Source organism: Arthrobacter sp. 001422645, from assembly GCF_059816125.1.
In genome coordinates, this window is the sequence record NZ_JCBANT010000008.1 from 113,279 (window position 1) to 167,997 (window position 54,719).

The window sequence follows — 54,719 nt, forward strand, 5'->3', positions numbered from 1 at the left end:
GTTACGGAAATGCCGTAACCGCTTAGCCCAAAGGAGGTGGGTTCACATATGCGTCCTTACGAATTGATGGTAATCATCGACCCCGAGGTCGAAGAGCGTACCGTTGAGCCAACGCTTCAGAAGTTCCTGAACGTCATCACGACCGATGGTGGAACCATCGAAAAGGTTGACATCTGGGGCCGTCGTCGCCTGGCTTACGAAATCCAGAAGAAGTCTGAAGGTATCTACGCCGTGGTGAACTTCACCGCTGAGCCGGCTACCGCCAAGGAACTTGACCGCCAGCTGAGCCTCAATGAGACCATCATGCGCACCAAGATCACCCGCCCCGAAGAGCAGAAGGTTGTTGCTGAGTAATCAGCCGCACCTCATTCTTTAACCCCGCAGGAACGAACAAGGAGGCAGTAGATGGCAGGCGAAACCACTATTACGGTCATCGGTAATCTCACCAATGACCCCGAACTGAGGTTCACACCGTCAGGTTCGGCAGTAGCGAATTTCACCATCGCGTCTACTCCCCGCACCTTCGACCGCCAGTCCAATGAGTGGAAGGACGGGGAAACCCTGTTCCTCCGCGCGTCGGTATGGCGTGAAGCCGCCGAGAACGTCGCCGAATCCCTGACCAAGGGCATGCGCGTGATCGTTTCGGGCCGGCTGAAGAGCCGTTCCTACGAAACCAAAGAAGGCGAGAAGCGCACCGTTATCGAGCTTGAGGTCGATGAAATTGGCCCCAGCCTGCGCTACGCCAACGCCAAGGTCAACCGCACCCAGCGCTCCGGCGGTGGGGGTGCCGGCAACGGCGCCCAGGGTGGCTTCGGCGGCGGCAACAGCGGCGGCGGCTTCGGCGGCGGCTCTGGTGGAAACCAGGGCGGCGGCAACTCGGGCGGAACCTGGGGCGGCAACCAGCCCGCACAGCAGCAGGATGACCCCTGGGCCACGCCCGGTGTCAGCAATGCAGGCGGCGGCTGGGGCAACGGCCCGGATTCCGAACCTCCCTTCTAAACAACATCTAAGGTTCGACGTCGGAACCCGCCGGAACGCCACAAGGCGGACGGGCGCTGACCGGCGTCGGATCACCACCATCCCGTGGATCAATATCCACGGGCTCCATCGAATAGGAGCTCCACGATGGCTAAGGCTGAACTCCGTAAGCCCAAACCAAAGTCCAACCCCTTGAAGGCCGCTGACATCACTGTCATCGACTACAAGGACGTAGCATTGCTGCGCAAGTTCATCTCCGACCGCGGAAAGATCCGCGCCCGTCGCGTCACTGGCGTCACGGTGCAGGAACAGCGCAAGATCGCCCAGGCAATCAAGAACGCCCGCGAAGTTGCTCTGCTGCCTTACTCCGGCGCTGGCCGCGGCTAAGGAAGGGATTAACTAACATGGCAAAGCTCATTCTGACCCACGAAGTAACCGGTCTCGGTGCTGCAGGCGATGTTGTCGAGGTCAAGGACGGTTACGCACGTAACTACCTGCTGCCCCGCAACTTCGCTCTGACCTGGTCCAAGGGTGGCGAGAAGCAGGTTGAGTCCATCAAGGCTGCCCGCGCCGCCCGCGAGCACGCTTCCCTGGAAGACGCTCAGAAGCAGGCCGCTGCACTCTCCGCAAAGCCGGTCAAGCTCGTTGTCAAGGCTGGCGAGACCGGACGCCTGTTCGGCACCGTCAAGCAGGGCGACGTGGCCGACGCTGTTGAGGCCGCTGGCCTTGGCCGCATCGACAAGCGCAAGGTGGAACTGCCGGCGCACATCAAGTCGGTTGGTTCCTACCAGGCCAACGTCCGCCTCCACGCTGACGTTGCCGCTGTGATCGATCTCGACGTAGTCGCAGGCAAGTAGCCCTCACCGGCTCTGCAGTCCTGAACTGCTGGAAGGCCCCCGCCTTCGGATTCCCCTGAGGAACCGGACGCGGGGGCCTTCTGCGTTATCCCAGACGGGACGCTCAGCCGTGGTGCAGAACCGTCCTGACATGCCGGTACCCCTCCCGGATCAGCTCGGCGAGGACCGCCTCGTCGATGTCATCGAGCTTGGTGACATAGAGGCAGCCCGCGCCGGTCTTGTGCTTCCCCAGCCGGCCAAGGAGTTCCGCCGCCTCGGGACCATAGGTCAGTCCGTACAGCGACAGGCTGGCCTTCCGCGGTGAGAACCCGACGGCGGGAGCATCGCCTTCGCGCCCGGTCCCGTACTTGTAGTGGTACTCGCCGAAGCCCACTATCGTCGGGCCCCACATCGCGGCCTGCTGCCCCGTGATCCCGGACATCAGGTCCAGCAACCGGAGCCCGTCCTCCCTGCGGACGGGATGCTCGACGGCGGCGAGGAACTCCTCGACGGACGCGCCGGTTGCCACGGTCTTGTTTTGGGTCTTGTTCACGGCCATGGGGGCAGTCTCGCAGACCGCGCCACCCTTGTCAGCCGCAACGGCGTGGGTGGTAGCCTGCTGCGGTGACCCGGAACCCTGCGCCTGCGCCCCGTCTGCGTCCCTTCGGGCAGGTGGACGTTTTCTCTGCCGAGCCCTACCGCGGGAATCCGCTGGCTGTCGTCGTCGATGCCGAGGGTCTCCCGGCGGACGTCATGCAGCAGTTTGCCAACTGGACCAACCTCGCCGAGACCACTTTTTTGCTGCCGCCCACCGACCCTGCGGCCGATTACCGGGTCCGGATCTTCACCGGCAGCGAAGAGTTCCCCTTTGCCGGCCACCCCACCCTCGGCTCGGCGCACGCCTGGCTCGAGGCCGGCGGCATCCCCCGGCAGGACGGCGTGCTGGTCCAGGAGTGCGGCGCCGGGCTGGTCAGGGTCAAGCGCGACGGCGGCCGGCTTGCCTTCGCGGCGCCGCCGCTGACCCGGTCGGGACCGGTGTCCGAGGCGGAGCTGTCCCAAGTGGCCGCCGGACTGGGCATGTCGCGGGAAGCGCTCCTGGACGCGTCGTGGCTGGTCAACGGGCCGAACTGGATCGGCGTGCTGCTGGAGTCGGCGGAGGCAGTCCTGTCCATTAGACCCGACTATGCGGCGATGGCCGGACTCAAGGTCGGCGTGATCGGTCCCTACCCTGCCGGATCCGGGGTCGGCTTCGAAGTGCGCACCTTCATTCCGGGCGACGCCGCGGCGGAAGACCCCGTCACCGGCAGTTTCAACGCCGGCGCGGCCCAGTGGCTGATCCGCAGCGGCCGCGCCCCGGAATCCTACGTCGCGGCGCAGGGAACGGCGCTGGGCCGGGCGGGACGGATCCATGTCGACGCCGTGGGGGACGACATCTGGGTCGGTGGCAGCTCGGTGAGCTGCATCGAAGGCTTTGTCCTGCTCTGACCCCCAGATGCCCTATCCCTTACGGTTGCCATTCCGGCGTCAGAGGGACCAAAAGTGATAGGGCAACGGAGGCGGGAATAAACGGCGCAGTGCACTCCTTTTACAGGTACATGCAAACGCATGCATCAGGGCTCAGGCCCCCGCCTCACATCAGGAGCACTCCGTGGAAACCCGCCGTATCACCGTTCTTTCCGCCGGACTCGGCGTCCCGTCGTCGAGCCGCCTGCTGGCGGACCAGCTGGCTGCCTCTGTGGAGCGCCAGCTCGCCGCGGCCGGATACGCCGTCCACATCGAGACAGTGGAACTGCGGGACCTGGCGGTGGATATCGCGAACAACTTCGTGACGGGCTATGCGGCGCCTACGCTGGCCGGGGTGATCTCCGGAGTCGAGGCGTCGGACGGCATCATTGCCGTCAGCCCCGTTTTCAGCGCCTCCTACAGCGGACTTTTCAAATCGTTTATCGACGTCCTGGACCCCAAATCGCTGGAGGGGAAGGCAGTGCTGCTCGGCGCCACTGCCGGCACGGACCGGCACCAGATGGTCCTGGACTTCGCCATGCGCCCTCTGTTCACGTACCTCCGCACCCGCACCGCCAACACCGCAGTCTTTGCCGGTCCGCAAGACTGGGGCAGCAACGACGATGGCGGCTTAGCCCTTTCGACCCGGATCGAGCGGGCGGCGGGGGAGTTTGCCGGCCTGCTGCAGGGCGCGCAGCCGCAACGGAAGCCGGCGGCACAGGCGTCGCTGCCGTTCGAACAGTTGCTCGCCGGCATTTCCGGCCGGCCCTAGGGTTTCCGGCCGGCCCAAGTATCGCCGGCCGCCGGCGAACCATTATGCACGCCCGGTCGTTGTGCGGGACATGAAATGTCCTGTGGATTCAATTGACCTGATCATGAGCGAACGCAGTGGCGTCGAGATCGATTACTGCCCCCAGTGCCGCGGCGTCTGGCTGGACCGGGGCGAGCTGGACAAAATCCTGGACCGCGCTGCGGAGACCATGGCCCCGGTGCCCCCGGCTCCACCGGCGCCTATGCCTCCGACGACGCCCGGCCACATCCCGCCCCCGCTCTACAACCTGGACCCGCGCAGGGATGACCGGCGTCCGGATGACCGCCGCGACGATGACCGACGGTACGACGAGCGCCGGGACCGTCCGCGCTTCGACCAGCCGCGATATGACGACCGCCGCCGTCCGAAGAAGAAGGAAGGCTGGCTCGGGGAACTGTTCGACTTCTAACCCCCGCGGGGCCGGTTCTGCCGTCGGGTCAGCCTTCCGGCTCAGTCCTCGAGAAGGGCGATGAATTCCCGGGCCTGTTTGATGGAAATGTCCGAGTGGCGCGTGAGGGCCTCAGCAGCGGCTTCGGTGTCGCCGCTTCTGGCGAGGGTGCGGATCCTGCCGTAGATCTCATCGTTGAGCATGTTGCTGCTGACCTCGCGTGTCACATCGCCCTTGCTGGCGATCGCCCGGTAGCGGTACGCGAACCGCTGCGGCGCGTCGTCGTCGTCCTCTACGGGTGCCGGCTCCGCGGGCTCGGGCCGGAAGGGCTGCGGGTGGGCCGCCAGGGCCCCCACGGCGTCACGGGAGGCCCTCAGGCCGTCTCCTGTGGCCTCAAAGTACAGTTTGATGGCGGCCATGGCCTGCCCTTGGGCGATCAGCGCATAGAGGCGCCGGTGCTGCTCCTGGTTGAGCTTAGCCGCAGAGGTCCGGGCAAGCTCAACTGGATCCTTTCCTGGCTGAGGGGCGGCCTCCGGCCGGGTCCGGGAGCCGCGGTGGCCGAGGGTGCGGGCTCCCACGAGGACGCCGGCAGCGACGAGCGCCAGAATAAGGAGGGGGACAAGCAGGGATTCCATGAAACTACAGCCGATCTACAAAATTCTTGGCGGTCAAAAGATCTGAATGGGTTGCCTGCCGCAGCAGTTTGATGGCCTGGAGCTTCTTGCCGTTCCGGGCCAGCGTCTGGAGTTGCAGGGCGAACTGGGGATTGAGCTGGCCTCCCGGCAGGACGGGGCCCTGGTAGCCGGGTTGCCCGACGGCGGGTGCTGATCCGGTCTGGGCGCGCAGCGCCTGACGGGCGTGGTCCGCCTGCTGCGACTGCTGCTGTTCGTTCTGGCTGGGCCGGGTGACGGCGTCCACGCGGGCACGGGCGGCGGTGGCGGCCTGGACCTGGGCGGCGTAGTGGGCCTGCGACCGGACCGCCAGTTCTTGCTGGTAGCGTTCCGCATCGGACACGCCGAAGTCGCGCGGCTTGAGGGCCGTGGTAAATGCCCAAAGGACCGCCGCCAGGATAAGGGCAGGCAGTATGACCAGCAATACATCGCCCATGTGAAGAGCTTATGCCAGATCGCAGTTATCCACAGCACATTCTGCGATTGGCATACAGTGCGCCGCCGGGAACCGGCCTTTGCCGCCCACGACACCCCTCCGGCGGAATGTCCGTGAGGACCATCACTTAATGTGCATATTTCCGGTCATGTGTGGCCTCATATGCCGCCCGGTATCCCCAGCCACAGACCTGGGTCTGTGGATGAGCGGCAGCGAAAATTCTTTTGTGTCCACACGGTGAACACAGTGTTTCCGCAGGTCAGGGCCGAATGACGGCCGCAACATTTTTTCTATCCACAGCTGTTCACACAGGCTGTGCACAAGCAGGGGGCAGTAGTGCACAGCTTATCCACAGGGGTGGCGGCCAGTCGGGTTGGTGACTGCCGGATCGGGCGATACCGTTGCTGGATATCGAGCCTTGGATACCGAAATCCGGTGCCGGCTGCACGACGCGTTCTTTCCAACCGGCCCGTTCGGGGCCGGACCCCGGGCTGTGGAAAACCGGCAGAGCCGGAGGGCGGCAAAGTGTCGGAGCCGGCTGATACTACTTAACCGTCGGGCCCACGCCGGCGTCGACGCTGCCGGGCACCAAGGCCCGGAGGACACCCGTCGCCGGCGCACGGATTTTCGCCGCGGCACACAATGGAGGACGGCAGTTTTGTCAGTTACGCATCTGGACTCAGTCGAGGGGACCCGGGGAGCCGAGGGCAGCCGCAAGCCGCCGCAGGACATTCCCGCCGAACAGTCCGTCCTGGGCGGCATGATGCTGTCCAAGGACGCCATTGCCGACGTCGTCGAGATCCTGCGGGGCGTCGACTTCTACCGTCCTGCGCACGAGACGATCTACGAAGCCATCATCGACCTCTACGGCCGCGGTGAACCTGCCGACGCCGTGACCGTGTCGGATGAACTGACCAAGCGGGGCGAGATCAACCGGGTGGGCGGCCCCGCCTACCTTCACGAGCTCATCCAGACCGTTCCCACGGCCGCCAACGCCGGCTACTACGCCGAAATCGTGGGTGAGCGCGCGGTGTTGCGCCGCCTGGTCAATGCCGGCACCAAGATCGTCCAGCTCGGCTACGGCCAGGACGGCGAGGTTGAAGACCTGGTCAACCAGGCCCAAGCGGAGATCTATGCCGTGGCGGAGCGCCGCACCGCAGAGGACTACGTTGTCCTCAAGGACGTGATGGAGTCCACCGTGGACGAAATCGAAGCGTCCGGCCACCGCGAGGAGGGAATGACCGGCGTTCCCACCGGCTTCTACGAACTCGATGAGCTCACACATGGCCTGCACCCCGGCCAGATGATCGTCATCGCGGCCCGCCCCGCCGTCGGTAAGTCCACCTTCGCCCTGGACTTCGCCCGCTCGGCGGCCATCAAGAACAACCTCGCCACCGTGATGTTCTCACTCGAAATGGGCCGGAACGAGATCGCGATGCGCCTGCTGTCCGCCGAGGCCACGATCGGCCTCCAGGACCTGCGCAAAGGCACCATCAAGGATGAGCAGTGGTCCAAGATCGCCACCACGATGGGCCGGATGAATGAGGCCCCGCTCTTCATCGACGACAGCCCCAACATGTCCCTGATGGAAATCCGGGCCAAGTGCCGCCGGCTGAAGCAGCAGCATGATCTCAAGCTCGTCATCCTGGACTACCTCCAGCTGATGAGCTCCGGCAAGAAGGTGGAGTCCCGCCAGCAGGAAGTCTCCGAGTTCTCCCGTGCGCTGAAGCTGCTGGCCAAGGAACTGCAGGTCCCCGTCATTGCCCTGTCACAGCTGAACCGTGGCTCCGAGCAGCGCCAGGACAAGCGGCCCATGGTCTCGGACCTGCGTGAATCCGGTTCCATTGAGCAGGATGCCGACATGGTCATCCTGCTGCACCGCGAGGACGTCTACGACAAGGAATCGCCGCGTGCCGGCGAGGCGGACATCCTGATCGCCAAGCACCGTAACGGCCCCACGAAGGACATTGTGGTCGCCTTCCAGGGCCACTACTCGCGGTTCGCCAACATGGCTGCCGACGCCGGGGGCGGCGGCTTCTAGCTGCCCGGCCCAGGCGCCGCCGGCCCCAGCAGGTGGTTGGGCAGCCGGTTTCCCGGTGCCCGGCCCCGGATCTCCAGCAGTTCGCGGGCATGGGCGTGCAGCCGCTTGTCCTCCTCGGACACCGGCACCCATTGCGGGATCGGGACGGACGTGCCGTGCTCGTCGCGTGCCACCATCACGGTCAAGCAGTAGGTGGTGAGCTCCAGTTCGCGTCCCTTGGGGTCTCCCGAGCGGACATGGACAGCGATGTGCATGCCCTTCGTCCCGGTGTAGACCAGCCGCGCTTCCACTTCCACCACGTGGCCGATCAGCAGCGGCCGGTAGAAGCGCACTCCACCGGAAAAGACGGCCACCGTGTCCATCCCGCAGTACCGGGAGGCGCAGACGTAGGCTGCTTCGTCGATCCATTTCATGACGATGCCGCCGTGCACCTTGCCGCCCCAGTTCACATCGGTGGGTGCGGCCACAAAGCGCAGGACCACATTCTCGGCGGTCCCGGCGCCGGTGTATTCCTGTCCGCTCATCGCCTGGACGATGTCTTCGCGGACTTTGATCCGCGCCAGGGCATGGTCGCGCTGTTCGATTTCATCAGGCGTCACGGGCACAAACTGCGGCACGGGAATCGGCTTGCCGTCCTCGCCCACAGCCACGAAAATCACCATGCACTGGCTGCGCATCGTGGCCGCGCCGCCCTTCGGATCGCCCGAGGACACCACGGTCCGGATGTGCATGGAGGACCGGCCCGTGTAGACAATCGTCGCCTCCACTTCAACCATGTCCCCGCTGTTGACCGGATCCGCGAAGTGGATGTTCCCCACGTAGGCCGTCACGCAATAGGACTTGGCCCAGCCCACCGCGGCGGCGTAGGCAGCCTTGTCCACCCATTCGAGGACCGTGCCAGCATCAACCGAACCGCTGTGGCCGACGTCGGTGGGGGCTGCAAGGAAGCGCAGGGTCACGGAGTTGGCGGCGTTGTCACTCATGGTCAAAGTTTACTGACCGGCCGGGTTTGCGGCGCGGATGGGGACACAATCGCGCACCGGAACGCCATAAGCGGCGCGCCGTCGCGGCATACGGTACCGGGCAGGTACAACGGCGGGCGGCCACCCGGAGGTGACCGCCCGCCGCCGTGCGCCGCAAGGCGCCGGGGACTCCCTTAGGCCAGGACGCTCAGCTTGGATCCGCTGCGGCCGAAGAGGGCCCTGTCCACGGAGACCTTGCCCGCACCGACGAAGGTCAGGGCCAGGGCGGCGGCAGCCAGGATCAGCACGAGTTCGTAGCCGCCCGTTGCAGCAAAAATGCCGGCCGGGGCATGGACCAGGAACAGGGCGCCGAGCATGTTCACCGCGAGCAGGGCAGCGAACACGCGTGTGAGCACGCCGACGATCAGTGCGACGCCGCCGACGAGTTCGAGGGTGGCGATCACCGGGGCGGCGACGTTGGCGGCGGGGACGCCCATCTGGGCGAACGCGGCCTGCGTGCCGGCAATCGTGAACTCATTGAATTTCTGCCAGCCGTGCGCGGCGAAAAGGAATCCCGTGACGATACGCAGGATCGTGCGGGCCGAGGTGGTGAGTGTGGGCTGGTTCATGGGGGTGCCGTTCTGACGCAGGAAGAGTGGCAGCTGGAGACCGCCACGGATTTAGTTGAAGATTCAACTTCTAGTGTTCCGGCACTTACTTGAAAAGTCAACTAATGCGAAGCCGTACGACGCTCGCCATGCCGTTAGGGTGGTTTCGTGTCCGTTTCCGCCCCCACTCCCGCCACGCTCCCGTCTGCGGCAGGCCGCCGGCGGGAGATCCTGCGTCTGGCGGTGCCCGCTTTCGGTGCGCTAATCGCCGAACCGCTGTTCCTGCTCGCGGATGCGGCGATTGTCGGGCATCTCGGGGTCGCGCAGCTCGCGGGTGTCGGGTTGGCGTCGGCGGTACTCCACACGGTGGTGGGGCTGATGGTATTCCTCGCTTACTCCACCACTCCCGCCGTGGCGCGGGCGATCGGCAACGGCCAGCTGCCCAGGGCCCTCGCGGCCGGGCGGGACGGCGTCTGGCTGGCCCTGCTGCTCGGCGTGGTCCTGGCGACCGCCGGCTTCCTGGCTGCCGAACCACTCGTCGACCTCATGGGTGCCAGCGCCGAGGTGCGGGCCTTCGCCGTGGACTACCTGCGCTGGTCGATGCCCGGACTCGTCGCGATGCTGCTCATCTTCGCGGGCACCGGCGTGCTGCGCGGCCTGCAGGACACACGCACGCCGCTCCTTGTAGCGGCCGCCGGCTTCACCCTGAACGTCGCGCTGAACCTCTTCCTGGTCTACGGGCTGCAGTGGTCCGTCGCCGGCTCGGCGATCGGCACCAGCATCGCCCAATGGGCCATGGCGCTGGTCTACGTGGTGATGGTCGGGCGCAATGCCCGCCGCCACGGAGTGGCCCTGCTGCCGGACTGGCGCGGCGTCCGGTCCCTGAGCAAAGTGGGCTCGTGGCTGATGCTGCGGACGCTCAGCCTGCGCATTGCGATTCTCGCCACGGTGGTGGTGGTCACGACCCAAGGGCCGGTCAACCTGGCCGCCCACCAGCTCGCGATGACGGTCTTCACGTTCCTGGCGTTCGCCCTCGATGCCCTCGCGATTGCCGCCCAGGCGCTGATCGGCAAGGAACTCGGTGCCTCCCGCCCGTCCGGGGCGCGGGAGCTCACCGGAACCATGGTCCGCTGGGGCCTCGGCTTTGGTGCGATCACAGGACTCCTGCTGGCGGTCGCGGCACCGTGGGCGGGGCGGCTCTTCACGTCCGACGCCGGCGTCCAGGCTGCGCTCACGCTGGCCTTGTGGGTGCTCGCGGCCGGGCAGCCGATTGCCGGCTATGTCTTTGTCTTGGACGGCGTGCTGATTGGTGCGGGGGATGCCAAGTACCTGGCGATTGCCGGCGTCGTGAACCTCGCCGTGTATCTGCCGCTGCTGCTGGCCGTGGGACAGTCCGGTGCCGGCGGCGGTGCGGGCCTGCTCTGGTTGTGGGCGGCGTTCTCCCTGGGATATATGACGGCCCGGGCCGTCACGCTGGGCCTCCGCGCCCGGACGGACCGGTGGATGGTGCTCGGCTCGCACTGAGCACCGGCGCGCACGCGGGCGGCTTCGCACTAAACTGGACCGGTGACTCTCCACGCAGCCCCTGACGCCTCCGCCGCCCTGCCCGCCGCGGCCGATCTTTGGAAGCCGGTGCTGGTCCGGGCCGCCGTCGCGCTCGGCTTCGGCGCCGTGACAGTGTTCTGGGCGGCGCCATCCGCGGAGGGCATGGGCTGGGCCGGCGGCCTCTACCTGCTTGCCACCGGCGTGGTGCTGCTCTGGAGCGTGAACAAGACCGGCCTCCGGCCCGGGTCGCCAGCCAGCAAGATGCTTTCCGCCGCTGGCGCCGTGCTGACCGGAACCGGCGCCGCCGTCGGCCTCCTTCCGAGCAGTCTGGTCTTCGGAGTGCTGGCAGCCGTGGGCCTTGGCCTCGCCGGCGCTGCGGAGCTCTACCTCGGCATCACCCACCGCGGCCGGTCCGTGCTGGCCCGTGACTGGATGGCCTCCGGCGCCGTGGGGCTGGGCACTGCTGGCCTGCTGCCGTTCTTCATCGACCTCGGTCCGCACGCGCTGCTTGGCGTCGCGGGCGGCGGTGCCATCATCAGCGGCGTGCTCTGGACGCTGGCGGGGCTGACCTTGCGGCATGATGCGCGGGCCGATTCCGCGGAGGCCGTAAACTAGTAGAGACAGGTTCTACCTTGCGTAGAACGATTGCGGGAACACAACGGCCACGCCTGGCGGCGTCGGCTGCAGGAGGAAAGCACCTTGGCACAGCAGAAATCTGGAGAACCGCGCAACCTGCGGACCTCGGTCAAGGGCCCGCTGATGTTCTCCGCTTTCTGGGCTGTGGTGGCTTTCGTTGCCACCCTCATTTTCGCCTCCGGCGGCACGGCCAAGACACCCCGCTTTGATCTGGCCTTCATTGCCGCGGGCATCGCCTTCATCGTGATTCTGGTGGTACTCGCCATGCTGTCGATGGGCCACAAGCCCAACGCTGAACATCTCGGCAAGGGCTCCGGCGTCAACCTGAGCTCGCGGAACTCCGGCCACGGTGGCCACCCGGCCACCCGGCCGGAAGCCGGCGCCCCGGACGTCGCCCCCGACGCCCCCGGCGACCGCAGCTAGAGTCTGCCGCTCAGGACGCGGCTTTCCGGGCCCGGTACGCTGCCACGTGCGCGCGGTTGGCGCAGTTGCCCGTGTCGCAGTAGCGCTTTGAGCGGTTCCGGCTGAGGTCCAGCACGACGGCGTCGCAGTCGTCCGCGGCGCACACCAGCATGCGGTCCATCTCCTTGCTGCGGATGACGTCCACCAGGGCCATCGCGGCTTCGGTGCTCATCCGGTCCGCCAGCGGCGCTTCCGGCGTGGTGGCGTGCAGATGCCAGTCCCACTGATCATGTTTGACCAGCTGGGGGAGTGCCCGTGCCTGCCTCAGTAGCCTGTTCACTGTGTCCACCGCGGCGGATTCATCCGCGAGCCACAGGGCGGCGAGCTCGGCGCGGAGACGGTGCACGCTGGCCAGCTCGGCCGCGTCCCGGGTCCGCGAGCCGGTGAATCCCTCCGCTTCGAGGAACCGGTCCAGGTCCAGCTCCGTGGCCAGCTGTTCGTCCCCGTTGGCCGCGGAGTTGATCAGGTTGACCACGGACCGCAGCGCCACCTCTGTGTCAGGGGCAAAGGGCATCTTGACTCCTTACGTCGGCGTGGCGTACTGTCATGAGCATAACCCTACTTTACTCCTGACAGGAGGCAGCCCGTGTCTGCCGCACGCCGCACCGCCGAAGCCCCGGCCAAGATCGCTTCCGGAATGCACGCCCCCGGAAAACGTGGTCCCGGCAAGCCCGGCGCGGCATCCGGTTTCCTGGCGTCCGGCCTGGGGGTCGCCCTGTTTTCCTCGGCCGTCTTCGGACTCTCGGGGTCGTTTGCCAAGGCGCTGCTGGAGACCGGCTGGACCCCCGGGGCGGCCGTTACGGCCCGCCTCACCGGCGCCGCGCTCATCCTGGCGGTTCCCGCCGTTCCGGCACTGCGGGGGCGCTGGCACCAGCTCAGGGACAACTGGCTCACGGTCCTCCTCTTCGGCTTCATCGGCGTCGCAGCCTGCCAGCTGTTCTACTTCAACGCCGTGGCCAGGCTGTCTGTAGGGGTGGCCCTGCTCCTGGAATATCTCGCTCCGGTGCTCATCGTGCTGTGGCTCTGGGCCGCCAGCCGCCGGCGCCCGCGGCCCCTGACCATCGCCGGAACCCTGCTGTCCCTCGGCGGACTGGTCCTGGTCCTGGACCTCACGGGAGCCGTGAAGATCGACGTCATCGGTGTGCTGTGGGGGATCGCGGCCGCAGTCTGCCTGGCTATCTATTTCTTCATCACGGCCAAGGAAAACGACACCCTTCCGCCGATCGTCCTTGCCTCCGGCGGGCTGATGGTCGGCGCCGTCACCATGTGGCTCGCCGCCGCGACCGGCCTGCTGCCGATGGCCTTCAGCACCGCCGACACCCGCCTGGGTCCCTGGGTCACCCCCTGGTGGGTGGCCCTGGGCGGACTGGTGCTGCTGGCCACCGTGCTGGCCTACGTCTCGGGAATTGTGGCTGCGCGGGCCCTCGGTTCCAAGGTGGCGTCCTTTGTCTCGCTGACCGAAGTGCTGTTCGCCGTCATCTGGGCGTGGCTGCTGCTGGGTGAACTGCCCGGACCCGTCCAGCTTCTGGGCGGGCTGCTGATTGTCGGCGGCGTTGTGCTGGTCCGGCTGGACGAGCTCCGGACGCGGACCGGCGCCGGTGCGAACGCGGTGCCGTCAGCGCTCGACCATGCGAACGACGTCGAACCCGTGCCGTAAAAGGGGAGCTGACACGAACCGGCCCGGACGCTGCTGCGTCCGGGCCGGTTCGATGTCTGCGGGCTTCCTGCCTAGCGGGAAGCGCTTTCCTGCTCGGTGGCGTTGCGGCTGGCCTGCTTGCCGGCCTCCTGCAGTGCCTGGGAAACCTTCGCCAGGGCGGCAACGTGCTGGCCGTTCCACTCGCTGCGGAACTTGTCGGCGTCCGGGCCCTTCCAGTCGGTGCCCTCAAGCACCTTGGTCAGCAGCGACTTCTGCTTGTCGATCTCGGACGAACCGGCCTGCAGCTTCGTCCCAAGAGTCTTGAGCTGAGCAATGTCTGCACCCCAAATAGCCATTCGAAAAATCTCCTCAAGTGATAGCAGCGGACCCGGCACTGCCGGCGTCCCCTCGGATTCCGGCTGCTCCGGAAGATCCAGTGCCCCCAAACTATCCTGCCGGCCGAAAAACTGTCGATGGGCAGCCCTCCCCATGCCCTCGATCCCGGACGCAAGGCCCCCTAGCATGGAGATATGTGCCGAAACATCCGGACCCTCCATAATTTTGAACCGCACGCCACCACCGCAGAGGTGGAAGCGGCGGCGCTGCAATACGTGCGCAAGATCAGCGGCAGCACCAAGCCGTCCAAGGCCAACGAAGAGGCCTTCAACCGGGCTGTGCACGAGATTGCCCACGTGACGCAGCACCTGCTCGACTCCCTGGTGACGCACGCCCCGGCCAAGGACCGCGAGGAGGAAGCCGCGAAGGCGAAAGCCAGGGCAGCTGTCCGCTACGGCGCGGCCTGAGGGGCGTCCCTCCGAAGGGCGACTACTTGCCGAAGCTGCGCAGCCGGAGAGAGTTGGCCACCACCAGCACGGAGCTGGCCGCCATCGCCGCGCCCGCGATCATCGGGTTGAGCATGCCCAGGGCTGCCACCGGGATCCCCACCGCGTTGTAGAAGAAGGCCCAGAAGAGGTTCGTCTTGATGGTCGCCAGCGTCCGGCGGGACAGTTCGATCGCCTGCGCGACCTGGCCGAGATCGTTGCCCATCACCGTCAGGTCGGCCGCCTCGATGGCCACATCGGTGCCGGATCCCATCGCGATGCCGAGGTCTGCCTGCGCCAGCGCCGCGGCGTCGTTGACGCCGTCACCGGCCATGGCCACCGTGGCGCCGGCGGCCTGCAGCTTCCGCACGGCCTCGACCTTGCCGTCCGGCAGTACCCCGGCGAACACGTCCTCCGGAGCGATCCCGACGGCGGCGGCCACCTGCGCGGCCACCGCGGCGTTGTCCCCGGTCAGGAGGATCGGCCGGAGTCCGAGCCCGCGGAGCCGTGAGATCGCGGCCGCGGAGCCCGGCTTGACCGTGTCGCGCAGGCTGATGATTCCGGAGGGCTCCCCGTCCACGGCAACCCAGATCGCGGTGGCCCCGGAGTCTTCGGCGCGGCTGAACGCGGCCAGCTGCGCGGCATCCGGGGCTATGCCGTTCTCCTGCAGCCACCCCGTGCGGCCGGCTGTGATGAGCCGGCCTCCGACGGTTCCCTGGACGCCGCCGCCGGGCGCGGAGCGGAAGTTGACGACGGCGGGCAGGACCCCGGCGTCCGCGCCGGAGCGGTCGTGTCCGCCTTCTGCCAGGCGTGCGGCGGCGGCCACGGCGCGGGCGACCGGGTGTTCGGAGGCGTCCTCCACGGCTCCGGCCAGCCGCAGGACCTCCGCCGGGGTGGCGGTCCCGAACGCCGCGGTGCCGTCGACGGCGAGGTGGCCCGTGGTCACAGTGCCGGTCTTGTCCAGCAGGATGGTGTCAACAGTCCGGGTATCCTCGAGGACCTGCGGGCCCTTGATCAGGATGCCCAGCTGCGCGCCCCGGCCGGTTCCGGTGAGCAGCCCCACCGGGGTGGCCAGGCCCAGGGCGCAGGGGCAGGCGATGACCAGCACGGCGACGGCGGCCGTGAACGCGGCACGAAGGTCGGCGTCGCTGACCGCCGGTCCGGCCGCCAGCAGCCAGCCGCCGAAAGTCGCCGCGGCGATGGCCAGGACCACCGGTACAAATACGGAGCTAATGCGGTCCGCGAGGCGGGCGATCGGCGCCTTGCCGGACTGGGCCTGGGATACCAGCCGGCCCATCTGGGCCAGTGTGGTTTCGGCGCCGACACGCGTGGCCCGGACCAGCAGGCGGCCGGAGGTGTTGATGGTGGCGCCGGTGACCGGGCTGTCCGGGCCGACTTCCACGGGCACGGATTCGCCCGTGACCAGCGAGGCATCGACAGCGGAGGAGCCTTCGACGACGATGCCGTCCGTCGCGATTTTCTCGCCTGGGCGGACCACAATGAGGTCGCCCACGGCCAGCCGGTCGGCCGGCAGCTGCTGCTCCCGGCCGTCCCGAAGGATGGTGGCATCCTTGGCGCCGAGGTTCAGCAGGGCCTTGAGGGCGTCGCCGGCCTTCTTCTTGGCATTGGCCTCCAGGTATCGGCCCAGCAGCAGGAAGGTGGTGACCACCGCGGCGACCTCGAAGTACAACCCGCCGGAATCCATGCCCTCCATCCCCGCCGGGTGGTCCGTCATCCGCGGGTCCGCGAAGAGCTGCCAGGCCGAGAAGACATAGGCCGAGGTCACGCCGATGGAGACGAGCGTGTCCATGGTGGACGAGAAATGGCGGGCGTTGATGGCGGCTGCCCGGTGGAAGGGCCACGCCGCCCAGGTGACCACGGGCAGGGCCAGGATTCCGGCGGCCCAGCCCCAGTTCGGGAACTGGAACGCCGGAAACATCGAAATCAGGAACACCGGGACAGTGAGGATGGCCGCGACGATCAGGCGCGGGCGGAGCTTGGCTGCGGCGGCGGACGGCGGGTGGTCGCCTGAAGCGACGCCACCGGCGACATGCTCCGCGTGCTCGGCGGGTTCCAGTGTGACCTTGGGGACGCGAACTGTGGCCTTGTAGCCTGCTGCCTCCACCGTGGCGGTGATCTGGCTGTCCGTGATTCCTGCGGGGACTGTGACTCGGGCCGACTCCAGGGGCAGGTTGACGGAAGCGGTGACGCCGTCGAGCTTCCCGAGCTTGCGTTCGACGCGGCTGACGCACGAGGCGCAGGTCATGCCGTCGATGTCGAGCTCGATCACCCGGGTTCCGGGCTGGTCCAGAAGCTGCTCTCTACTCACCGTGTTTCCCTGTCTGTTGTGGTGTTGCGTGGACGTGCGGCGGGTGATCAGGCCTCGTTGGCCACCACCAGATAGCCTGCTTCGGCAACGGCTTCGCCGATCTCGGAGGTGGACAGGGCTCCGGCCGAGATAATGGTGACGGTGGAAATGCCGCCGGAGTTGAGGTCGACGTCGACCTTCTCGACCCCGGCGAGGGCTTCGAGCTCCTCGCTGACGGAGGACACACAGTGGCCGCAGGTCATGCCGGAAACGTTGACGGTGGTGGAAACGGTGCTCATGGCTGGCTCCTGGTGAGTGGACGGCTGGTTCATCAGCCCGATGGTGTGGTGAGTGGTGTTGCCGCTACCGCAGCAGGCGCCCGATGGCATCGGTGGCCTCCTTGACCTTGAAGTCGATGGCCTCAGCCCGAAGCGCCGCGTCCGGTTCGGCCGCGGCCCCGACAACGCAGTGGCCGATGTGCTCCTCCACCAGGCCGAGGCTGACGGCGTGCAGGGCCTTGGTGACAGCTGCGACCTGGGTGAGGATGTCGATGCAGTACTTGTCCTCATCGACCATCCGGGCGATGCCGCGCACCTGGCCCTCGATCCGTTTCAGCCGCAGGAGGTACGCCTCCTTGTTGGCGGAGTAGCCGTGCTGCTGATGCGGTGCGGCATCGGCACCGTCCATGGCGGGGACTGGGGCAACGGGTTCGTTCATAAGGACAACATATACCCCGAGGGGGTATGTAGCAAGTACCCCATGGGGGTATTGGCGTCCGGTGCGGCGGGGACGCCGGGACACAAAAAAGCTCCGGAGTGCGTTATTGGGGGATACGCACTCCGGAGCAGTCTTTGGGCAGGCGCCCCATCGTTCGCGCCTACGGATTAAAGCTTACTTGGCGGTAGGCAGGGAAAGGAAGCACCCCGAATAAGTACTTTCGCTTTATTTTCGGGCGGCCTGCGGCGCCTCCGGCCCGACGTTCCAGGACAGCTGGGTCGCATGGAAGTCGAAGTGCGCCACCGGGTACGTGTAGACGTCCGCGAGGGTCATGCTCTCCTTGAAGAACGGGTCCCAGCGGGTCGGGAAGTGCATCCGGCATGCCAGTCCGGCCTCCGTTTCCCGCCGCAGGCGCCGTTCCAGCGCCGAGGTCACCCGGCGCAACTTGGCGGCCATCCGCCGGCGGTTGAAGATTCGTGCGCCTCCCTTGGATCCCCAGTAGTTGATGATGTCGAACGGTACGGTCCCGGCATTCAGCAGCCCGGCGAAACCCCGGTTGACGGAATCAGGCAGCCGTCCGAAGATCCGCACCAGCGGAAGCAGTGCCAGCACCACGATGTAGCCGAACACCATGTGGTAGAGCAGCTCCTCGTTGGTCCATCGGGTGCCCGCGCTGCGGCGGTGGAGCTCTTCGGGCGACATGAGCGCCAGGGTGGTCTCCACGTCCATGCAGTTGCGCCGGTAGGCGTCAGCAACGGCCTCGCGGTCCAGCGGGTCGGTCACGCTGGGTCGGGCGTCATGTCAGGCGCCCGCTTGGTCCGGTGGTGGATCGCGGCCCTGATCGGAACGATGAGGATTGGATGGTCCTGATGGTGGCTGAGCCACGCGGCCACCGAACCGTTGAGGGCAGCGGAGATCCGGTGACCCAGGCCGGGTTCGGGTGTGCCCACGATGATCATCGCGGCGCCGACTTCGGCCGCCAGCCTGCCCAGCGCCCGGGCCGGATCCCCGGCCAAAGTCCGTAGGGTCCACTGGACCCCAAGGGCATCGCAGGCTAAGCCGATGCCGTTCCGCAACTCCTGTGTCACTGCCCGGATTTCGGCGCTGTCCGTCTCAGGGTGCAGTGAGAGCCGGTGGGCGGACCGCGCGGGATCCCACTCCACGAGATAACTTGCCTCATCCACGTGGGCGCAGATCAGCTGGACGGAGAGTTTCGAGGCCAACGAAGCGGCAGTCTGCAGCACTTCGGGGCTCTGTCCCGGGAGCACGCCGACCACAAGGGGCGGCGGACCACTCGGGCGTTCGGCGGACATACTCAATTGTGGATCCCGTCCTGCGCCAGGAACAGGGCCTTACTTCCCGGTCTTGCCGCGCGCCAGTGAAGCGGAATCGGCCCTGTGCGCCCCCGACGGCCGGTCGAGGGACGTCGCTCCGACGCGGGACACAGCTCCGGCGATCCCGGCGGCGGCAGGCCGCCGCGGCGTCCCGGGGGCGGCCAAGCTCAGCCCGCGGAGCGGCCGTGGGCCAGCCCGGTGGGGAACCCCATCAGCACGGGCTCGGGCGTGCCGCAGCAGCCTCCCGCCGTCTCCAAGACAGGATCGGCGGAAACAGCCGGGATGTCGCAGCTGGTGCCGGCATCGGAGGAGCAGACGCCGGTCTCCGGAAGTTCCAGCAGGACGGTGTCCGCGGCCTCGCGGTCTCCGGCCAGGGCGGCCGCGACGGAGCGTACCTGCTCGTAGCCGGTGGCCAGCAGGAAGGTGGGCGCCCGGCCGTAGGATTTCATCCCCACGATGTAGAAATCCTTGTCCGGGTGGGCCAGCAACCTGGCGCCGTGCGGCGCAACGGTGCCGCAGGAGTGGAACTCCGGGTCGATCAGCGGGCCAAGTTCACGCGGGGCCTCGACGGCCGGATCCAGTTCCAGCCGGAGTTCCCGCAGGATGTCCAGGTCCGGGCGGAAGCCGGTGCAGGGCACAACGACGTCGGCCTCGAGGGTGCTGCCGTCGGCGGAGCTGACAGTGACGCCCGCGGACGACGCTGTGAGGGCGGTGATCCCGAATCCGGTGTGCAGCTCCACGGTGCCGGCCTCGACCAGGCGGCGGAGCCGGCTGCCCAGCTGCCCGCGCGCGGGGAGGCCGTCGGCGTCGCCGCCGCCGTAGACTTTCTCGGGGGAGGCGCCCCGCACGGCCCAGAGGATTTTCGTGTCCGCCTCCTGCGTCGCCAGGTCTGCAAGGTTGATCAGCGTGTTGGCCGCGGAGTGTCCCGCGCCGACCACCAGGACCCGTTGTCCGGCGAACCGGGCACGCTCGCGGCCCAGGACATCCGGGAGCGCGCCGGAAATCCGCTCCGCGGCGGCCGCTTCACCCGCGGCCGGCAGCCCGGAGGTGCCGAGCGGATTGCGGGTGTCCCAGGTGCCGGAGGCATCAATGACGCCCGCGGCCCGGTGCTCGTGGACTTCGCCTGCCGCGTGTTCGACCCTGAGCAGGAACGGCGTTGTGTCGCGGCCGCGGCTGTGGGTCTTGTCCATCCCGAGCCGCGTCACCTCCACGACGCGGGCACCGGTGTGCAACCGGGTGGCGATGGCCGGCAGCGCGGCGAGGGGCGCCAGGTAGGAATCAACGAGATCGCCGCCGAAGGGCAACGCCGTGGGGCGCGGTGCCTCCCAGCCGGACGCGGCCAGGAGCCTGGTGGCAGCAGCGTCGACGTTGAACCGCCAGGGCGAGAAGAGGCGGATGTGGCGCCACTGTTCGATCGCGGCGCCCGCCGCCGGGCCGGCCTCAAAGATCAGCGGCTCGATGCCGCGCTCCAGGAGGTGGGCCGCCGCGGCGAGGCCGATCGGGCCTGCTCCGATGACGGCGACGGGAAGATTCGTGCTCACAGCCATTTTGTCCCCTTCCAAATATTGATAGTTGTCGATATGCCGAGTATCTCCCGCTATATCGACGCCTGTCAATATGAGTGCATAATGGATGTATGACAGCACTCCAGATTGTTGAGCCAGCGGCGGCCGATGCGTGCTGCACCTCGTCCGGGTTGCCCGTGCTGGGTGCCGAGGAGGCGCAGGGCAAGGCCCAGCTCTTCAAGGCCCTTGCCGATCCAAACCGCTTGCGGCTGCTGTCCATCGTCAAGGCGTCCGACGGCGGAGAGGCCTGCGTCTGCGACCTCACCGAGCCGCTGGACCTCGGTCAGCCGACGGTTTCCCACCACCTCAAGATCCTCGTCGACGCCGGCCTGCTGCGCCGCGAAAAGCGGGGCACCTGGGCTTACTACTCCCTGGTTCCCGGCGCGCTCGAGCGGACCGCGGGCGTGCTCTCTGACCTGTAGGCCGCCAGAGTCGCGCGGCTCTTGAACACCTCCGATGCGGGGCCTACGGTTTAAGAACTGAGGAAAGGGTGACCGCCGTGGAAATCTTCATGTGGTGGCTGGATCTGGATCTGGCGAGCAAGGAGTGGCTGCGGGAAAACCTGCGCGCCGCAGAGTTGCCGTTGCCCGTGCTGCAGGGGATTGCAGAAGCCGGCGGACCCCACCCGGATGACGTTTCCGGGGTCCTGACCGACGCCGACTGGGACTTCATCGAGACGCAGTCCGAATTCGTAGACTGACAAAAACGGACCCATTCCGGCGCCGAAAAACCATTGCGGCCATCTTCGCAGGGTGGTTGCATGGGGGGCATGGCTACCGCAGAAAGTTATGTCCTGGCGATCGGCACCAAAAAAGGTCTCTGGCTGGCGACGAGCCCGGACCGCAAAGACTGGTCCCTCTCCGGCCCGCATTTCCTGATGAGCGAAGTCCCCAGCATCGGCATTGACACCCGAGACGGCCGGACCCGGATCCTTGTCGGAGTCCGCTCCGAGCACTGGGGACCCACCGTTTTCCACTCCGATGACCTGGGCGAAACGTGGAACGAGCCCGAACAGGGCGCCATCCGCTTCCCTGAGGGCACCGACGCGGCCCTGGAGCGGGTCTGGCAGATCCATCCCGACGCCGAGTCCCGTCCCGGCGTCGTCTGGGCCGGCTGCGAGCCGATCTCGGTCTGGAAGTCCACCGACGGCGGTGAACACTTCGAGCTCAACCGCGGGCTCTGGGACCACCCCCACCGCGGCGAATGGGGTGCCGGTTACGGCGGCGCCGCGGCGCACTCGATCGTCGTCGACCACACCGGAGAGAAGGTCCACGTCGCGATGAGTACCGGCGGTGTCTACCGTTCGCTTGACGGCGGGAGCTCCTGGGAGCCGCGCAACAAGGGAATCTCGGCCTACTTTATGCCCGATCCCAACCCGGAATTCGGCCAGTGCGTGCACAAGATCGCGGCCGATTCCGCCGTCGACGGCCGGCTCTACGCGCAGAACCACCACGGCGTCTACCGCAGTGACGACGACGCCGAGAACTGGGAATCCATCGCGGATGGCCTTCCGGCGGACTTCGGTTTCGTGATGCTCACGCACCCCGGGCGGGCCGGTACCGCCTGGGTGATCCCGCTCAAGGCCGACGGCGAACGGATTCCCCCGGAGGGCAGACTCGCGGTCCACCGGACCGACGACGCCGGGGCGACCTGGAAGCGCCTGGACGCCGGGCTGCCCGAAAAGGAATTCAATTCCGTGCTTCGGGACGCCGCCTGCGTTGACACGGCAGAGCCGGCCGGCGTGTACTTTGGCACCCGCGGCGGCAGCGTCTACGCCAGCGCCGACGAGGGTGAGCACTTCGCCGAGGTGGCCTCGCACCTGCCGGACGTGCTGTGCGTTCGTGCCTCCGCCGTATCCGGCGCCGCTTTGTCCGGATCAGCGGTGTCCGCATCCGCGGCGGGCGCCTGAGTCGCGTGCCCGGAATTAGTGTGGTGCTGCCCAGTGTGCTCCAGCCGCTGGCCGGCGGGCAGTCCTTCCTGACTGCGCCCGCCGACGCGGCGGTGACGGTGGAGGGGGTGCTGGACGAGGTGACCGGGGAGTACCCGGCGCTGTCGAGGCGGTTGCGGGATGAGACCGGGGCGGTCCGACGCTACGTGAATATATACGTCAACGGAAATGAGATCCGCCGCCTGCAGGGCCTGGCCACCGAGGTTTCCCCCGGCGGGGAGGTCCTGATCATCCAGTCCGTCGCGGGCGGCTAGCAGCCTCAGGCGACCCGCCAGAGGCTGCACTCGTCCGTGTTGATGGCTTTCCGCGTGCCGGACTGCCGGTCCATGATCCACACGACGCCGATTCCTGGCGCGGTTTCCTGGACGCTGCCGCGGCGGATCACGACGTCGTCGTAGTTCGGGCCGACTTTCAGCCGCGCCTCGATCTCGTCGCCGCGGTGCAGCTGATCCAGGGCACGGATACGGGTTACATGGGCGTTGGCTTCCTTCAACATGGCGGGGCCTCCTGGACTGGAGAGTGGTGCCTGCTCTTGCCGGCACTTCCAGTGTCCTGCGCCAATGTTGCCGCCGCGTTTCGGCCCGGTAAGACGTGCGTAAGCGTTCGACGCCGGGGGAGTTGCCGGCGTCAGGGCCCGGCAGGGAGATTTAAGGGACCCGGTGCCTTGCGGCCCGGCGGCTCAGGGGATGTGGCGTTCGCCCGGGCGCTGGATCCGGAACCACCGGTATCCGTACCGGCCCAGCTCCAGCTCGAATCCGCCGTCGTCCGCCAGGCCGATGTCCTGGCCGTCCAAAAGGTCCCGCAGGTACGCGCCCTCGAAACCGGACTCCGGGTCCCCGGCCGGGCCGACATTCGCCGCCACCGAGGCCGGTTCCGCCCCGAAATTGTGGGCCAGGACCACCGTGGATCCGCCCCAGGAACACCGGTGCAGAAGCACCTTCGAGGCGGGCTGTTTGATGAGTTCGAAGTCGCCCCACCCCAGCTCGGGGCTTTCCCGGTAGCGCTGGATCAGGGTGGCCATGAAGTTCCACAGCGACTCCGGGTCACGCTTCGCCGCTGCGGCGTTGACGGTCTTCGGCCCGAAGTAGCCGTCCACCACCTGCGCCACGAGGTCCTTTGGGGCGGCGGTCGAGAATCCGCCGTTCTCGGTGTCATTCCATTGCATGGGGGAACGCACGGCCGAACGGCCTTTCGCCGAGAGGTCCTCTCCCATGCCGATTTCCTCGCCGTAGAAGAGCACCGGGGTTCCGGGCAGCGCAAACATCAGCGAGTACACCATACGGATCCGGGCGGGGTCGCCGTCGAGCATGGTGGGCAGCCGGCGGCGCAGGCCGCGGCCGTACATCTGCATGTCCTCGTCCGGCCCGAACACGGCAAAAACCTCCTCGCGCTCGGCGTCGCTGAGCTTGTCCAGGGTCAGTTCGTCGTGGTTGCGGACAAACATGGCCCACTGGTTGTCCGGATGGATCTTCGGGCGGGCGCTGAGTGACTTGGCCAGTGGCCGGGCGTCCTCCCGGGCGAGGGACAAGTACAGGTTCTGCATGGACAGGAAGTCGAACTGCATGTTCAGCTCGTTCCCGGCCGCGCCGCCGAAGTACTTCAGCTGCTCCTTGTAGGGCACATTGACCTCGCCCAGCAGCAGGCCGCTGCCGTTGCGGCGGTTGAGGAAGCTGCGGAGCGCGCTGAGGTAGTCGTGCGGATCGACCTGCGCCGAACCTTCCTTGGACGTGCCCTGCAGCTCCAGGAAAAACGGGACCGCGTCGAGGCGGAAGCCGTCCAGTCCCAGCTGCAGCCAGAACCCCATAGACTTGGCGATCTCGTCCCGCACCTTCGGATTTGCCACATTGAGGTCCGGCTGGTGCTTGGCGAACATGTGCAGGTACCACTCACCGGTGGCCTTGTCCTGGGTCCAGATGGATGTCTCCTCGCCGGGGAACACCACCTGCTCCGAGGTGTCCGGGGGCGTGTCCTTGCGCCAGACGTAGTAATCGCGGAACGGGTTGTCCACCGACTTGCGGGACTCCACGAACCAGGGGTGCTTGTCCGAGGTGTGGTTGAGGACAAAGTCTGCGATCACGCGCATCCCCCGGTCCTTCGCGGTCCGGATGAACTCCACCACGTCGCCCAAATTGCCCAGCCGCCGGTCCACGCCGTACAGATCCGTGACGTCGTAGCCGTCGTCCTTGTCCGGGGTGGGGTAGAAAGGCATGAGCCAGATGCACGTCACGCCCAGGGCCGCGAGGTAGTCCACACGCTGGATCAGGCCGCCGAAATCGCCGGTGCCGTCGCCGTCGCCGTCGAAGAATGTCTCCGGGTCCAGGCAATAGATGACGGCGTTTTTCCACCACAGGTCCGAGGTCTTGGCGATTCTCACAGCAGCACCTCCCGGTCCTGCCGCGGGCTCCCGGACGCGCGAAGCTGCGGGAGCACGTGTTCCGCGAAAGTATGGATGAACGGCGCCTGCTCCTGCCCGACGAAGTGCAGGTACAGCTCATCGAAGCCCAGTTCGAGATATTCGGCGAGCCACTGCGCGTGCTGCCCGGTGTCCGCGGAGATTTTCACCACCTTGCGGACCTGTTCCTCGCCGACGTCGGCACTGACGCCGTCGAAGTGGGCCGCCGTCGGGAGGTCCCAGGGGATGGGTGGGGCGAAGACGTTGCTGCGCCACTGGTCCAGGGCCACCGCAACGGCCTCCTGTTCCGTCGGCGCCCACGACAGGTGCACCTGCAGCACGGCCTTGCCCCGGCCGCCGGCGTCGCGGTAGGCAGCGAGCATGTCCCTCAATTTCGCGTGCGGCTGGTTGACCGTCACGAGCCCGTCCGCCCAGGCCGCCCCGCGCCGCGCGGTTTCCACGCTGACGGCCGGGGCGATGAGCGGCGGCTTGATTTCCGGCACATCCCAGATCCTGGCCTGATGGACGGTGACCAGGCCGTCCCGGGTCACTTCCTGGCCGTCATGGAGTTCGCGGATGATCTGGACGGCTTCCTCGAGCCGCTGCTGCCGGGTCGCCTTGTCCGGCCAGACCTCGCCGGTGACGTGCTCGTTCATGTACTCGCCGCTGCCCGGCGCCAGCCAGAACCGGCCGGGGAACATGTCCGCCAGGGTGGCCGACGCGTGCGCGATGATGGCCGGGTGGTAGCGCTGGCCGGGCGCCGTGACCACACCAAGGCGCAGCTTGGTGGTGGCCAGGGCTGCCCCCAGCCAGGACCAGGCAAAGCCCGAATGCCCCTGCCGGGCGGACCAGGGCTCGATGTGGTCGGAGCACATGGCGGCGTCGAAACCCGCCTGCTCGGCCAGCTGCACGTCCTTGAGGAGCCGGCCGGGGCTGATCTGTTCATGGGAAGCGTGGAAACCGAGGGTAGCCATTGTTCATGTCTACCGTCGCCCCGGCGGGTTGTCGAGGAAATCCAGCCCGGCCGGCCTCTGGCGGGCGGCGTCAGGCGGGACCACAATGGGGCCTATGCAACTGCCCCTGATGCCCCCGGTCGCGCCCATGCTTGCCAAGTCTGTGCCGTCCCTGCCCGAGGGCGCGATGATGTTCGAGCCGAAGTGGGACGGGTTCCGGTCCATCATCTTCCGCGACGGCGGGGACGTGGAGATCGGCAGCCGCAACGGCAAGCCCCTGACCCGCTACTTCCCCGAACTGGTCGAGGCGCTGAAGGCAAACCTCCCGCCGCGCTGCGTGCTCGACGGCGAGATCATTATGGTCGGGGCCTCCGGTGACCGGCTCGACTTCGACACCCTGCAACAGCGGATCCACCCGGCCGCGAGCCGGGTCCGGCTGCTGGCCGAGCAGACGCCGGCGAGCTTTGTCGCGTTCGATCTGCTGGCGCTCGACGACGAGGACCTCACCGGCCGTCCCTTCGCCGAGCGGCGCGGGGCCCTGGAACGCGTGCTCGCCGGGAGCGCGGCGCCGATCCACCTCACCGCCGCGACCCGGGACAGGGGAACCGCCGGGGAATGGTTCCACCAGTTCGAGGGGGCCGGGCTCGACGGGATCGTCGCCAAACCGCTGGACGGGCCATACCTGCCGGACAAGCGCTCCATGTTCAAGATCAAGCATGCACGCACAGCCGACTGCGTTCTCGCCGGGTACCGGGTGCACACGTCCGGCCCGGACCGGGTCGGTTCGCTGCTGCTGGGACTTTACGACGACGCCGGAAGACTCGCCAGCGTGGGCGTAGTGGGGGCCTTCCCGCTGCAGCGCCGCAAGGAACTTTTCGAGGAACTTCAGCCACTGGTGACCAGTTTCGAGGACCACCCCTGGGACTGGGGCCGGCAAGAGGCCGGGACCCGTACTCCGCGCAACGCCGAGGGCAGCCGGTGGAGCGGGAGCAAGGACCTCTCCTTCACCCCGCTCCGGCCGGAGCGTGTGGTGGAGGTGAAGTACGACCACATGGAAGGCGAGCGGTTCCGCCACACGACGCAGTTTGTGCGGTGGCGCCCGGACCGGGACCCGCGTTCGTGCACTTACGAACAGCTCGAGGAGCCGGTCAAGTTCGATCTGGCCGCGGTGCTGGGTACCGGCGGGGACTGATCCGGCGCATCTGGTCGGCGCCCCGTGTGCGGAGACGCTCCCGACGCTCCCGCCCGGTTGCTTTTGCACCGCACTCCGGGGACACGGAAAAACCCGGCGTGTCCTGAGGAACACGCCGGGCTTCCGGGGGTGCGGCCCGAAGCAACCGGGCAGGAACGCTGAGCGCGCTACTTGACGCCGAGCTTCTTGGTGGGAATCTTGAAGGATTCCTTGGCGGTCAGGGCCGAGACGGCCGAGATCAGGCAGATGACGGCGGTGAAGATGCTGATCTGGACCCAGCCGCCGGGCTTGGTGCCTCCCATGGCGGCGACGATCGCCGGGGCGAAGCCTGCCATCAGGAAGCCGAGCTGGGTGCCGATGGCCAGGCCGGAGAAGCGGACCTTGGTGGTGAACATTTCGGCGTAGAACGCGGGCCAGACAGAGTTGGCGGCCGCGTAGCCGAAGGAGAAGAAGCCGATGGCGGCCAGGAACATCAGCGGGACACTGCCGGACTCGAGGCTGAGCAGGAACACCGGCGTCAGGACGGCGCTGGCGACGGCGCCGTAGATGAAGACCGGCTTGCGGCCGATCCGGTCCGCGAGCATGCCGAAGAGCGGCTGGGTGCCGAGGGCCAGGAAGTTCGCGCCGACGACCAGCCAGAGGGTGGTGGTGCCGTCCACGCCGGCGACGTTCTTGGCGTAGGCGATGGCCAGCGTGCCGAACACGGTGGAGACAGCGGCGATGAAGGCGCATGCGACGACGCGGAGGACATCGCGCCAGTGGTGCTTGAGCAGGTCTGCGACGGGAAGCTTGGAGATCTGCGCGTTCTTCTGGGCTTCCTCGAACGCGGGCGGCTCGTGCAGGGTGCGGCGGATGAAGAACGCAACAATCACCACGACGGCGCTGAGCCAGAACGGGATGCGCCAGCCGATGCCGTACTTGATCTCGTCCGGCAGGGCCAGGACGGGGATGAAGACGAGGGCCGCGAGGATCTGGCCGCCCTGGGTGCCGGTCAGGGTCCAGGAGGTGAAGAAGGCGCGACGGTTATCCGGGGCGTGTTCCAGTGTCATGGACGAGGCGCCCGCCTGCTCGCCGGCCGCGGAAAGGCCCTGGCAGAGCCGCGCCAGCACCAGCAGGGCCGGAGCCCACCAGCCGATGGTGTTGAAGTCCGGCAGGCAGCCGATCATGAACGTTGAGGCTCCCATCAGCAGGAGTGTGAACATAAGGACCTTGCGGCGGCCCACCCGGTCACCGAAGTGCCCCAGGATAACGGCGCCGATCGGCCGGGCGACGTAGGCGAATCCGAAGGTCGCGAAGGACATGATCGCCGCATTGGCGCCGGCGTCGGGGAAGAAGACCGTGGGGAAGATCAGTGCGGCGGCTGATCCGAAGATGAAGAAGTCGTAGTACTCGACGGCGCTGCCCAGGAAACTGGCGAGGGCTGCCTTCTTCGGCGTCCCGGCCGGTGCGTCAGTGCCCGGCGTCGTAGACGGGAGTGTCTGGCTCATGGAGTTCCTTTGTGTGACGACATTGTCGCGGATGGATCAGGAAGGTCTCGGCCGCCGCTGGCTTAAGTGTGCGGCAGCAGAAGGTTCGTGGAAAGACCCGGGACGAGTAGCCACATGGTGGGAGCTACTTGTGCCATGTAGCAATCATGACTGTGAGGGCGGTCACTTGTCAACAAAAATAATCACCATCTAGAAATAGCTCTCACCATGTGAGAGCATTTACCTATGAGTGTGAATCAAGACACAGAAGTGCCCGAGGCTGCCGCTGCCCCTCCGGCCCCTGCCCGCAAGGGTGCAAAGGCCCCCCGGAGGGATGCGAAGAGGGATGCGAAGGGGGATGCGAAGGGGGATGCGAAGCGGGATTCGAAGGAAGACTCCCGGACGGACATGGTCGGCAAGGCCTTGGGCCTGCTGGTCCTGCTTGGCGATGAGCCCCGCGGTGCCAGCGCCGCGGAGTTGTCCCGCAGGGCGGAACTGCCCTTTAGCACCACCTACCGCCTGCTGGGTTCCCTGACCCGGGACGGCTTCGTGGACTACGAGCCGGACGGGCGCCGCTACCACTTGGGCCTGCGGGTCTTCCAGCTGGGGCAGCGCGTGTCCAACCACCACGGGTTCGCCGGCACGGCCCTGCCGATCCTGCGGCGCGTCACGGACGAGACGGGCGAAGCCACTATCCTCTCCGTGCGCGACGGAAACCACCACCTCACAGTCAACAAGGTGGACGGACCGCAGACCTTCCGCGTCACGAGCGATCCGGGACACCTGGGCGCACTGCACACCACCTCGGTCGGCAAAGCGCTCGTGGCCTTCGCCGACGACGCCACCCGCAGCCGGCTGGTCGACGAGCTTGAGCTGGAGCCGCTGACCGAATTTTCCATCACGGACCGGGAGGCATTCCGGGCGGAGATCGAACTGGTCCGCCAGCGCGGCTTCGCAGTCATGGACCAGGAGAACGAATTGGGCATGCGTGCTGTCGCCGTTCCGGTGCTCAACGCCCAGGGCGCCGCCTTCGCCTCCCTCGCCACGGCAGTCCCGGTCTTCAGGATGAGTGTCGAGGCCCTCGTGGCCCTGGTTCCGCTGCTCCAGTCGGCTGCGGCCGAGCTGGCCGCCCGGCTGCCGCAGCAGTGAGGCGGCCATGAAATTTCCCGGTTTGTTCGGTAGTAGAACAACAGTGCAACATGCGAACATTTCCGGTACTGTAATTTCCAACACCCGGCCCGCGGACGTCGCCTCGTGCGTCACCGCCCGCCGAGTGCCGTTGTCAAAGGAGCTATACGGATGAGTAACCGAGCAGAGTCCTTCCTCGTGGGCCTGATAGGCGATGGCGTGATGCCGTCCCTCACGCCCCCCATGCACGAACGCGAAGGCGATGTGCAGGGCCTCCGGTACCTCTACCGCCCCGTCGACCTCACCGAACTGGGGCTTCCCGGCCAGAGTATCGGCGAGCTCCTGACCGGCGCCTACCGCCTGGGCTTCAACGGCCTGAACATCACCCATCCGTGCAAACAACTGGTATTGGAGCACCTGGACGAGGTCACCCCCGACGCCCGGCGCCTCGGCGCAGTCAACACGGTGACCATCCGGGACGGCCGTTTCATCGGCCACAACACCGACTTCTCCGGATTCGCCGCCGCCCTCGCCTCCGGGCTGCCGGGAGCCAGGCTGAACCGCGTGGTGCAGCTGGGGGCCGGGGGTGCCGGCTCCGCCGTCGCCTACGCCCTGCTCACCGCAGGGGTCCGGGAACTTGACCTGGTGGACACCGATCCCGCCCGCTGCGCGGCCCGTGCCGCTGAACTTGCGGGCTTCTTCCCGGACCAGCTGGTCACCGCGCGGACGACGGCGGAACTTCCGCACCTGATGCCGCTGGCCGACGGTCTGGTGCACTGCACACCGGTGGGCATGGCCGCCCACCCCGGCGTTCCGCTGGACATGTCCCTCGTGACACCCCGGCACTGGGTGGCGGACATTGTGTACCGGCCGATCGAAACCGAACTGGTCCGTGAAGCCCGCGCCAAAGGCTGCGAGGTCCTCGACGGCGGCCGGATGGCCGTGGGTCAGGCGGCAGACGCCTTCCGGATCTTCACCGGCCGGGAGGCTGACGCGGACCGGATGCGCGCGCACTTCCTGGAACTCGTCGCCGCCGAAGAGGTGGCCGCCTGATGCGCACTGGAATCGCCACAGTCTGCCTCTCCGGCACGCTGCGGGAAAAGATGCAGGCCTGCGCCAGCGCGGGCTTCGACGGCATCGAAATTTTCGAACAGGACCTCGTCACCTCCCCGCTGAGCCCGGAGGACGTCCGCACCATGGCCGCGGACCTGGGCCTGACCCTGGATCTGTACCAGCCGTTCCGCGACTTCGACAGCGTGCCCGGGGATCTGCTGGCCGCCAACCTGCGCCGCGCGGAGGCGAAATTCCGGCTGATGTCCCGCCTGGGCATGGACACCATCCTGGTCTGTTCCAACGTCGCCACCGCCAGCATTGACGACGACGGGCTCCGGGCCGAACAGCTCGCCGCCCTCGCCGCACTCGCCGGGGACCACGGCGTCAAGGTGGCCTACGAGGCGCTGGCATGGGGGAAGTACGTCAACGACTACGAGCACGCGCACCGGCTCGTCGCAGCGGTGGATCACCCCAACCTGGGCACGTGCCTGGACTCGTTCCATATCCTCTCCCGTGACGCGGACACCGCCCCGATCGAATCCTTCGACCCGGAGAAGATCTTCTTCGTCCAGGTGGCCGATGCTCCCAAGCTGTCCATGGATGTCCTGTCCTGGAGCCGGCACTACCGGGTGTTCCCGGGTGAAGGCCAGTTCGAACTCGCCAAGTTCATGGGACATGTGGTCCGGGCCGGCTACACCGGCCCGGTGTCCCTTGAGGTCTTCAACGACGTGTTCCGCCAGTCCGACGTCGAACGGACCGCTGTGGACGCGATGCGGTCGCTGATCTGGCTGGAGGAGCAGAGCGCCAAGTGGCTGGACGCGCATCCGGCCGCCGGAAACGGTGCCGGCAGTGCCGGAACTGCCGCGACAAGCCGCCGCCGGTACGCGATGGAGCTCGCCACGCTCCCGCAGGTGGCCGAGCCCGCCGGCTTCAACTTCGCCGAAGTCAGGGCCGCGGACACCACCGGCCTGGAAACCTTGCTGGGCCAGCTGGGATTCGATTTCAACGGGCGCCACCGGACGAAGAACGTGCAGTTGTGGACCATGGGCCACGCCCGCGTGATCATCAACGAGGATTCCTCCCAGGAATCCCGCACCTCCGGGGCGGCGACCGCACCCGCGATTTCCGCCCTGGGCTTCGACGTCGATTCCCCCGTCGTCGCCGCCGCCCGGGCCCAGCAGCTCAAGGCCCCGGCCGTGCCCCGCAAAAGCCAGGCCGACGAGGAAATTTTCCAGGGCTTCGCCGCCCCCGACTCCACCGAGATCTTCCTGTGCCAGGGCAGCCCCGACGGCACCGCCGTGTGGACCCGCGAATTCGGCGAGGGGCGCGAAGCCCCCGCCGTCGCGGCAGCGTCCCGGAATGCGGTCATCGACCACGTCAACCTCGCCCAGCCCTGGCAGCACTTCGACGAGGCCGTCCTCTTCTACACCAGCGCCCTGGCCCTGGAGCCGCAGCCGTACGCGGAAGTCGCCAGCCCCACCGGCCTGGTCCGGTCCCAGGTGATGCTCACCCGCGACCGCGGCGTCCGCCTCGTGCTGAACCTGGCCCCGCTGATCCAGCGCGAAGGCGCCGCCCCGGACGGGACTGCCGGCCCCCGCCCGGAGGCAACCGGCCAACGCCGCACCTACCAGGAACACATCGCCTTCGCGGTGGATGACCTCGTCGCGACGGCCCGCGCCGCCAAAACACGCGGCCTGGACTTCCTCCAGATCCCGGCGAACTACTACGAGGACCTCGACGCCCGGTTCGGCCTGGACCCCGCCTTCCTGGCGACCCTCCGGGAGCTCAACCTCCTCTACGACCGCGACGCTGACGGCGAGTTCCTGCACTTCTACACCGCCACCGTGGGCAGCGTGTTCTTCGAAATGGTGGAGCGCCGCGGAGCCTACGACGGCTACGGGGCGCCCAACGCCCCGGTGCGGCACGCCGTCCAGTACGACCACCTGCACCAGCTAAACCCCACCCGCTGACCACACTCCCTGACCGACAACACCACACCCCACGAAAGGAGGCTGCTGTGCCTGAAGAGTTCAACCTTGAAACCTACAACGCGGATCCGCTCACCGAGGACGTGTCCGACGCCGCCACGGAGGCCGCACCAAAGACGTATCCGAGTGCTGTCCCTGCCGGGGACGATGCCGCTGAGTCGCAGGCGGACCTCAGCGCCGAAATGAAGGCCCTCGGCGACGCCTACGCCCAGGCCCTCCGGAACGGCGCCCCGGCAGAGATCCAGCCGCGGCTGGACTACGCGCCGTACCGCAGCAGCGTCCTGCGCCACCCCACCAAGGACCTGCACCACGCGGACCCGGAGACCATCGAGCTGCACTCTCCCGCGTTCGGGCACATGGACGTGCACGCGCTGGAGGCGGACCTCACCATCCAGCACGGCGGGGAACCGCTGGGCGAACGCATCGTCGTCTCCGGTCGGGTCCTCGACGGCGACGGCCGGCCGGTCGCCAGCCAGCTGGTCGAGATCTGGCAGGCGAACTCCGCCGGCCGCTACATCCACAAGCGGGACCAGCATCCCGCACCGCTGGACCCCAACTTCACCGGCGTCGGCCGCTGCATCACCGGCGCCGACGGCTCCTACAGCTTCACCACCATCAAGCCCGGCGCCTACCCGTGGAAGAACCACCTGAACGCCTGGCGCCCGGCCCACATCCACTTCTCCCTGTTCGGCAAGGAGTTCACCCAGCGGATTGTCACCCAGATGTACTTCCCCGGTGACCAGCTCTTCCCGCTGGACCCGATCTACCAGTCAATCGTGGACCAGGACGCCCGCGACCGGCTCGTCGCCACGTACAACCACGAGCAGACCAAACCCGAATGGGCCCTGGCGTACAACTGGGACATCGTCCTGACCGGTTCCAAGCGGACCTGGACAGAGAACGAGGCCCTGGGGGCAGAAGGAGACGACCATGAGTAACCCCACCAAACTGATTCCGACCCCCGGCCAGACCGTGGGACCGTTCTACGGCTACGCCCTGCCCTACACCAAGGACCGCGAACTGCTGGCCCCCGGCTCCCCGGGTTCCATCCGTCTGCAGGGCACGGTCTACGACGGCGCCGGCCACCCCATTCCCGACGCGATCCTGGAAATCTGGCAGGCCGACGCCGACGGCAAGGTCCCACACCGCACGGGTTCCCTGGTCCGTGACGACTACACCTTTACCGGCTTCGGCCGCAGCGCCGTCGGCAACACCGGCGTCTTCACCTTCACTACGGTGAACCCGGGCCCCACCGAGGAAGGCGCGGCACCGTTCATCGCCGTGGCGGTCTTCGCACGCGGCCTCATGAACCGGCTCTTCACCCGGATCTACCTGCCGGAGGACGAGGCCGCCCTGGCCGCCGACCCCCTGCTCCGCTCGCTCGATCCGGAGCGCCGCAGGACGCTGATCGCACGCCGCGACGCGGATGGCGGCCTGACCTGGGACATCCGGCTCCAGGGCGACGGCGAAACCGTGTTCCTTGATTTTGAAGGTGCCGGCCCCGAGGGCGCCTCGCAGTGATCTCCCAAGACAACAGTGCTGGCACAGCGGACGGCGCCGGCCGCCAGGGCGACGTCGGCCTCCAGGGTGACTTTGGACTACTCAGTCCCGTCTCGGCGTCACCGGTCGTGGCGGCGCTGACCGGGGACCGGGCGGTACTGGCCGCCATTCTCCGGGTGGAGGCCGCTTGGGCCACGGTCCTGGAAGGCGCGTCCCTGGCGCCTGCCGGATCCGCCGCGGTGGTAGCCGCGGCCGCCGACGAGAGCCGCTACGACCTCGCGGGCCTTGCCGTGCGCGCCCAGGGCGGCGCCAACCCGGTGATCCCGCTGCTGGCGGACCTCCGCGGACACGTCGCAGCCCTTGATACCGCGGGGATCGGCGCCGGACAGGCCGTGCACACCTCGCTGACCAGCCAGGACGTGCTCGATTCAGCCCTGATCCTCCTGGCCAGGGACGCCGTCGGCGGACTGCTCACCGAACTGAAGGCAACGACGGCGGCGCTGGCCGCCCTCGCGGAACAGCACGCGGCCACGCTCTGCGTGGGCCGCAGCCTCACCCAGCACTCCCTGCCGTTCAGCTTCGGGCTCAAGGCGGCCCAATGGTTCCACGGCCTCGCCGCCGCCGCGCGCCGCCTCGAGGCGCTCGAGTTCCCAGTGCAGACCGGAGGGGCGGCCGGGACCCTTGCGGCCGGCACCGTACTGACGGCACGCTCTGGACTCAGCCCCTTTGATCTGTCCGACCGGCTGGCCGCAGAACTCGGCCTCGCCGCCGTCCCGGCCCCGTGGCACACCAACCGCCTCGCCGTCACGTCCCTCGGCGACGCCCTGGCCGCCGTGACCGACGCCGCGGGCAAGATCGCGTCCGACGTGCTGTTCCTGAGCCGCCCGGAGGTCGCCGAACTCGCTGAACCACGCGCCGCGGGACGGGGCGGGTCCTCGGCCATGCCGCAGAAGCAGAACCCGGTGCTGTCCGTGCTGGTGCGCAGCGCAGCCCTGCAAGCCCCCGGCCAGGCCGCCCAGCTGCACCTGGCCGCCGCCAACTTCAACGATGAACGCCCTGACGGCGCCTGGCACAGCGAATGGCCTGCCCTCCGCCAGCTCCTCCGCCTCGGCCTCGGAGCCTCCATCCAGCTCCGGGAACTTGCCGAAGGCCTGCAGGTCTTCCCCGGGGCCATGCGGCGCAACCTGGACCTCGCCGGACCGCTGCTGCTCAGTGAAGCCGTCACGGCCGCCGTCGCACCGCTGCTTGCCGGACAGCCAGGGGCCGGACTGTCAGGTGCTGACGGCAAGCAGTTGCTGCAGTCCGTCGTGGACCAGACGCTCCAGGTCCCGGCCGCCGAACAGGCCGCCACCTACCGGCGGCTGCTCCGCGACGCCGTCCCGCCTGCGCTGCTCTCCGACGCCCGGCTCGAGGAACTGCTCGATCCGGCCAACTACCTCGGCCAGGCAGCCGACATCTCCCGCCGCATCCTCGCGGCCTACCCGGACTACAGCGCCAGCGTCGCCGGCGCCGCCACCGGCACAGTCAGCGGCACCGGCGCCGACACCGTCGCCGGAGTCCCCAAGTCATTACCGATCCCCGACCTGAACGGAGCCTCCCGTGGCTAGACCCAACGTCAAAGCAGTACTGCTCTCGCCCCAGCGCCCGCTGGGGGACAAACCACTCCTCGTGGCTGGCCCGTCCCTGGGCACCTCCACGCTGCTGTGGACCCAGGCCGGCGCCCTGCTCGGCGGCGACGTCGACGTCGTCGCCTGGGACCTGCCGGGGCACGGCATCTCACCGGCCGCGACGGAGCCGTTCACGGTGGCCGAGTTGGCCGACGCCGTCGTCGAACTGGTCGATTCGATCGCTCCCGGCGCCCGGTTCCACTACGCCGGCGTCTCGCTGGGCGGCGCCACCGGGCTGCAGTTGGGCATCAAGCACGGCGACCGCCTCAAGAGCTTGTCCGTGCAGTGCACCGGGGCCAAACTGGGCACGCCGGAGGGCTGGCTGGAGCGCGCGGAGACCGTCCGCACGCAGGGGACCCCGGTGATGATCCAGGGATCGGCGCAGCGCTGGTTCGCACCAGGTTTTATGGAGCACCAGCCGGAACTCAGCGGCCGCCTGCTGCACAGCCTGCGCGACGCCGACCGCTTCAGCTACGCCTTCTGCTGCGAAGCCCTCGCCGGCTTCGACGTCAGGGACCAGCTGGGCAGCATCAGCGTCCCCACCCAGGCCATCGCCGGGGCCCTGGACAGTGTCGCCCCGCCGTCGATGGCCACGGAGATCGTCGAAGGAATCACCTCCGGCGGCGGCACAGCGAACGCCGCGACCCTCGAGGGCGTGGCCCACCTGGCCCCCTTCGAGGCCCCGGGCCACGTGGCCGAACTGCTGCGCAGCCTGATCACCTGGACCGAGTCCACCGGAGCAGGAAAATGACGGGCCGCCAGCTCAACGGCGCAGAACCCGGCGGACCCGAGCGGACCGGGCTGGAACGGCATGGAGCAGTCCAGCCGGACGCCACCAGCCAGGAGGTCTATGACGGCGGAATGGTGGTCCGCCGCGAGGTGCTCGGCGCCGAACACGTGGACCGCGCCAACGCCGCCAAGGACTCCTTCACCGAGGACTTCCAGGACATGATCACCCGGATCGCCTGGGGCGGCATCTGGACCAGGCCGGGCCTGAGCCGCCAGATGCGCTCGGCGGTCACCCTCACCGCCATGGTGGCCCACGGGCACTGGGAAGAACTGGCCATGCATATCCGCGCCGCCATCAACAACGGCCTGAGCCGGGATGAGATCAAGGAAATCCTGCTCCAGACCGCGATCTACTGCGGGGTCCCCTCCGCCAATACCGCCTTCAAGACCGCCCAGCAAGTGTTCCAGTCCATGGACACCCCCGCCAGGGAAAATGCAGAAGTCAACACAGAATCGGACAAGATGCCGTGAACCAGGCCTACATCTACGACGCCGTCAGGACCCCCTTCGGCAAGTTCGGCGGCGGACTCGCCGGCGTCCGGCCGGACGACCTCGCCGCCCACGTGATCCGCGAAGCCGTGAAGCGCGCCCCGAACCTCGACGTCGAACGCATCGATGAGGTGGTCTTCGGCAACGCCAACGGCGCCGGCGAGGAGAACCGCAACATCGCCCGGATGGGCACCCTCCTGGCCCGGCTTCCCGTGTCAGTTCCCGGCACCACCGTCAACCGGCTCTGCGGCTCCTCCCTGGACGCCGCGATCATCGCCTCCCGCCAGATCAACACCGGCGACGCGGAGCTGATGCTGGTCGGCGGCGCCGAATCGATGTCCCGCGCCCCCTGGGTGCTGCCCAAGACGGAGAAGCCCTACCCGGCCGGCGACATGACGCTGGTCTCCACCACGCTGGGCTGGCGGCTGGTCAACAAGGCCATGCGGCCGGACTGGACCGTGTCCCTGGGCGAGGCCACCGAGCGGCTCCGGGAGAAATACGGTGTCACCCGCGAGGCGCAGGACGAATTCTCGGCCAACTCGCACAACCTCGCCGCCGCTGCCTGGGATGAGGGGTTCTACGACAGGCTCGTCACCCCGGTCCCGGGCACGGACCTGGTCCGCGACGAGGGCATCCGTGCCGGATCCACGGCGGAGAAGCTCGCCGGCCTGAAGACCGTGTTCCGGGCCGAGGCCGGCACCGTCACCGCCGGGAACGCGTCCCCGCTGTCCGACGGCGCCTCCGCGGCGTGGCTCGGCTCGGAAAACGCCGCGGGGATCCTGGGCCTGGAACCGCTGGCCCGCATCGCCGGCCGCGGCGCGCACGCTAACGATCCGCAGTTCTTCGGCTACGCCCCCGTGGAAGCCGCGAACAAGGCCCTCGCCAAAGCCGGCATCGGCTGGGACCAAGTGGGCGCCGTCGAACTCAACGAGGCCTTCGCCGCGCAGTCCCTGGCCTGCATCAACGCCTGGGGCATCGACCCGTCCATCGTGAACCGGCACGGCGGAGCCATCGCCATGGGCCACCCGCTGGGCGCCTCCGGCGGGCGGATCCTCGGCACCCTCGCCCGCAGCCTGCAGGCTTCCGGGCAGCGCTGGGGCGTCGCCGCGATCTGCATCGGCGTCGGCCAGGGCCTCGCCGTCGTGCTCGAAAACGTCACCGCAACCGCCACCAGCACAGTAAAGGGCTAGGACATGCTGAACTTTCCCGACACCGTCAACGAGGCCGTCGCCGGCATCCGGGACGGATCCACCGTGATGATCGGAGGTTTCGGCAACGCCGGTCAGCCGTTCGAACTCATCGACGCCTTGATGGACTGCGGCGCCAGGGACCTCACCGTGGTCAATAACAACGCCGGCCAGGGCGACCAGGGCCTCGCGCTGCTGATCAAGGAAGGCCGGGTGAAGAAAATGATCTGCTCGTTTCCGCGGCAGTCCGACTCCTGGCACTTCGACGCGAAGTTCCGCGCCGGCGAGATCGAACTCGAACTCGTCCCGCAGGGCAACCTCGCCGAACGGATCCGCGCCGCGGGCGCCGGGATCGGCGGCTTCTTCACCCCTACCGGCTACGGCACCATGCTGGCCGAAGGAAAAGAAACCCGCATCCTGGACGGCCGCGGCCAGGTCTTCGAGACCCCCATCCACGCCGACGTCGCCCTCATCAAAGCGCTCACGGCCGACGGCAAGGGCAACTTGATCTACCGGAAGACGGCCCGAAACTTCGGTCCGATCATGGCCGCCGCGGCCAAACACACCATCGTCCAGGTGTCCCGGATCGTCCCGACCGGAGACCTCGACCCGGAGACTATCGTGACCCCCGGCATCTACGTCAACAGCATTGTGAAGGTGGCCTGACATGAGCGTCCAATCCAATGACCAGGCGGGAATCCACGCCGGAATCCAGACCTCCGACAAGCCGCTGGGCCGCGATGACCTGGCCCGGCTGGTGGCCAAGGACATCACACCCGGGTCCTTCGTGAACCTCGGCATCGGCCAGCCCACCCTGGTCTCCAACTACCTCGAGCCGGAGCAGAACATCACCCTCCACACCGAGAACGGCATGCTCGGCATGGGCCCGGAGGCCACCGGCGACCAGATCGACGGCGACCTCATCAACGCCGGCAAGATCCCCGTGACCGAACTCCCCGGGGCGTCCTACTTCCACCACGCCGACTCCTTCGCGATCATGCGCGGTGGGCACCTGGACATCTGCGTGCTGGGCGCCTTCCAGGTCTCCGCCACCGGCGACCTGGCCAACTGGCACACCGGCGCCCCGGACGCGATCCCGGCCGTTGGCGGGGCCATGGACCTCGCCACCGGCGCCAAGGATGTCTTCGTCATGATGACACTCCTGACCCGCGAGGGCGTCTCCAAGCTGGTGGAGAGCTGCAGCTACCCGCTCACCGGCATCGGCTGTGTGACCCGGATCTACACGGACAAGGCGGTCTTCCTGACCGGCCCCGACGGCGTGCAGGTCCGGGAAACGTTCGGCTGCACGCTCGACGAGCTGCAGGCCATGGTTCCGGTGCCGCTCAAGGCCGCGTCCGCCGCCGGAAGCTGAGCATCCGCCCGCACGGATAAAGTGGGGCGGGACCGAGAGGCAAAGGAAATGATTGACGCAGCAAAGGGCGCCCGGGCCGGTGACCCGCCGGCCGCCAGTGACCAGTACGTGCAGTCGCTGGCGCGCGGGCTGGCGGTGATCCGCGCCTTTGATACCGACCATCCGAAGATGACGCTGACCGAGGTGGCGGCGCGGGCGGACCTCACCCGGGCCACCGCACGGCGGTTCCTGCACACGCTCGTGGAGCTGGGCTACGTCCGCACCGACGGCAAGATCTTCGCCCTGACCGCCAAGGTGCTGCAGCTCGGCTACGCCTACCTGTCCGGGCTGTCGCTGCCGCAGCTCGCCCAGCCCCACCTCGAGGAGCTGTCGCTCCAGCTGGGGGAGTCGACGTCGGCCGCGGTGCTGGAAGACACGGACATCGCCTACATCGCCCGGGTGGCCACGCGCCGGATCATGACCGTGGGGATCACGGTCGGCACCCGCTTCCCGGCCTACGCCACGTCGATGGGCAGGGTGCTGCTGGCGGCCCTGCCGCCGGCCGCGCTGGAGGCGTACCTCGCCCACGCCGACATTAGGCCCCTGACCCCGCACGCCATCGGAACCCGGCAGGGACTGCTCGCGGAGCTGGCCACCGTCAGGGCCCAGGGCTGGTGCCTGCTGAACCAGGAGCTCGAACCCGGGCTGATGTCCGTCGCCGCGCCGGTCCATGACGGGCCCAAGGTGGTCGCCGCCATCAACGTGTCACTGCAGGCGCAGTCGGTTGCGGCCCGGCCGGACCCGGAAGCCTACCTGGACTCCGTGCGGGCGGCAACAGTGGCCGCCGCCGGGCTCATTTCGGCCGACCTGTCCTCCGGACGCTGAGGCGCTTAGCTGGAACGCCCCGAAACCGGTGCGGTGGAAACGGTGATGGTGACCCCTGCGGCGTCGTCGTCACGGATCTTGAGGTGCAGGTCCCTGCCCACCAGCGAGGCATGGATATCCTCGCTGTCCGCTGGGGCGAGCTGCTCGGCCAGCCGCGTGACCGCCAGTGCCATGGCCCGGCCCCAGTCGTGGGGATCCGTGCTGGACGCCACGGCCTCGGCCGAGTAGTTCTCCTGTGGTTCGGACATGTGCTCCCGCTTTCCGCCCCTGGAGCATGGCCTGTCGGGCTGATCCCGACAGACGGCCGGGCCGGCAAATGGCAAAGCCCGGCTGGCTCCAGTACTTGAGCATGGCCAGTCTAGTGACCCCGGAGCGCGAACGTCCACGGTTCGCGCCCCTGGCTGCGGAGGTTACGCACGGAACCCCGCTAGGATTTCAAGTCGGGACACCCCACGCCCCCACTCCCCTCGAAGGACGCCATGCCAGAGAAAATACCCGCGGTCGATAGCAATCCCGTGGTCGCTAGCGAATCTGTGCGCGACAGCACAACCCCGGCCCGGCGCGCCGCCGTCGTCGTCAACCCCGCCAAAACAGGCGGCCAGGAACTCAAGGGCGCAATCTTCCGGCTGTGCGAAACGCAAGGCTGGGCCGAGCCGCTCTGGCTCGAAACCACAGTCGAGGACCCGGGCGCCGGCCAGGCCCGCGAGGCGTTGGAAGCGGGCGTCGACGTCGTGATTGCCGCCGGCGGCGACGGCACCGTGCGCTGCGTGGCCGAGGTGCTCGCCGGTACCGGAACGCCCATGGGACTGGTGCCGCTGGGAACCGGAAACCTGCTGGCCCGCAACCTGGGCGTGGACATCACCGACCCTGTGTCCGCCTGCTACGACGTGCTCAACGGCAGCGAAAAGTCCATCGATGTCGTCAAGACGCGGCTGGACCGCTCCGACGACGAACAGGTGTTCCTGGTGATGGCCGGACTCGGCTATGACGCCGCCATCATGGCGGACACCGTCGATGTGCTGAAGGACCGCATGGGGTGGCTGGCGTACGTTGAGGCCGGCATCCGCAAACTCCCCGGCAAACCCGTAAAGGCATCGATCAGCGTCGACGGCGGCGATCCCGTCCGCCGCAGGATCCGCAGCGTGATGATCGGCAACTGCGGCCGGATCATGGGCGGCGTCGAGATCTTCCCGGACGCCAAGATCGACGACGCCGTGCTGGATCTGTTGATCCTGGCCCCGCGCGGCCGGCTTGGTTGGCTGGGCGTTGTTGCCGGCATCTTCGGCCGAAACAAGCGCGAGACCGAATCCGTGGAGTACTTCCAGGGCAAATCGGCCGAGATCACCCTCGAGCGTGAACAGGAATTCCAGCTCGACGGCGACCACCTCGGGACCGGGACGCACCTTGTCGTGACCGTCGAGCCCGAGGCCCTGAAGATCCGGATGACCGCCGCAGAATAGCTTTCCTCCGGTCGCTGGCAGTACTTGCCGGCCGGTATCCGGTGACAGCGCGGGGGCGGCGGTCCGGGTGGTGAGTACTACCCGGACACCGCCGCCGGAAGGTTGTTCGCAAAGGCAAGTATCAACTCGGGTATCAACCACTCGTGTCCAAAGCGTTACCACCAACTTGGATTGGCTCAGGCATCAATCGATGCAGCCAATTGCCTTTTGGAGGGAGTCGCAATGGCACGCATGCCCCTTGTCGCCCCGGATGGTCGGACCAATGACCGACCTGCATTTTTTTGTGCGGATGAATCGTCCACCCTTCACCTCTGCGGGCGCCCGTGACGCCGCAGGCAGAGGGCACGCCGCTTCGGCTGACCCTCTCTGGCGCCGGGCACACCGCTGGCCGCCCCGGCGGCACCCTGGCCGACCTCGCTTACGCATCACACACACTTCACGTGCCCCGCGCAGCCCACAATGCCTCCGCAACGCTCCCGCCGCTGCCCAGAACCGCCGTCCCACGGCCGGCCGGTGCCGAGGGGAAGCCCGCCGAGCCGTCCACTGGACCGTCCACTGAGGCGCGGCTCTCCGGCCGCGAATGGGCGCGGTTCCTGCGCCGTGTCTTACGTGCCACAGATTGCCTGCTGGTCACCATCTGCGTCCTGGCTGGTTTCCTGGTCCACTACGAGGGCGACCGGCCGTTCGCGGCAACGTTTGCCGACGTCAACGGAGCTTTGATCGGAGCCCTCCTGGTCGTGATGTGGGTGGCAGCCCTGGGCCTCTACCGCACCCGGGACCCGAAGATCCTGGGCGCCGGGAGCAGCGAATACAAGCGGGTGGCCGCCGCCAGCGGGGCGGTCTTCGGGCTGCTCGCCGTCTTGCTGGTGGCGTTCCGCATCCAGCCGGCGTCGGCGTTCTACCTGGTGTCCCTCCCGCTGGGCCTCATTCTCCTGCCCGGCAGCCGTCTGATTGCCCGCCGCTGGTACAACGCACGGCAGGCCCAGGGGCAGTTCCTCGTCAAGGCGATTGTGATCGGCCAAGCCGAGGATGTGCGGTACGTGCTCAAGCGCATCGCACGGAAGTCCGGCGCCGTCTACGAAATACTCGGCGTGTCACTGCCCGGAGGGCGGCGCGGGGCCCGGTTCGACGCCGACGGGCGCCAGGTGCCAGTGCTGTCCTCCACCGATGACGTCGTCCGGACGGTGGGCCGCTGCGGCGCGGAGGCGGTCATCGTGGCCGGTCCGGTGCCTGGCGGAAACCAGTACATCCGCGAACTGGGATGGGGGCTGGAAGAGCACCAGGCGGAACTCGTGCTGGCCTCGTCCCTCACCAACGTCGCCGGCCCCCGGATCCACTGGCGTCCGGTGGAAGGGCTGCCGTTGATGCACGTCGACGTACCCCGCTACAGCGGCGGCAAGCATGCCTGCAAACGGCTGCTGGACATCACGGTGGCCGCCACGGCGCTGGTCCTGCTCTCGCCGATGCTCCTGGTCCTGGCAGTCATCGTCAAGCACGGCAGCCCGGGTCCCGTCCTGTTCCGGCAGGAGCGCGTGGGTAAGGCCGGGAAACCATTCCGGATGCTCAAGTTCCGGTCCATGGTGGTCAACGCAGAGGCCGCGCTGGCCGGGCTCGGGGCGCAAAACGAGGGCGCCGGTGTCCTGTTCAAGATGCACAACGATCCCCGGGTCACCCGATGCGGACGCTGGATGCGGCGGTACTCGCTGGACGAACTCCCGCAGTTCTGGAATGTCCTGACCGGCGAGATGAGCCTGGTCGGGCCCCGGCCGCCGCTGCAGCGCGAGGTGGGCCGCTATGAGCGCCACACGCGCCGCCGGCTGTTGATCAAACCCGGGATCACCGGGCTGTGGCAGGTCAACGGCCGCTCGGACCTGCCGTGGGACGAGGCCGTACGCCTCGATCTTTATTACGTCGAAAACTGGTCGATCATGGGCGACGTCATCATCATGTGGCGCACCTTCCGAGCTATGTGCGCGCCCGCCGGCGCGTACTGACTGAGTGAGGATACACAAAATGGATGAATCACGTTCGGGGTACTTCCGCGGCCTGGACCTGGAGGCAGTAGCCGCGCCGCTGAGGGTCGCGGTCATCGGCGCCGGCTACTGGGGACCCAACCTGGCACGGAATTTCACGGCAAGCCCTGACTGGGAACTCGCCGGCATTGTGGACCTGGACCAGGGCAAAGCCGCCAGACTCGCGGCCGCGCAGGGCGGCGTCCCGGTCTTCGCCTCCGTTGACGAACTGCTGGACTTGGAAGAGGTTGACGCCGTGGCGATTGCGACGCCGGCCCACACGCACCACGGCATCGCCCTGACGGCCCTGCAAGCAGGGAAACATGTGCTGGTCGAGAAGCCGCTCGCGGACAGCCGGACCAAGGGGCTCGAGATGGTCGAGGAAGCGGAGGGCCGCGGCCTGGTCCTGATGGCGGACCACACGTACTGCTACACCCCGGCCGTGCTGAAGATCCGCGAGCTGATCGCGGACGGGTCGCTGGGCGAGATTCTGTTCATCGATTCGGTCCGGATCAACCTGGGACTCGTGCAGCCGGACGTGGACGTCTTTTGGGACCTTGCCCCGCATGACCTGGCCATTCTCGACTTCATCCTCCCCGACGGGCTGCGGCCGATGGAAGTCTCAGCGCACGGAGCGGACCCCCTTGGCACGGGCCGGGCCTGCGTAGGGCATTTGACGTTCGCGCTGGCCAACGACGCCATGGCCCACGTCCACGTCAACTGGCTGAGCCCGACCAAGATCCGCCAGCTTGTGGTGGGAGGCTCCCGGCGCACCCTGGTCTGGGACGACCTGAATCCCCAGCAGCGGATCAGCGTCTACGACCGAGGGATCAGCCTCGACCGGCAGTCGTCCGCCGCGGACCGGAAAGCCTCCGCCATCTCCTACCGGCTGGGCGACACGTGGTCGCCGGCGCTGCCCGAACACGAGGCCCTCGGCCAGATGGTGGCCGAGTTCGCCGGCAGCATCCGGCAGCAGCGCCCCGCACGGACCAGCGGCGTCGCCGGGCTCCGTGTGCTGTCCGTCCTCGAGGCCGTCAGTGACAGCCTCAGCGCGGACGGGAAACCCAGCATCGTCGTCGGTAACGAACCGCAATTGGAGGCAAGCAGATGAGCATCCTGCAAGGGGCACAGATCCTGGTCACGGGCGGCGCCGGGACGATCGGTTCCACCATCGTGGACCACCTGCTCGACGCCGGCGCCGGCAGGGTGGACGTGCTGGACAACCTCGTCAGGGGCCGGCGGGCCAACCTCGATCCGGCGCGGGCGGGCGGGCGGGTCGAACTCATCGAAGGAGACCTCCTGGACCGGGACCTGGTTCACGACCTGAGCCGGGGCAAGGACATCGTCTTCCACCAGGCGGCGATCCGTATCACGCAATGCGCCGAAGAACCCCGGCTGGCCCTCGAAGTGCTGGTGGACGGGACCTTCAACGTGCTCGAAGCGGCGACGGCGCAGCGGGTCGGCAAGCTCGTCGCAGCCTCGAGCGCCTCGGTCTATGGCATGGCGGAGACGTTTCCGACGCCCGAACGCCATCACCATTACAACAACGACACGTTCTACGGCGCGGCCAAGTCCTTCAACGAGGCCATGGCCCGCAGCTTCCGCGCCATGTCCGGACTGGACTACGTCCTGCTGCGCTACTTCAACGTGTACGGCCCGCGGATGGACGTCCACGGCCTGTACACCGAGGTGCTGGTGCGCTGGATGGAGCGCATAGAGGACGGGCTGCCGCCGCTGATCTTCGGCGACGGCCGGCAGACCATGGACTTCGTGCACACGAGGGACGTGGCCCGCGCCAATATCCTGGCCGCGGGCAGCGGAGTGGTCGAGGGGGTGTACAACATCGCCAGCGGCGCGGAGACCAGCCTGCTGGAACTGGCCGAGGCGCTGCTGCGGGCCATGGATTCGGAGCTGCACGTGGAGCACGGACCTGAGCGGGCCGTCAACGGCGTCGTCAAACGCCAGGCGGATACGGCCGCGGCACGCCGGGACCTGGGGTTCACGGCGGAAACCGGCTTGGAGGAGGGGCTGCGGGAACTGGTTGAGTGGTGGCGGCCCCTGCGCGCAGAAATTGCGGACGCCAGGGTGGGTGGTGCACGGTGATCGTGAACCAGGACCGGTCCCTGGCCCGGATCAATGTCATGAAGCCGTGGCTCGGACCGGAGGAGGCCGCGGCGGTGGCCGAAGTCATCGCCTCGGGCTGGGTGGCGCAAGGCCCCCGCGTGGCGCGCTTCGAGGCAGCCTTCGCCGCCGCGCAACAGGCCCGCCACGCCGTCGCGGTCTCCAACTGCACCACTGCCTTGCACCTGGCGCTGAAAGTGGCAGGCATCGGAGCCCGCGACGACGTCGTGGTGCCCTCCCTTTCCTTCATCGCTACCGCCAATGCGGTCACCTACGTCGGTGCCCGGCCGGTCTTCGCCGACGTCGAGGCGGACACCGGAAACGTGTCCGTGCGCACCCTCGCCGCCGCCCTGACTCCGGCCACCCGCGCCGTGATTGTGGTGGACCAGGGCGGCATGCCGGTGGACCTCGATCCGATCCGCGCCCTCTGCGACGGGTTGGGCATCACCGTGATTGAGGACGCGGCCTGCGCGGCGGGCAGCACGTACCGGGGACGGCCAGCGGGTGCAGGTGCCGAGATCGCGGCCTGGTCCTTCCACCCGCGCAAGATCCTTACCACCGGCGAGGGCGGGATGCTGACCACACGCAACGCCGCCTGGGCTGACCGTGCCCGGAAGCTGCGCGAACATGCCATGAGCGTCTCGGCGAACGACCGGCATGCCTCGGTCCTGGCGCCGGCGGAGGAGTACGGGGAGATCGGGTTCAACTACCGGATGACCGATATCCAGGCCGCCGTCGGCCTCGTGCAACTGGACCGGCTGGGCGAGGCAGTGTCCCGGCGCCGCGCCATCGCTGCGGCCTACCGGAAGGCGCTTGCCGACGTCGAGGGCCTGCGCTTCAGCGAGGACCCGCAATACGGCACCAGCAACTTCCAGTCGTTCTGGTTTGAGGTCCTGCCGGAGTTCACCCTCGGGCGGGAGGAACTGCTGGAGTGGCTGGCGCGGGACGGAATTTCCGCCCGGCGCGGCATCATGGCCGCGCACCGGCAACCCGCCTACGCCGGGCTGGACACCGGCAGGGCGGACCTGTCCGTGACGGAGCGGCTCACGGACCACACCGTGATCCTGCCGGTCTACCACCAACTGACCCTGGACGAGCAGTCCCGGGTCATCCGTTCGATCCTGAGGGCTGCGGGGAAATCTGATGACTGAGCTGTTGTTGATTGGCGCCGGCGGCCTGGCCCGGGAGGTGCTGGCGTGCGTGCGCGATAACGGCCAGTTCGACGTCGTCGGAGTGCTCGACGACGACGAATCCAGGGCGGGGTCAAACCTGGACGGCGCCCCGATCCTGGGGCCCGCCAGCCTCGCCCTCCGGTATCCGGAAGCGCGGGCGGTTGTCTGCATCGGCGCCGGCACGGGGCGTGAACGGGTCGTCGCCAGGCTGGCGGGGCTGGGATTCCGGAGCCACCGCTTCGCGACAGTGCTGGACCCGTCGGTCCGGATCCCGTCCTGCTGCGATATCGGCCCGGGGAGCATCCTGCTGGGACATGTCACGCTCACTGCCGGAATCACTGTTGGAAGCCACGTTGTGATGATGCCCGGGGTGACGCTGACCCATGACGACGTTGTGGAGGACTTCGCCACCCTCGCCGCCGGCGTCTCGCTTGGCGGCGGGGTCAGGATCGGGCGTGCCGCCTACCTGGGCATGAACTCCTCGGTGCGGGAACGCACGCGGGTGGGGGCCGGAACCAGGATCGGGATGGGCGCCGCGGTCCTGGCGGACGTGCCCGACGGCGAGACCTGGGCCGGAGTCCCGGCGCGGGTGCTCGAGCCGTCACCGGCCGCAGCAGGTGGCGGACGATGACCCGGCCCGGGGGCGCCGGCGACTTCATCCCCATGGTGGACCTGGCCGCCCAGCAGGATGAGATCGCCGACGAAGTCGACGCGGGGCTGAAGGAGGTCTTCACCCAGGCTTCGTATATCGGCGGCCCCGCCGTGGCGGAGTTCGAGCAGGCCTACGCCCGGTTCCTCGGCGCCGCGAACTGCGTCGGGGTGGCCAACGGCACGGACGCCGTGGAACTGGCACTGCGTGCTTCCGGGGTTACGGCGGGTGGAGAGGTCATCCTGCCCGCCAACACGTTCATCGCGACTGCCGAGGCGGTGAGCCGGATAGGCGCCGTGCCGGTCCTTGTCGACGTTGACCCGGTGCACCTGTTGATCGATCCCGACCGGGTGGCAGCAGCGGTGACACCCCGGACCCAAGCGATCATTCCTGTCCATTTGTTCGGTCAAACAGCGTTCGTTGAGCGGCTGGTACCGGTTGCGGCCGCCTGCGGCGCCGTCATAGTCGAAGATGCCGCCCAATCCCAGGGGGCATCCCGGCATGGACGCTTCGCCGGCACGCTGGGACACGCGGCCGGCACGAGCTTCTATCCGGGCAAGAACCTTGGCGCCGCCGGGGATGCCGGCGCGGTGGTGACCGATGACGAAGACATCGCGGCCCGGGTGCGGATGCTGGGCGCCCATGGCAGCGACCACAAGTACCAGCACGATGCGATCGGGATGAACTCACGCCTCGACACCGTCCAGGCCGTGGTGCTCAACGCCAAGCTGCGCAGGCTGGCCGGGTGGAACGAACGACGGCGGAGGGCAGCGGACCGCTACCGGAACCTGCTGGCGGACCTGCCGGGCGTTGAGCTGCCCCGGACCGCAGAAGGAAATGTCGATGTCTGGCATTTGTATGTCATCCGTGTCGCCGAACGGGACCGGGTGCTTGCGGCCTTAAACGACGCGGGCATCGGCGCCGGAATCCACTACCCGGTCCCGGTGCACCTCAGCCGGGCCTACCGGGAACTGGGTGCCGGCTCCGGTTCCTTCCCGGTCGCGGAGCAGGCCGCCGGCCGGATCCTGTCGCTGCCGATCTTCCCGCACATCAGCGAAGCGCAGCAGCAGTATGTGGCGGACGCCCTCATGGAATCTGTACGAAACCTGGGTGCGCGATGACGTCGGTGTCCCGGAACGGGCTGCCTCAGCTGCGCACTTCCTCCGCGCCCGCTCAGGGCCCTGCCGCGGAGTCCACGGCTGAGGACCAACAGAGACTTCAGGACCTGGTAGCGGATGTGAAGAAGGGTTCTGTGTGGGCCGGGGCCAGCACCCTGCTTTTGCGCCTCAGCAACATCGTCCTGATGGCGGTGGTGGCGCGGATCGTCGCGCCGGATGAACTCGGAGTCTTCGCCCTGGCGGTCACAGCACATGCCATTCTCATCAGCATCGCGGAACTCGGCGTCGCATCGGCGATTGCGCGAACGGATCTGGACATCGACGAAATAGCTCCCACCGTGGCCAGCATTTCCGTCATAACGAGTCTTTTTCTTGCCGGGCTGATGGCGCTGTTCGCCGGGGCCATCGCGGACTTTCTTGGATCCCCCGCAGCCCAGCGGCCGATCCTGATCCTGGCCCTCAGTGTGGCCCTGATTGGGCCTTTCGCTGTTCCCGGTGCGCAGCTTCAGAGCACATTCCGGCAGGACCTGGTCTTCCGGGCAAACATGATCTCGTTTATTCCAGGCAGTGCGGTGCTGATTCTCGTTGCCCTCGGCGGCGACGGCGCGGCCGCCTTTGCCTGGTCGCGGGTTGTCGGCCAGCTCGTGGCAGGTACGCTCATGTTTTTGAGCGTAAAAAAGAAATACCCGTTGGGTTTCAACACGGCGTATGTCAGGCCTCTGCTGACCTTTGGGGCACCGCTCGCCCTGGCCAACGTGCTGAGCCAGGTGCTGCTGAATGTTGACTACGTCTTCGTCGGCAGGCTGATGTCCACAGCGGACGTCGGCCTGTACATGCTTGCCTTCAACGTCTGCATGTGGTCGACCGCCATTATCGGCAGCGTCCTCAACGGAATCATCCTGCCCGCCTTTTCAAGCGTCAAACGCGACGGCGGCGACGTCCCGCGGGCCCTGGACCATGCCACCCGCACGGTCGCCCTCATCGCCTGTCCCATCGCGGCTTTCACCTGCACCTTCGCGACTCCGCTTGTTGCAGTGATATACGGGGACCAGTGGGTGGAGGCGGGGCCGGTGTTGCGGGTGCTTTCATTCTATGGAGTGGTATTCGTCCTTGGGTTGCTTTTCGCGAACGTCGTGATTTCCACAGGTCGCACTTGGGTCCTTTTTGCGGTGCAGGCTGTGGCCCTGATCAGCTTGATTCCGGCACTCACGGCAGGCATCCATTTCGCCGGCCTGGTCGGAATCGGCATTGCCCACATCGTGGTCATCAGTACCGTGACCCTGCCCGCCTACTTGTGGGCAGTGCGCAGAGCTACCGGCGCCCGCACCGGGAAGGTCCTGCGATCAATAAGCAGGCCAGCGTTGGCATCCATGGCCGCAGGTATTGTGGCAGGTCTTGTGACCTGGCCCGTGGCACCGGATCTGGCCAAGCTCGCCATCGGGGGTGCCTGCGGCGCTGTCGTGTACGGGTTCCTGACGTGGGGGCTGCTGTACCCCATGCTCCCCGGGACTTGGCTCCGGCTGTCCGGGGGAAGGGGCCGGCACGTGCCGGGCTCCCCAGAACCTCGGGGCCACGCCGGGAGGAGGGTTTAGGCCATGCCCAGGGTACTTGTTCAGCTCAACAGCCTCGCCCTGGGCGGCACCCAAATCAACGCTGTGGACTTCGCTGCCGCAGTAGCCGCACACGGGTACGAATCCGTGTTGGTCGGTCCTGCGGACACATTGCCGCGAGGGCCATCGTTGTTTGACATCGCGAAAGAACGAGCCGTGGAGCTGGAGACCCTGGACCGTCCGCGAAGTACCGTCGCCGGCGCCATCGCGATGGCACGACTGGCCAAGGAGCGCCACGCTGACCTGGTCCACGTCTATGGTTCCTGGACATCACGCCCGGCCTGGTGGGGACCATGCCTGTTCGGGCGCCGGCCCCTCGTGTTGACCGTCTACGAAATGGCCGTTGACCCGATGACGCCCCGGCACACGGAGCTCATCGTCGGAACCAAGTACTTGGAGGAAGAATTTGCCTGGCGCGCAGGGACAACACTGATCAGCCCGCCGGTCGATACCTCCCGGGATGACCCCCGTGCGGTGTCCGGGGACTCCTTCATCAACCGACTGGGGCTGAATCCCGGAAACCTACGGGTGGTCATGGTTACGCGCCTTGACGAGGACATGAAGGCCGCAGCTGTCCAGGCCGCAATCCAAGCAGTGGGCGCCAATGCGAACCCGGGCGTGGACCTGGTCATCGTCGGCACCGGTGACGCCGAGAGCCGGCTTCGGGCGCTCGCCGGGAAAGTAAATGCGGACCAGCGCCGACGCGCGGTGGTGCTGACTGGTCCACTGGCCGATCCCCGTTGCGCGTACGCAGCGGCGGACGTGCTCGTCGGGATGGGCGGTTCTGCGGCGCGAAGCCTGGCCTTCGGAAAGCCCCTCATAGTTGCCGGTGAAGCGGGCTGGTTCCGGATGTTCACGCCGGACAACTCGGCGGAACACTTCCGCAACAGCTTCTGGAGCCCGGAGTCCATGCCGGATGCGGTCGGAGAGCTGAGAAAAATACTGCACCTTCTATTAACTGACGCTCGGCTGCGGGAGGTGCTGGGGCGTTACGGCCGGGACTTCGCGGTGCGGAACTTCGGGCTCCCGGCAATGGCCCTGCACCTCGTCGACACATACGACCGGGCACTCAGGAGCACCGGCGTCCAGAGCTGGGCCCGGGATCTTCCGCTGGAAATCGAACACCTACGCCGGCGGCTCCGGCGGAACCCGGGGTCCGCGACGCACAGGGGGGCGGTCCAGGTCAGCTTGCCGGCGGCTGGGGCGGCCAATCTAGAGACGGAGAAAACATCATGAGAATCGGTCTGCTGTATCCGGTCCGGAATCCATTGGATCCCCGGAACTGGTCCGGCACCCCTTATGGGCTTTCCCGCGGGCTGGCCAGCCAGGGCATCACGGTCGTTCCGTTGGCGGCGGACGTCCCGCACGGACTCCACGAAATGGTGGCAGTCCTGTCCCGAGTAACCGGACGCCGCGGCGCAGTGATGGACAGGATGCCGGTGCGGAACCTTGCGCGCACCCTGATCCTGGCCCGGCGTCTAAGCCAGGCAGCTCCGCTTGACGCCGTCGTGGCGATGGGCACAGAAATGTATGATCTGGCAACCGTTATTCCCACCGGCGTGCCGTGCGCGACTTACGACGACGGGACGCTGAAGCAAATGTGGGACCATCCAGGTTCCGACATCAGAAGCGGCGACTTCCCGCCCCATCACGTCCGCAGGTGGATCCGGAGGCAGTCAGATTCCAGCAGGGCCGCCAGTGTGTGCTGCGTCAGTACCCAGTGGGCCGCCCGTTCGTTCGCTGACGATTATGCGATTCCGCGGGACCGTATTGCCGTCGTCGGCATGGGGCACCGGCCACGCTCGGCCGCAGCCGGTGACAAGGACTGGTCGAAACCGACCTTTCTCTTCGTCGGCGTCGACTGGCAGCGCAAGAACGGAGCTCGAGTGCTGGAAGCATTCTCCCGGGTGCGGGAGCGCGTCCCGGCGGCGACGATGCACGTCGTCGGAGAGCATCCGCTCATTGATGCTCCCGGCGTCGTCGACCACGGCTTCCTTCCAAAGGACAATGCCGCCAGCCAAGAGCTCCTCGACCGGCTGTACGCGGTGGCGACGTGCTTTGTCCTACCCAGCAAGTTCGACCCGTCGCCGATCTCCTACCTGGAGGCAGCATCTGCCGGAATACCGGTCATCGCAACCCCTTTCGGGGGCGCCGGGGAGCTACTCGGGCGGGGCGCCTTGACCGTGGATCCTTCCGACTCCGGCAGCATCGCCGAGGCGATGGTCCGCCTGTCAGCACCGCAACAGGCCAGGGCCATGGGAGAAGCCGCCGCGCAAGTGGCGGCAACCGCCTCGTGGACCAACGTCGCCGGCAGGATTCTTGACGCCCTGTCGGCAACCGCCCCAACAACCGGCGCCGGATCCGTTTCCGGCGGATCCCGGGCGGGCACGACGTCGTGAAACACTACGAGAAACATCCAAAGAACATGGCGTTAGGGAGCCAGGAATCGCACCACGGCGGCGACGATGCACGTCGCAGCGTCCTTGCCCTGCTAATCCTTTACTTGGCTGGGCTCGCGTTGATCGGGTTCTGGCCCAGTCCGGTGGACCGGCCATGGGAAGGGGCATTGACCGACCTCCTGGCTGTGCTCCAGGGCTATCAAATAACTGCAGGCGTCGATTACAGCGACCTCGAAACAGCGGCCAACATCGTCCTTTTTGTTCCCATGGGACTGCTGGTCGCTCTCCTGGTGCCGGAACGCCGGTGGTGGCTGGCCGTGCTCTCGGGCCTGTTCACCTCGGTTGCGATCGAAGGGATACAGCTCCTCGTGATTAACGAGCGTCATGGCAGCCTGCGGGATATAGCCGCCAACAGCCTCGGCGCTTTGCTCGGTGCGGTAGCGGTGCAACTTGAGCGCAGCGGGCGCCGGAGGCCCGAAGCCAGTCAAGGTCCGACCGCACCACACATTGACGGAAAGAAGGGCACCGTCGCCGAATCAGCAGACCTGGCGGAGACGGCAGTCATCGGCGAGGGAACGACGATCTGGCACCTAGCGCAGATCCGCGGGGACGCCAGGGTGGGCAGCAACTGCACCATCGGCCGCGGCGCCTACGTGGGCCCGGGTGTCGTCATCGGTGCGAACTGCAAGCTGCAGAACTACGCCCTGGTCTACGAACCGGCCCGCCTCGCGGACGGCGTCTTTGTGGGGCCCGCGGCCGTGCTCACGAATGACCTGCACCCCCGGGCGGTCACTCCCGACGGAACGCTGAAGGGCTCCGGGGACTGGGACGCCGTTGGCGTGACCGTCGGCGAGGGCGCCTCCATTGGCGCCCGGGCCGTCTGCGTTGCCCCCGTAGCCATCGGCCGGTGGGCCACCGTGGCCGCCGGGGCGGTTGTTACCAGGGACGTGCCGGACTATGCGGTGGTGGTCGGTGTGCCCGCACGCAATGCGGGGTGGGTGGGCGAGGCCGGGCACCCGCTGAAGCAGGACGACGTCGGGCGTTGGCTTTGTCCTGTCACGGGCCGCCGGTACGTCGAGAGCAACGGTCAACTGGCGCCCGTCGAGGCATACTGAGGGGGAATCATGGAGAAACCGGCCAGCAGCAAGGTGGTCCTGGGTGGAACGCCCGTGGACCTGATGGAATCCGGGCCTGCCCTGGACCTGATTCTGCGGCGAGCCGCCCAGCAAGGACCCCGGCCGCTTGCCGTGGCCTCGGTCAATCTTGACCATCTCAACCATTTCGGTGCGGGAGGCCGCTGGGCAGGAACCCTGCATGCCGATCCGGGCAGCGTCGTGGACTGGGTCCACCTGGTCGACGGCGCCCCGTTGGTCTCCCAGTCGCAGCGCCTGACCGGACGCCGCTGGCCCCGGCTGGCCGGCAGCGACCTGGCGTCCCCGCTGCTGAACCGGGCCGAAGAACTCGGCCTGACGGTCGGCTTCCTGGGCGGCTCGGAGGAAAACCAGCGGCTGCTGGCAGAGAAAATCGCCGCCGAACGCCCGAGGCTCCTGGTGGCGGGGATGTGGTCCCCGGCCCGAAGCGAACTGGCCTCGGCCGCCGACTCTGAACGACTTGCCGGCGAGATTGCAGGCTCCGGCGCCCAGATCCTCTTTGTCGGCCTGGGAAAACCGCGCCAAGAGCTGTGGATAGATCGTTATGCCGCTCAAACAGGAGCCGGCGTCCTGTTGGCATTCGGCGCCGCAGTGGACTTCCTGGCCGGGCGGGTGCAGCGCGCTCCCGAGTGGGTCAGCCGGCGCGGCCTGGAATGGGGTTATCGGCTGGCGCTGGAGCCGAAGCGGCTGGCCGGCCGGTACCTGCTGGACGGGCCGTCCGCCTATCTGAAGCTCAGGACCGGATCGTACACCGTGCCGCCGGACCTGCCGGAGGAACCGG

60 protein-coding genes and 1 pseudogene (1 of these 61 cut by a window edge) are annotated in these 54,719 nt (G+C 67.7%); 43 read left to right on the top strand and 18 right to left on the bottom strand.

The window, feature by feature from the left end; genetic code table 11:
• Positions 1-48: 48 nt before the first annotated feature.
• The 4 genes from rpsF (at position 49) to rplI (ending at position 1,835) form a co-directional block, all read left to right on the top strand.
• Positions 49-354, top strand: a complete 306-nt coding sequence (gene rpsF / locus AC6EUH_RS10320; RefSeq protein ID WP_056428835.1) for a 30S ribosomal protein S6 — start codon at positions 49-51, stop codon at positions 352-354.
• Positions 355-405: 51 nt separating this feature from the next.
• Entirely contained in the window at positions 406-999 is a 594-nt protein-coding gene (locus tag AC6EUH_RS10325; RefSeq protein WP_024366240.1) for a single-stranded DNA-binding protein, read from the top strand.
• 126 nt (positions 1,000-1,125) lie between these two features.
• Positions 1,126-1,365, top strand: a complete 240-nt coding sequence (gene rpsR / locus AC6EUH_RS10330) for a 30S ribosomal protein S18 (RefSeq protein WP_003800144.1) — start codon at positions 1,126-1,128, stop codon at positions 1,363-1,365.
• Positions 1,366-1,382: 17 nt separating this feature from the next.
• Positions 1,383-1,835: a 50S ribosomal protein L9 gene (gene rplI, locus AC6EUH_RS10335; protein WP_056428837.1), complete on the top strand. Its 453-nt coding sequence runs from the start codon at positions 1,383-1,385 to the stop codon at positions 1,833-1,835.
• A gap of 103 nt (positions 1,836-1,938) precedes the next feature.
• Here rplI and AC6EUH_RS10340 read toward each other — a convergent pair whose 3' ends face one another.
• Positions 1,939-2,373 (bottom strand): DUF1801 domain-containing protein, encoded by a 435-nt coding sequence (locus AC6EUH_RS10340; protein WP_499738559.1) that lies wholly within the window; start codon positions 2,371-2,373, stop codon positions 1,939-1,941.
• Between the two features lie 65 nt (positions 2,374-2,438).
• Between AC6EUH_RS10340 and AC6EUH_RS10345 the strand changes: the two genes are divergently transcribed.
• The 3 genes from AC6EUH_RS10345 (at position 2,439) to AC6EUH_RS10355 (ending at position 4,537) form a co-directional block, all read left to right on the top strand.
• Positions 2,439-3,299, top strand: a complete 861-nt coding sequence (locus AC6EUH_RS10345) for a PhzF family phenazine biosynthesis protein (RefSeq protein WP_499738560.1) — start codon at positions 2,439-2,441, stop codon at positions 3,297-3,299.
• Between the two features lie 163 nt (positions 3,300-3,462).
• Positions 3,463-4,089 (top strand): FMN reductase, encoded by a 627-nt coding sequence (locus AC6EUH_RS10350; RefSeq protein WP_499738561.1) that lies wholly within the window; start codon positions 3,463-3,465, stop codon positions 4,087-4,089.
• Between the two features lie 70 nt (positions 4,090-4,159).
• A complete protein-coding gene (locus tag AC6EUH_RS10355) occupies positions 4,160-4,537 on the top strand; it encodes a TFIIB-type zinc ribbon-containing protein (protein ID WP_499738562.1) in 378 nt (125 codons plus the stop codon).
• 41 nt (positions 4,538-4,578) lie between these two features.
• Here AC6EUH_RS10355 and AC6EUH_RS10360 read toward each other — a convergent pair whose 3' ends face one another.
• Entirely contained in the window at positions 4,579-5,151 is a 573-nt protein-coding gene (locus AC6EUH_RS10360) for a hypothetical protein (protein ID WP_056428863.1), read from the bottom strand.
• 4 nt (positions 5,152-5,155) lie between these two features.
• The gene (locus AC6EUH_RS10365) at positions 5,156-5,623 is read right to left on the bottom strand and encodes a hypothetical protein (protein WP_499738563.1); all 468 of its coding nucleotides are present in this window, start codon (positions 5,621-5,623) and stop codon (positions 5,156-5,158) included.
• A gap of 658 nt (positions 5,624-6,281) precedes the next feature.
• Here AC6EUH_RS10365 and dnaB point away from each other — a divergent pair.
• Complete coding sequence (gene dnaB, locus AC6EUH_RS10370; protein WP_056428865.1) at positions 6,282-7,664, top strand: replicative DNA helicase; 1,383 nt, start codon at positions 6,282-6,284, stop codon at positions 7,662-7,664.
• Here dnaB and AC6EUH_RS10375 read toward each other — a convergent pair.
• Positions 7,661-8,647, bottom strand: a complete 987-nt coding sequence (locus tag AC6EUH_RS10375) for an acyl-CoA thioesterase (RefSeq protein WP_499738564.1) — start codon at positions 8,645-8,647, stop codon at positions 7,661-7,663. The two genes, dnaB and AC6EUH_RS10375, sit on opposite strands and share 4 nt — an antisense overlap.
• 173 nt (positions 8,648-8,820) lie before the next feature.
• Complete coding sequence (locus AC6EUH_RS10380; protein WP_056428869.1) at positions 8,821-9,255, bottom strand: DoxX family protein; 435 nt, start codon at positions 9,253-9,255, stop codon at positions 8,821-8,823.
• 147 nt (positions 9,256-9,402) lie between these two features.
• Here AC6EUH_RS10380 and AC6EUH_RS10385 point away from each other — a divergent pair, with 147 nt between their 5' ends.
• The 3 genes from AC6EUH_RS10385 to AC6EUH_RS10395 all read left to right on the top strand — a co-directional run bounded on the left by AC6EUH_RS10385 (position 9,403) and on the right by AC6EUH_RS10395 (position 11,838).
• A complete protein-coding gene (locus AC6EUH_RS10385; protein WP_499738565.1) occupies positions 9,403-10,758 on the top strand; it encodes an MATE family efflux transporter in 1,356 nt (451 codons plus the stop codon).
• A 42-nt stretch (positions 10,759-10,800) separates the two neighbouring features.
• On the top strand, positions 10,801-11,394 hold the full coding sequence (locus AC6EUH_RS10390; RefSeq protein WP_056428878.1) for a hypothetical protein: 594 nt from the start codon (positions 10,801-10,803) through the stop codon (positions 11,392-11,394).
• A gap of 84 nt (positions 11,395-11,478) precedes the next feature.
• Positions 11,479-11,838 (top strand): hypothetical protein, encoded by a 360-nt coding sequence (locus AC6EUH_RS10395; RefSeq protein ID WP_499738566.1) that lies wholly within the window; start codon positions 11,479-11,481, stop codon positions 11,836-11,838.
• A 10-nt stretch (positions 11,839-11,848) separates the two neighbouring features.
• Here the strand turns inward: AC6EUH_RS10395 and AC6EUH_RS10400 are convergent, their stop codons facing one another.
• On the bottom strand, positions 11,849-12,391 hold the full coding sequence (locus tag AC6EUH_RS10400) for a CGNR zinc finger domain-containing protein (protein WP_056428882.1): 543 nt from the start codon (positions 12,389-12,391) through the stop codon (positions 11,849-11,851).
• A 123-nt stretch (positions 12,392-12,514) separates the two neighbouring features.
• Here AC6EUH_RS10400 and AC6EUH_RS10405 point away from each other — a divergent pair, with 123 nt between their 5' ends.
• Positions 12,515-13,534 (top strand): EamA family transporter, encoded by a 1,020-nt coding sequence (locus AC6EUH_RS10405; protein ID WP_499738594.1) that lies wholly within the window; start codon positions 12,515-12,517, stop codon positions 13,532-13,534.
• Positions 13,535-13,605: 71 nt separating this feature from the next.
• Here AC6EUH_RS10405 and AC6EUH_RS10410 read toward each other — a convergent pair whose 3' ends face one another.
• Positions 13,606-13,869: a hypothetical protein gene (locus tag AC6EUH_RS10410; protein WP_056432770.1), complete on the bottom strand. Its 264-nt coding sequence runs from the start codon at positions 13,867-13,869 to the stop codon at positions 13,606-13,608.
• A 174-nt stretch (positions 13,870-14,043) separates the two neighbouring features.
• Here AC6EUH_RS10410 and AC6EUH_RS10415 point away from each other — a divergent pair, with 174 nt between their 5' ends.
• The gene (locus AC6EUH_RS10415; RefSeq protein WP_056428885.1) at positions 14,044-14,316 is read left to right on the top strand and encodes a DUF2277 domain-containing protein; all 273 of its coding nucleotides are present in this window, start codon (positions 14,044-14,046) and stop codon (positions 14,314-14,316) included.
• A 22-nt stretch (positions 14,317-14,338) separates the two neighbouring features.
• On the opposite strand, the gene AC6EUH_RS10420 is transcribed toward AC6EUH_RS10415, so the two are convergent.
• From AC6EUH_RS10420 to AC6EUH_RS10445, 6 genes are all read right to left on the bottom strand, one after another.
• Positions 14,339-16,600 (bottom strand): heavy metal translocating P-type ATPase, encoded by a 2,262-nt coding sequence (locus AC6EUH_RS10420; RefSeq protein WP_499738595.1) that lies wholly within the window; start codon positions 16,598-16,600, stop codon positions 14,339-14,341.
• 110 nt (positions 16,601-16,710) lie between these two features.
• Positions 16,711-16,941 carry a heavy-metal-associated domain-containing protein gene (locus AC6EUH_RS10425; RefSeq protein WP_056428892.1) on the bottom strand — a complete coding sequence of 77 codons (231 nt, stop codon included), beginning with the start codon at positions 16,939-16,941 and terminating at the stop codon, positions 16,711-16,713.
• Positions 16,942-17,005: 64 nt separating this feature from the next.
• Positions 17,006-17,359 (bottom strand): metal-sensitive transcriptional regulator, encoded by a 354-nt coding sequence (locus AC6EUH_RS10430; RefSeq protein ID WP_056428895.1) that lies wholly within the window; start codon positions 17,357-17,359, stop codon positions 17,006-17,008.
• A gap of 225 nt (positions 17,360-17,584) precedes the next feature.
• Positions 17,585-18,142 carry a DinB family protein gene (locus AC6EUH_RS10435; RefSeq protein WP_499738567.1) on the bottom strand — a complete coding sequence of 186 codons (558 nt, stop codon included), beginning with the start codon at positions 18,140-18,142 and terminating at the stop codon, positions 17,585-17,587.
• On the bottom strand, positions 18,139-18,672 hold the full coding sequence (locus AC6EUH_RS10440; RefSeq protein ID WP_056428897.1) for a universal stress protein: 534 nt from the start codon (positions 18,670-18,672) through the stop codon (positions 18,139-18,141). Before AC6EUH_RS10440 ends, AC6EUH_RS10435 begins: the two co-directional genes overlap by 4 nt.
• Before the next feature lie 188 nt (positions 18,673-18,860).
• Complete coding sequence (locus AC6EUH_RS10445; RefSeq protein ID WP_499738568.1) at positions 18,861-20,240, bottom strand: NAD(P)-binding domain-containing protein; 1,380 nt, start codon at positions 20,238-20,240, stop codon at positions 18,861-18,863.
• Between the two features lie 89 nt (positions 20,241-20,329).
• Here AC6EUH_RS10445 and AC6EUH_RS10450 point away from each other — a divergent pair, with 89 nt between their 5' ends.
• From AC6EUH_RS10450 to AC6EUH_RS10465, 4 genes are all read left to right on the top strand, one after another.
• On the top strand, positions 20,330-20,680 hold the full coding sequence (locus AC6EUH_RS10450) for an ArsR/SmtB family transcription factor (protein ID WP_056428903.1): 351 nt from the start codon (positions 20,330-20,332) through the stop codon (positions 20,678-20,680).
• A gap of 77 nt (positions 20,681-20,757) precedes the next feature.
• Positions 20,758-20,958, top strand: coding sequence for a hypothetical protein (locus AC6EUH_RS10455; protein WP_056429305.1), 201 nt, complete (start codon positions 20,758-20,760; stop codon positions 20,956-20,958).
• A 60-nt stretch (positions 20,959-21,018) separates the two neighbouring features.
• Complete coding sequence (locus tag AC6EUH_RS10460) at positions 21,019-22,167, top strand: WD40/YVTN/BNR-like repeat-containing protein (protein ID WP_499738569.1); 1,149 nt, start codon at positions 21,019-21,021, stop codon at positions 22,165-22,167.
• A 5-nt stretch (positions 22,168-22,172) separates the two neighbouring features.
• Positions 22,173-22,460, top strand: a complete 288-nt coding sequence (locus AC6EUH_RS10465) for a MoaD/ThiS family protein (RefSeq protein ID WP_499738570.1) — start codon at positions 22,173-22,175, stop codon at positions 22,458-22,460.
• Between the two features lie 5 nt (positions 22,461-22,465).
• Here AC6EUH_RS10465 and AC6EUH_RS10470 read toward each other — a convergent pair whose 3' ends face one another.
• The 3 genes from AC6EUH_RS10470 to AC6EUH_RS10480 form a co-directional block, all read right to left on the bottom strand.
• Positions 22,466-22,702, bottom strand: coding sequence for a hypothetical protein (locus AC6EUH_RS10470; RefSeq protein WP_056428911.1), 237 nt, complete (start codon positions 22,700-22,702; stop codon positions 22,466-22,468).
• Positions 22,703-22,885: 183 nt separating this feature from the next.
• The gene (locus AC6EUH_RS10475; protein WP_056428914.1) at positions 22,886-24,580 is read right to left on the bottom strand and encodes an alpha-amylase family protein; all 1,695 of its coding nucleotides are present in this window, start codon (positions 24,578-24,580) and stop codon (positions 22,886-22,888) included.
• Positions 24,577-25,572, bottom strand: a complete 996-nt coding sequence (locus tag AC6EUH_RS10480; protein WP_499738571.1) for a TIGR03885 family FMN-dependent LLM class oxidoreductase — start codon at positions 25,570-25,572, stop codon at positions 24,577-24,579. Before AC6EUH_RS10480 ends, AC6EUH_RS10475 begins: the two co-directional genes overlap by 4 nt.
• Positions 25,573-25,666: 94 nt before the next feature.
• On the opposite strand from AC6EUH_RS10480, the gene AC6EUH_RS10485 reads away from it, so the two are divergent.
• Positions 25,667-26,743: an ATP-dependent DNA ligase gene (locus AC6EUH_RS10485; RefSeq protein WP_499738572.1), complete on the top strand. Its 1,077-nt coding sequence runs from the start codon at positions 25,667-25,669 to the stop codon at positions 26,741-26,743.
• A 167-nt stretch (positions 26,744-26,910) separates the two neighbouring features.
• On the opposite strand, the gene AC6EUH_RS10490 is transcribed toward AC6EUH_RS10485, so the two are convergent.
• On the bottom strand, positions 26,911-28,230 hold the full coding sequence (locus AC6EUH_RS10490; protein WP_499738573.1) for an MFS transporter: 1,320 nt from the start codon (positions 28,228-28,230) through the stop codon (positions 26,911-26,913).
• Positions 28,231-28,617: 387 nt separating this feature from the next.
• Here AC6EUH_RS10490 and AC6EUH_RS10495 point away from each other — a divergent pair, with 387 nt between their 5' ends.
• The 12 genes from AC6EUH_RS10495 (at position 28,618) to AC6EUH_RS10550 (ending at position 40,246) form a co-directional block, all read left to right on the top strand.
• Positions 28,618-29,358, top strand: a complete 741-nt coding sequence (locus tag AC6EUH_RS10495) for an IclR family transcriptional regulator (RefSeq protein ID WP_499738596.1) — start codon at positions 28,618-28,620, stop codon at positions 29,356-29,358.
• A gap of 150 nt (positions 29,359-29,508) precedes the next feature.
• Positions 29,509-30,390: a shikimate dehydrogenase gene (locus AC6EUH_RS10500; protein ID WP_499738574.1), complete on the top strand. Its 882-nt coding sequence runs from the start codon at positions 29,509-29,511 to the stop codon at positions 30,388-30,390.
• Positions 30,390-32,360, top strand: a complete 1,971-nt coding sequence (locus AC6EUH_RS10505; RefSeq protein ID WP_499738575.1) for a bifunctional sugar phosphate isomerase/epimerase/4-hydroxyphenylpyruvate dioxygenase family protein — start codon at positions 30,390-30,392, stop codon at positions 32,358-32,360. The genes AC6EUH_RS10500 and AC6EUH_RS10505 overlap by 1 nt, the downstream gene beginning before the upstream one ends.
• 47 nt (positions 32,361-32,407) lie before the next feature.
• Positions 32,408-33,316 (top strand): protocatechuate 3,4-dioxygenase subunit beta, encoded by a 909-nt coding sequence (gene pcaH / locus AC6EUH_RS10510; protein WP_499738576.1) that lies wholly within the window; start codon positions 32,408-32,410, stop codon positions 33,314-33,316.
• On the top strand, positions 33,309-33,899 hold the full coding sequence (gene pcaG / locus AC6EUH_RS10515) for a protocatechuate 3,4-dioxygenase subunit alpha (RefSeq protein ID WP_499738577.1): 591 nt from the start codon (positions 33,309-33,311) through the stop codon (positions 33,897-33,899). Before pcaH ends, pcaG begins: the two co-directional genes overlap by 8 nt.
• Before the next feature lie 107 nt (positions 33,900-34,006).
• Complete coding sequence (locus AC6EUH_RS10520) at positions 34,007-35,485, top strand: lyase family protein (RefSeq protein WP_499738597.1); 1,479 nt, start codon at positions 34,007-34,009, stop codon at positions 35,483-35,485.
• Positions 35,478-36,296 (top strand): alpha/beta fold hydrolase, encoded by an 819-nt coding sequence (locus AC6EUH_RS10525; protein ID WP_056428935.1) that lies wholly within the window; start codon positions 35,478-35,480, stop codon positions 36,294-36,296. The genes AC6EUH_RS10520 and AC6EUH_RS10525 overlap by 8 nt, the downstream gene beginning before the upstream one ends.
• Complete coding sequence (pcaC, locus tag AC6EUH_RS10530; protein ID WP_499738578.1) at positions 36,293-36,805, top strand: 4-carboxymuconolactone decarboxylase; 513 nt, start codon at positions 36,293-36,295, stop codon at positions 36,803-36,805. The genes AC6EUH_RS10525 and pcaC overlap by 4 nt, the downstream gene beginning before the upstream one ends.
• The gene (locus AC6EUH_RS10535) at positions 36,802-38,013 is read left to right on the top strand and encodes a thiolase family protein (protein WP_499738579.1); all 1,212 of its coding nucleotides are present in this window, start codon (positions 36,802-36,804) and stop codon (positions 38,011-38,013) included. The genes pcaC and AC6EUH_RS10535 overlap by 4 nt, the downstream gene beginning before the upstream one ends.
• 3 nt (positions 38,014-38,016) lie before the next feature.
• Positions 38,017-38,676: a 3-oxoacid CoA-transferase subunit A gene (locus tag AC6EUH_RS10540; RefSeq protein ID WP_499738580.1), complete on the top strand. Its 660-nt coding sequence runs from the start codon at positions 38,017-38,019 to the stop codon at positions 38,674-38,676.
• A gap of 1 nt (position 38,677) precedes the next feature.
• Positions 38,678-39,382 (top strand): 3-oxoacid CoA-transferase subunit B, encoded by a 705-nt coding sequence (locus AC6EUH_RS10545; protein WP_499738581.1) that lies wholly within the window; start codon positions 38,678-38,680, stop codon positions 39,380-39,382.
• 48 nt (positions 39,383-39,430) lie between these two features.
• Positions 39,431-40,246 (top strand): IclR family transcriptional regulator domain-containing protein, encoded by an 816-nt coding sequence (locus AC6EUH_RS10550; protein WP_499738582.1) that lies wholly within the window; start codon positions 39,431-39,433, stop codon positions 40,244-40,246.
• Between the two features lie 5 nt (positions 40,247-40,251).
• On the opposite strand, the gene AC6EUH_RS10555 is transcribed toward AC6EUH_RS10550, so the two are convergent.
• Positions 40,252-40,494 (bottom strand): hypothetical protein, encoded by a 243-nt coding sequence (locus tag AC6EUH_RS10555; protein ID WP_056428952.1) that lies wholly within the window; start codon positions 40,492-40,494, stop codon positions 40,252-40,254.
• A 285-nt stretch (positions 40,495-40,779) separates the two neighbouring features.
• Between AC6EUH_RS10555 and AC6EUH_RS10560 the strand changes: the two genes are divergently transcribed.
• The 13 genes and pseudogenes from AC6EUH_RS10560 to AC6EUH_RS10620 all read left to right on the top strand — a co-directional run.
• Positions 40,780-41,706 carry a diacylglycerol/lipid kinase family protein gene (locus AC6EUH_RS10560; RefSeq protein ID WP_499738583.1) on the top strand — a complete coding sequence of 309 codons (927 nt, stop codon included), beginning with the start codon at positions 40,780-40,782 and terminating at the stop codon, positions 41,704-41,706.
• 440 nt (positions 41,707-42,146) lie between these two features.
• A complete protein-coding gene (locus AC6EUH_RS10565; protein WP_499738584.1) occupies positions 42,147-43,700 on the top strand; it encodes a sugar transferase in 1,554 nt (517 codons plus the stop codon).
• 19 nt (positions 43,701-43,719) lie between these two features.
• Positions 43,720-44,829: a Gfo/Idh/MocA family protein gene (locus AC6EUH_RS10570; protein WP_499738585.1), complete on the top strand. Its 1,110-nt coding sequence runs from the start codon at positions 43,720-43,722 to the stop codon at positions 44,827-44,829.
• Complete coding sequence (locus AC6EUH_RS10575; protein WP_499738586.1) at positions 44,826-45,821, top strand: NAD-dependent epimerase/dehydratase family protein; 996 nt, start codon at positions 44,826-44,828, stop codon at positions 45,819-45,821. The genes AC6EUH_RS10570 and AC6EUH_RS10575 overlap by 4 nt, the downstream gene beginning before the upstream one ends.
• Positions 45,822-45,859: 38 nt before the next feature.
• A complete protein-coding gene (locus AC6EUH_RS10580; protein WP_200913031.1) occupies positions 45,860-46,990 on the top strand; it encodes a DegT/DnrJ/EryC1/StrS family aminotransferase in 1,131 nt (376 codons plus the stop codon).
• Entirely contained in the window at positions 46,983-47,642 is a 660-nt protein-coding gene (locus tag AC6EUH_RS10585) for an acetyltransferase (protein ID WP_499738587.1), read from the top strand. The genes AC6EUH_RS10580 and AC6EUH_RS10585 overlap by 8 nt, the downstream gene beginning before the upstream one ends.
• Positions 47,639-48,781 (top strand): DegT/DnrJ/EryC1/StrS family aminotransferase, encoded by a 1,143-nt coding sequence (locus AC6EUH_RS10590; RefSeq protein WP_200913013.1) that lies wholly within the window; start codon positions 47,639-47,641, stop codon positions 48,779-48,781. Before AC6EUH_RS10585 ends, AC6EUH_RS10590 begins: the two co-directional genes overlap by 4 nt.
• Positions 48,782-48,897: 116 nt before the next feature.
• Complete coding sequence (locus AC6EUH_RS10595) at positions 48,898-50,370, top strand: oligosaccharide flippase family protein (RefSeq protein WP_499738588.1); 1,473 nt, start codon at positions 48,898-48,900, stop codon at positions 50,368-50,370.
• Positions 50,371-50,373: 3 nt separating this feature from the next.
• Entirely contained in the window at positions 50,374-51,624 is a 1,251-nt protein-coding gene (locus AC6EUH_RS10600; RefSeq protein ID WP_499738589.1) for a glycosyltransferase, read from the top strand.
• The gene (locus tag AC6EUH_RS10605; RefSeq protein WP_499738590.1) at positions 51,621-52,787 is read left to right on the top strand and encodes a glycosyltransferase family 4 protein; all 1,167 of its coding nucleotides are present in this window, start codon (positions 51,621-51,623) and stop codon (positions 52,785-52,787) included. Before AC6EUH_RS10600 ends, AC6EUH_RS10605 begins: the two co-directional genes overlap by 4 nt.
• A 26-nt stretch (positions 52,788-52,813) precedes the next feature.
• Positions 52,814-53,221 (top strand): annotated as a pseudogene (locus AC6EUH_RS10610) (VanZ family protein); the annotation flags it as partial.
• Between the two features lie 72 nt (positions 53,222-53,293).
• A complete protein-coding gene (locus AC6EUH_RS10615; protein WP_056429312.1) occupies positions 53,294-53,902 on the top strand; it encodes an acyltransferase in 609 nt (202 codons plus the stop codon).
• A 9-nt stretch (positions 53,903-53,911) separates the two neighbouring features.
• Positions 53,912-54,719 carry the 5' portion of a WecB/TagA/CpsF family glycosyltransferase gene (locus AC6EUH_RS10620; RefSeq protein WP_499738591.1) on the top strand. Its footprint extends 1,823 nt past the window's final position, so only the first 808 of its 2,631 coding nucleotides appear in the window; the start codon lies at positions 53,912-53,914; its stop codon lies off the right edge, out of view.

Excerpts from the sequence above, each read along its gene's own strand:
- rpsF (WP_056428835.1), top strand. The coding sequence starts at position 49 with ATGCGTCCTTACGAATTGATGGTAATCATCGACCCCGAGGTCGAAGAG.
- AC6EUH_RS10325 (WP_024366240.1), top strand. The coding sequence starts at position 406 with ATGGCAGGCGAAACCACTATTACGGTCATCGGTAATCTCACCAATGAC.
- rpsR (WP_003800144.1), top strand. The coding sequence starts at position 1,126 with ATGGCTAAGGCTGAACTCCGTAAGCCCAAACCAAAGTCCAACCCCTTG.
- rplI (WP_056428837.1), top strand. The coding sequence starts at position 1,383 with ATGGCAAAGCTCATTCTGACCCACGAAGTAACCGGTCTCGGTGCTGCA.
- AC6EUH_RS10340 (WP_499738559.1), bottom strand. The coding sequence starts at position 2,373 with ATGGCCGTGAACAAGACCCAAAACAAGACCGTGGCAACCGGCGCGTCC.
- AC6EUH_RS10355 (WP_499738562.1), top strand. The coding sequence starts at position 4,160 with ATGAAATGTCCTGTGGATTCAATTGACCTGATCATGAGCGAACGCAGT.
- AC6EUH_RS10360 (WP_056428863.1), bottom strand. The coding sequence starts at position 5,151 with ATGGAATCCCTGCTTGTCCCCCTCCTTATTCTGGCGCTCGTCGCTGCC.
- AC6EUH_RS10365 (WP_499738563.1), bottom strand. The coding sequence starts at position 5,623 with ATGGGCGATGTATTGCTGGTCATACTGCCTGCCCTTATCCTGGCGGCG.
- AC6EUH_RS10375 (WP_499738564.1), bottom strand. The coding sequence starts at position 8,647 with ATGAGTGACAACGCCGCCAACTCCGTGACCCTGCGCTTCCTTGCAGCC.
- AC6EUH_RS10380 (WP_056428869.1), bottom strand. The coding sequence starts at position 9,255 with ATGAACCAGCCCACACTCACCACCTCGGCCCGCACGATCCTGCGTATC.
- AC6EUH_RS10400 (WP_056428882.1), bottom strand. The coding sequence starts at position 12,391 with ATGCCCTTTGCCCCTGACACAGAGGTGGCGCTGCGGTCCGTGGTCAAC.
- AC6EUH_RS10405 (WP_499738594.1), top strand. The coding sequence starts at position 12,515 with ATGCACGCCCCCGGAAAACGTGGTCCCGGCAAGCCCGGCGCGGCATCC.
- AC6EUH_RS10410 (WP_056432770.1), bottom strand. The coding sequence starts at position 13,869 with ATGGCTATTTGGGGTGCAGACATTGCTCAGCTCAAGACTCTTGGGACG.
- AC6EUH_RS10415 (WP_056428885.1), top strand. The coding sequence starts at position 14,044 with ATGTGCCGAAACATCCGGACCCTCCATAATTTTGAACCGCACGCCACC.
- AC6EUH_RS10420 (WP_499738595.1), bottom strand. The coding sequence starts at position 16,600 with ATGACCTGCGCCTCGTGCGTCAGCCGCGTCGAACGCAAGCTCGGGAAG.
- AC6EUH_RS10425 (WP_056428892.1), bottom strand. The coding sequence starts at position 16,941 with ATGAGCACCGTTTCCACCACCGTCAACGTTTCCGGCATGACCTGCGGC.
- AC6EUH_RS10430 (WP_056428895.1), bottom strand. The coding sequence starts at position 17,359 with ATGAACGAACCCGTTGCCCCAGTCCCCGCCATGGACGGTGCCGATGCC.
- AC6EUH_RS10440 (WP_056428897.1), bottom strand. The coding sequence starts at position 18,672 with ATGTCCGCCGAACGCCCGAGTGGTCCGCCGCCCCTTGTGGTCGGCGTG.
- AC6EUH_RS10445 (WP_499738568.1), bottom strand. The coding sequence starts at position 20,240 with ATGGCTGTGAGCACGAATCTTCCCGTCGCCGTCATCGGAGCAGGCCCG.
- AC6EUH_RS10450 (WP_056428903.1), top strand. The coding sequence starts at position 20,330 with ATGACAGCACTCCAGATTGTTGAGCCAGCGGCGGCCGATGCGTGCTGC.
- AC6EUH_RS10460 (WP_499738569.1), top strand. The coding sequence starts at position 21,019 with ATGGGGGGCATGGCTACCGCAGAAAGTTATGTCCTGGCGATCGGCACC.
- AC6EUH_RS10470 (WP_056428911.1), bottom strand. The coding sequence starts at position 22,702 with ATGTTGAAGGAAGCCAACGCCCATGTAACCCGTATCCGTGCCCTGGAT.
- AC6EUH_RS10480 (WP_499738571.1), bottom strand. The coding sequence starts at position 25,572 with ATGGCTACCCTCGGTTTCCACGCTTCCCATGAACAGATCAGCCCCGGC.
- AC6EUH_RS10485 (WP_499738572.1), top strand. The coding sequence starts at position 25,667 with ATGCAACTGCCCCTGATGCCCCCGGTCGCGCCCATGCTTGCCAAGTCT.
- AC6EUH_RS10490 (WP_499738573.1), bottom strand. The coding sequence starts at position 28,230 with ATGAGCCAGACACTCCCGTCTACGACGCCGGGCACTGACGCACCGGCC.
- AC6EUH_RS10495 (WP_499738596.1), top strand. The coding sequence starts at position 28,618 with ATGGTCGGCAAGGCCTTGGGCCTGCTGGTCCTGCTTGGCGATGAGCCC.
- AC6EUH_RS10500 (WP_499738574.1), top strand. The coding sequence starts at position 29,509 with ATGAGTAACCGAGCAGAGTCCTTCCTCGTGGGCCTGATAGGCGATGGC.
- AC6EUH_RS10505 (WP_499738575.1), top strand. The coding sequence starts at position 30,390 with ATGCGCACTGGAATCGCCACAGTCTGCCTCTCCGGCACGCTGCGGGAA.
- pcaG (WP_499738577.1), top strand. The coding sequence starts at position 33,309 with ATGAGTAACCCCACCAAACTGATTCCGACCCCCGGCCAGACCGTGGGA.
- pcaC (WP_499738578.1), top strand. The coding sequence starts at position 36,293 with ATGACGGGCCGCCAGCTCAACGGCGCAGAACCCGGCGGACCCGAGCGG.
- AC6EUH_RS10540 (WP_499738580.1), top strand. The coding sequence starts at position 38,017 with ATGCTGAACTTTCCCGACACCGTCAACGAGGCCGTCGCCGGCATCCGG.
- AC6EUH_RS10545 (WP_499738581.1), top strand. The coding sequence starts at position 38,678 with ATGAGCGTCCAATCCAATGACCAGGCGGGAATCCACGCCGGAATCCAG.
- AC6EUH_RS10550 (WP_499738582.1), top strand. The coding sequence starts at position 39,431 with ATGATTGACGCAGCAAAGGGCGCCCGGGCCGGTGACCCGCCGGCCGCC.
- AC6EUH_RS10555 (WP_056428952.1), bottom strand. The coding sequence starts at position 40,494 with ATGTCCGAACCACAGGAGAACTACTCGGCCGAGGCCGTGGCGTCCAGC.
- AC6EUH_RS10570 (WP_499738585.1), top strand. The coding sequence starts at position 43,720 with ATGGATGAATCACGTTCGGGGTACTTCCGCGGCCTGGACCTGGAGGCA.
- AC6EUH_RS10575 (WP_499738586.1), top strand. The coding sequence starts at position 44,826 with ATGAGCATCCTGCAAGGGGCACAGATCCTGGTCACGGGCGGCGCCGGG.
- AC6EUH_RS10580 (WP_200913031.1), top strand. The coding sequence starts at position 45,860 with ATGAAGCCGTGGCTCGGACCGGAGGAGGCCGCGGCGGTGGCCGAAGTC.
- AC6EUH_RS10585 (WP_499738587.1), top strand. The coding sequence starts at position 46,983 with ATGACTGAGCTGTTGTTGATTGGCGCCGGCGGCCTGGCCCGGGAGGTG.
- AC6EUH_RS10590 (WP_200913013.1), top strand. The coding sequence starts at position 47,639 with ATGACCCGGCCCGGGGGCGCCGGCGACTTCATCCCCATGGTGGACCTG.
- AC6EUH_RS10600 (WP_499738589.1), top strand. The coding sequence starts at position 50,374 with ATGCCCAGGGTACTTGTTCAGCTCAACAGCCTCGCCCTGGGCGGCACC.
- AC6EUH_RS10605 (WP_499738590.1), top strand. The coding sequence starts at position 51,621 with ATGAGAATCGGTCTGCTGTATCCGGTCCGGAATCCATTGGATCCCCGG.